This window comes from Mesorhizobium sp. M1169 (assembly GCF_040318345.1).
GTDB lineage: Bacteria > Pseudomonadota > Alphaproteobacteria > Rhizobiales > Rhizobiaceae > Mesorhizobium.
Window position 1 is genome coordinate 1 of the sequence record NZ_JAMYME010000022.1, and the last position, 56,413, is coordinate 56,413.

The 56,413-nt window shown below is 61.5% G+C and carries 54 protein-coding genes and 3 pseudogenes; 13 read left to right on the top strand and 44 right to left on the bottom strand.

Features of this window, described 5'->3' with window-relative positions; translation table 11 throughout:
* Window positions 1-1,448, bottom strand: a 1,448-nt coding sequence (ligD, locus tag NKH41_RS20575) for a DNA ligase D (RefSeq protein WP_352933539.1), incomplete at its 3' end; no start/stop codon positions are given.
* A gap of 636 nt (window positions 1,449-2,084) precedes the next feature.
* Here ligD and NKH41_RS20580 point away from each other — a divergent pair.
* Window positions 2,085-4,013, top strand: coding sequence for an adenylate/guanylate cyclase domain-containing protein (locus NKH41_RS20580; RefSeq protein WP_352933542.1), 1,929 nt, complete (start codon window positions 2,085-2,087; stop codon window positions 4,011-4,013).
* Window positions 4,014-4,264: 251 nt separating this feature from the next.
* Here the strand turns inward: NKH41_RS20580 and NKH41_RS20585 are convergent, their stop codons facing one another.
* From NKH41_RS20585 to NKH41_RS20620, 8 genes are all read right to left on the bottom strand, one after another.
* Window positions 4,265-4,600, bottom strand: a complete 336-nt coding sequence (locus tag NKH41_RS20585; RefSeq protein WP_352933544.1) for a hypothetical protein — start codon at window positions 4,598-4,600, stop codon at window positions 4,265-4,267.
* A 133-nt stretch (window positions 4,601-4,733) separates the two neighbouring features.
* Complete coding sequence (locus NKH41_RS20590; RefSeq protein ID WP_352933547.1) at window positions 4,734-5,849, bottom strand: substrate-binding domain-containing protein; 1,116 nt, start codon at window positions 5,847-5,849, stop codon at window positions 4,734-4,736.
* Between the two features lie 74 nt (window positions 5,850-5,923).
* Entirely contained in the window at window positions 5,924-6,859 is a 936-nt protein-coding gene (locus tag NKH41_RS20595) for an SMP-30/gluconolactonase/LRE family protein (protein WP_352933550.1), read from the bottom strand.
* 29 nt (window positions 6,860-6,888) lie between these two features.
* A complete protein-coding gene (locus NKH41_RS20600) occupies window positions 6,889-7,944 on the bottom strand; it encodes an ABC transporter permease (protein ID WP_352450612.1) in 1,056 nt (351 codons plus the stop codon).
* Between the two features lie 19 nt (window positions 7,945-7,963).
* Window positions 7,964-9,460: a sugar ABC transporter ATP-binding protein gene (locus NKH41_RS20605; RefSeq protein ID WP_352780456.1), complete on the bottom strand. Its 1,497-nt coding sequence runs from the start codon at window positions 9,458-9,460 to the stop codon at window positions 7,964-7,966.
* Between the two features lie 82 nt (window positions 9,461-9,542).
* Window positions 9,543-10,427, bottom strand: a complete 885-nt coding sequence (locus NKH41_RS20610) for an NAD(P)-dependent oxidoreductase (RefSeq protein ID WP_352780458.1) — start codon at window positions 10,425-10,427, stop codon at window positions 9,543-9,545.
* Window positions 10,424-10,999, bottom strand: a complete 576-nt coding sequence (locus NKH41_RS20615; protein WP_352780460.1) for a gluconokinase — start codon at window positions 10,997-10,999, stop codon at window positions 10,424-10,426. The genes NKH41_RS20610 and NKH41_RS20615 overlap by 4 nt, the downstream gene beginning before the upstream one ends.
* Complete coding sequence (locus NKH41_RS20620) at window positions 10,968-11,705, bottom strand: SDR family oxidoreductase (RefSeq protein WP_352771297.1); 738 nt, start codon at window positions 11,703-11,705, stop codon at window positions 10,968-10,970. The genes NKH41_RS20615 and NKH41_RS20620 overlap by 32 nt, the downstream gene beginning before the upstream one ends.
* A 172-nt stretch (window positions 11,706-11,877) precedes the next feature.
* On the opposite strand from NKH41_RS20620, the gene NKH41_RS20625 reads away from it, so the two are divergent.
* Together NKH41_RS20625 and NKH41_RS20630 are read left to right on the top strand one after the other, a co-directional pair.
* Window positions 11,878-12,798, top strand: coding sequence for a 2-hydroxyacid dehydrogenase (locus tag NKH41_RS20625; RefSeq protein WP_352933740.1), 921 nt, complete (start codon window positions 11,878-11,880; stop codon window positions 12,796-12,798).
* Window positions 12,799-12,812: 14 nt separating this feature from the next.
* Window positions 12,813-13,844, top strand: a complete 1,032-nt coding sequence (locus NKH41_RS20630; RefSeq protein WP_352685445.1) for an L-idonate 5-dehydrogenase — start codon at window positions 12,813-12,815, stop codon at window positions 13,842-13,844.
* 40 nt (window positions 13,845-13,884) lie between these two features.
* On the opposite strand, the gene NKH41_RS20635 is transcribed toward NKH41_RS20630, so the two are convergent.
* The 3 genes from NKH41_RS20635 to NKH41_RS20645 form a co-directional block, all read right to left on the bottom strand.
* Window positions 13,885-14,259 (bottom strand): GlcG/HbpS family heme-binding protein, encoded by a 375-nt coding sequence (locus tag NKH41_RS20635; protein ID WP_502906028.1) that lies wholly within the window; start codon window positions 14,257-14,259, stop codon window positions 13,885-13,887.
* 82 nt (window positions 14,260-14,341) lie between these two features.
* Window positions 14,342-15,334, bottom strand: coding sequence for a LacI family DNA-binding transcriptional regulator (locus NKH41_RS20640; protein ID WP_352933746.1), 993 nt, complete (start codon window positions 15,332-15,334; stop codon window positions 14,342-14,344).
* Between the two features lie 651 nt (window positions 15,335-15,985).
* The gene (locus NKH41_RS20645) at window positions 15,986-16,348 is read right to left on the bottom strand and encodes a histidine kinase dimerization/phospho-acceptor domain-containing protein (protein WP_502906029.1); all 363 of its coding nucleotides are present in this window, start codon (window positions 16,346-16,348) and stop codon (window positions 15,986-15,988) included.
* 515 nt (window positions 16,349-16,863) lie between these two features.
* Here NKH41_RS20645 and NKH41_RS20650 point away from each other — a divergent pair.
* From NKH41_RS20650 to NKH41_RS20665, 4 genes are all read left to right on the top strand, one after another.
* The gene (locus NKH41_RS20650; protein WP_352474884.1) at window positions 16,864-17,166 is read left to right on the top strand and encodes a BrnT family toxin; all 303 of its coding nucleotides are present in this window, start codon (window positions 16,864-16,866) and stop codon (window positions 17,164-17,166) included.
* Window positions 17,150-17,422 carry a BrnA antitoxin family protein gene (locus NKH41_RS20655; protein ID WP_352474883.1) on the top strand — a complete coding sequence of 91 codons (273 nt, stop codon included), beginning with the start codon at window positions 17,150-17,152 and terminating at the stop codon, window positions 17,420-17,422. The genes NKH41_RS20650 and NKH41_RS20655 overlap by 17 nt, the downstream gene beginning before the upstream one ends.
* Before the next feature lie 62 nt (window positions 17,423-17,484).
* Window positions 17,485-17,754 (top strand): ATPase domain-containing protein, encoded by a 270-nt coding sequence (locus NKH41_RS20660; RefSeq protein ID WP_502906030.1) that lies wholly within the window; start codon window positions 17,485-17,487, stop codon window positions 17,752-17,754.
* Window positions 17,755-17,783: 29 nt separating this feature from the next.
* Entirely contained in the window at window positions 17,784-18,410 is a 627-nt protein-coding gene (locus NKH41_RS20665) for a sensor histidine kinase (RefSeq protein ID WP_352933555.1), read from the top strand.
* Here NKH41_RS20665 and NKH41_RS20670 read toward each other — a convergent pair.
* The 6 genes from NKH41_RS20670 to tkt form a co-directional block, all read right to left on the bottom strand.
* Window positions 18,313-18,576, bottom strand: coding sequence for a CBS domain-containing protein (locus NKH41_RS20670; protein ID WP_352933749.1), 264 nt, complete (start codon window positions 18,574-18,576; stop codon window positions 18,313-18,315). The genes NKH41_RS20665 and NKH41_RS20670 overlap by 98 nt on opposite strands.
* A 542-nt stretch (window positions 18,577-19,118) precedes the next feature.
* The gene (locus NKH41_RS20675) at window positions 19,119-19,940 is read right to left on the bottom strand and encodes an ATP-binding cassette domain-containing protein (RefSeq protein WP_352933557.1); all 822 of its coding nucleotides are present in this window, start codon (window positions 19,938-19,940) and stop codon (window positions 19,119-19,121) included.
* Window positions 19,940-20,926, bottom strand: a complete 987-nt coding sequence (locus NKH41_RS20680) for an ABC transporter permease (protein WP_352933560.1) — start codon at window positions 20,924-20,926, stop codon at window positions 19,940-19,942. The genes NKH41_RS20675 and NKH41_RS20680 overlap by 1 nt, the downstream gene beginning before the upstream one ends.
* Before the next feature lie 134 nt (window positions 20,927-21,060).
* Window positions 21,061-22,077 (bottom strand): substrate-binding domain-containing protein, encoded by a 1,017-nt coding sequence (locus NKH41_RS20685; protein WP_352933563.1) that lies wholly within the window; start codon window positions 22,075-22,077, stop codon window positions 21,061-21,063.
* A gap of 200 nt (window positions 22,078-22,277) precedes the next feature.
* On the bottom strand, window positions 22,278-23,873 hold the full coding sequence (locus tag NKH41_RS20690; protein ID WP_352933566.1) for an FGGY-family carbohydrate kinase: 1,596 nt from the start codon (window positions 23,871-23,873) through the stop codon (window positions 22,278-22,280).
* Window positions 23,870-25,930: a transketolase gene (gene tkt / locus NKH41_RS20695; protein WP_352933569.1), complete on the bottom strand. Its 2,061-nt coding sequence runs from the start codon at window positions 25,928-25,930 to the stop codon at window positions 23,870-23,872. The genes NKH41_RS20690 and tkt overlap by 4 nt, the downstream gene beginning before the upstream one ends.
* 223 nt (window positions 25,931-26,153) lie before the next feature.
* Between tkt and NKH41_RS20700 the strand changes: the two genes are divergently transcribed.
* Window positions 26,154-27,395: an ROK family protein gene (locus NKH41_RS20700; protein ID WP_502906031.1), complete on the top strand. Its 1,242-nt coding sequence runs from the start codon at window positions 26,154-26,156 to the stop codon at window positions 27,393-27,395.
* Window positions 27,396-27,402: 7 nt separating this feature from the next.
* On the opposite strand, the gene NKH41_RS20705 is transcribed toward NKH41_RS20700, so the two are convergent.
* The 4 genes and pseudogenes from NKH41_RS20705 to NKH41_RS20720 all read right to left on the bottom strand — a co-directional run.
* Window positions 27,403-28,191, bottom strand: coding sequence for an ATP-binding cassette domain-containing protein (locus NKH41_RS20705; RefSeq protein WP_352933575.1), 789 nt, complete (start codon window positions 28,189-28,191; stop codon window positions 27,403-27,405).
* Window positions 28,188-29,102: an ABC transporter permease gene (locus NKH41_RS20710; RefSeq protein ID WP_352933578.1), complete on the bottom strand. Its 915-nt coding sequence runs from the start codon at window positions 29,100-29,102 to the stop codon at window positions 28,188-28,190. Before NKH41_RS20710 ends, NKH41_RS20705 begins: the two co-directional genes overlap by 4 nt.
* Before the next feature lie 131 nt (window positions 29,103-29,233).
* Window positions 29,234-30,223, bottom strand: a complete 990-nt coding sequence (locus NKH41_RS20715; RefSeq protein WP_352933581.1) for a sugar ABC transporter substrate-binding protein — start codon at window positions 30,221-30,223, stop codon at window positions 29,234-29,236.
* A 270-nt stretch (window positions 30,224-30,493) separates the two neighbouring features.
* A pseudogene (locus tag NKH41_RS20720) lies at window positions 30,494-30,848 on the bottom strand (RpiB/LacA/LacB family sugar-phosphate isomerase); the annotation flags it as partial.
* 70 nt (window positions 30,849-30,918) lie between these two features.
* Between NKH41_RS20720 and NKH41_RS20725 the strand changes: the two are divergent.
* Window positions 30,919-31,080 (top strand): hypothetical protein, encoded by a 162-nt coding sequence (locus tag NKH41_RS20725; protein ID WP_352933584.1) that lies wholly within the window; start codon window positions 30,919-30,921, stop codon window positions 31,078-31,080.
* A 644-nt stretch (window positions 31,081-31,724) separates the two neighbouring features.
* Here NKH41_RS20725 and NKH41_RS20730 read toward each other — a convergent pair.
* From NKH41_RS20730 to NKH41_RS20745, 4 genes are all read right to left on the bottom strand, one after another.
* Window positions 31,725-32,726, bottom strand: coding sequence for an XdhC family protein (locus tag NKH41_RS20730; RefSeq protein ID WP_352933587.1), 1,002 nt, complete (start codon window positions 32,724-32,726; stop codon window positions 31,725-31,727).
* 69 nt (window positions 32,727-32,795) lie between these two features.
* Window positions 32,796-33,287: a DMT family transporter gene (locus tag NKH41_RS20735; protein WP_352933590.1), complete on the bottom strand. Its 492-nt coding sequence runs from the start codon at window positions 33,285-33,287 to the stop codon at window positions 32,796-32,798.
* A gap of 45 nt (window positions 33,288-33,332) precedes the next feature.
* A complete protein-coding gene (locus NKH41_RS20740; RefSeq protein WP_352933592.1) occupies window positions 33,333-34,214 on the bottom strand; it encodes an alpha/beta fold hydrolase in 882 nt (293 codons plus the stop codon).
* 9 nt (window positions 34,215-34,223) lie between these two features.
* Window positions 34,224-35,282 (bottom strand): sugar phosphate isomerase/epimerase family protein, encoded by a 1,059-nt coding sequence (locus tag NKH41_RS20745; RefSeq protein ID WP_352933595.1) that lies wholly within the window; start codon window positions 35,280-35,282, stop codon window positions 34,224-34,226.
* A gap of 149 nt (window positions 35,283-35,431) precedes the next feature.
* On the opposite strand from NKH41_RS20745, the gene NKH41_RS20750 reads away from it, so the two are divergent.
* The gene (locus NKH41_RS20750; protein ID WP_352933598.1) at window positions 35,432-36,271 is read left to right on the top strand and encodes a helix-turn-helix domain-containing protein; all 840 of its coding nucleotides are present in this window, start codon (window positions 35,432-35,434) and stop codon (window positions 36,269-36,271) included.
* Window positions 36,268-37,116 carry a fumarylacetoacetate hydrolase family protein gene (locus tag NKH41_RS20755; RefSeq protein WP_352933601.1) on the top strand — a complete coding sequence of 283 codons (849 nt, stop codon included), beginning with the start codon at window positions 36,268-36,270 and terminating at the stop codon, window positions 37,114-37,116. The genes NKH41_RS20750 and NKH41_RS20755 overlap by 4 nt, the downstream gene beginning before the upstream one ends.
* A 48-nt stretch (window positions 37,117-37,164) precedes the next feature.
* On the opposite strand, the pseudogene NKH41_RS20760 reads toward NKH41_RS20755, so the two are convergent.
* From NKH41_RS20760 to NKH41_RS20830, 15 genes and pseudogenes are all read right to left on the bottom strand, one after another.
* Window positions 37,165-38,052: pseudogene (locus NKH41_RS20760) on the bottom strand (amidohydrolase family protein).
* The gene (locus tag NKH41_RS20765) at window positions 38,049-39,233 is read right to left on the bottom strand and encodes a vWA domain-containing protein (RefSeq protein WP_352933604.1); all 1,185 of its coding nucleotides are present in this window, start codon (window positions 39,231-39,233) and stop codon (window positions 38,049-38,051) included. Before NKH41_RS20765 ends, NKH41_RS20760 begins: the two are co-directional and overlap by 4 nt.
* The gene (locus tag NKH41_RS20770; RefSeq protein ID WP_352933607.1) at window positions 39,166-40,038 is read right to left on the bottom strand and encodes an AAA family ATPase; all 873 of its coding nucleotides are present in this window, start codon (window positions 40,036-40,038) and stop codon (window positions 39,166-39,168) included. Before NKH41_RS20770 ends, NKH41_RS20765 begins: the two co-directional genes overlap by 68 nt.
* A 5-nt stretch (window positions 40,039-40,043) precedes the next feature.
* Window positions 40,044-41,045 carry a xanthine dehydrogenase family protein molybdopterin-binding subunit gene (locus NKH41_RS20775; RefSeq protein WP_352933610.1) on the bottom strand — a complete coding sequence of 334 codons (1,002 nt, stop codon included), beginning with the start codon at window positions 41,043-41,045 and terminating at the stop codon, window positions 40,044-40,046.
* A gap of 1 nt (window position 41,046) precedes the next feature.
* Window positions 41,047-42,417 carry a xanthine dehydrogenase family protein molybdopterin-binding subunit gene (locus NKH41_RS20780; RefSeq protein ID WP_352933613.1) on the bottom strand — a complete coding sequence of 457 codons (1,371 nt, stop codon included), beginning with the start codon at window positions 42,415-42,417 and terminating at the stop codon, window positions 41,047-41,049.
* Window positions 42,417-42,905 carry a (2Fe-2S)-binding protein gene (locus NKH41_RS20785; protein ID WP_352933616.1) on the bottom strand — a complete coding sequence of 163 codons (489 nt, stop codon included), beginning with the start codon at window positions 42,903-42,905 and terminating at the stop codon, window positions 42,417-42,419. The genes NKH41_RS20780 and NKH41_RS20785 overlap by 1 nt, the downstream gene beginning before the upstream one ends.
* The gene (locus tag NKH41_RS20790; RefSeq protein ID WP_352933619.1) at window positions 42,902-43,759 is read right to left on the bottom strand and encodes an FAD binding domain-containing protein; all 858 of its coding nucleotides are present in this window, start codon (window positions 43,757-43,759) and stop codon (window positions 42,902-42,904) included. Before NKH41_RS20790 ends, NKH41_RS20785 begins: the two co-directional genes overlap by 4 nt.
* A gap of 39 nt (window positions 43,760-43,798) precedes the next feature.
* Entirely contained in the window at window positions 43,799-44,548 is a 750-nt protein-coding gene (locus tag NKH41_RS20795; RefSeq protein ID WP_352933752.1) for an ABC transporter ATP-binding protein, read from the bottom strand.
* On the bottom strand, window positions 44,532-45,350 hold the full coding sequence (locus NKH41_RS20800; RefSeq protein ID WP_352933621.1) for an ABC transporter ATP-binding protein: 819 nt from the start codon (window positions 45,348-45,350) through the stop codon (window positions 44,532-44,534). The genes NKH41_RS20795 and NKH41_RS20800 overlap by 17 nt, the downstream gene beginning before the upstream one ends.
* Window positions 45,347-46,594 carry an ABC transporter substrate-binding protein gene (locus tag NKH41_RS20805; protein ID WP_352933624.1) on the bottom strand — a complete coding sequence of 416 codons (1,248 nt, stop codon included), beginning with the start codon at window positions 46,592-46,594 and terminating at the stop codon, window positions 45,347-45,349. The genes NKH41_RS20800 and NKH41_RS20805 overlap by 4 nt, the downstream gene beginning before the upstream one ends.
* Window positions 46,591-47,649, bottom strand: coding sequence for a branched-chain amino acid ABC transporter permease (locus tag NKH41_RS20810; RefSeq protein ID WP_352933627.1), 1,059 nt, complete (start codon window positions 47,647-47,649; stop codon window positions 46,591-46,593). Before NKH41_RS20810 ends, NKH41_RS20805 begins: the two co-directional genes overlap by 4 nt.
* Window positions 47,646-48,647, bottom strand: coding sequence for a branched-chain amino acid ABC transporter permease (locus tag NKH41_RS20815; RefSeq protein WP_352933630.1), 1,002 nt, complete (start codon window positions 48,645-48,647; stop codon window positions 47,646-47,648). Before NKH41_RS20815 ends, NKH41_RS20810 begins: the two co-directional genes overlap by 4 nt.
* Window positions 48,644-49,927: a metal-dependent hydrolase family protein gene (locus NKH41_RS20820; RefSeq protein ID WP_352933633.1), complete on the bottom strand. Its 1,284-nt coding sequence runs from the start codon at window positions 49,925-49,927 to the stop codon at window positions 48,644-48,646. Before NKH41_RS20820 ends, NKH41_RS20815 begins: the two co-directional genes overlap by 4 nt.
* A gap of 64 nt (window positions 49,928-49,991) precedes the next feature.
* Window positions 49,992-50,801, bottom strand: a complete 810-nt coding sequence (locus NKH41_RS20825; protein ID WP_352933636.1) for an alpha/beta fold hydrolase — start codon at window positions 50,799-50,801, stop codon at window positions 49,992-49,994.
* Between the two features lie 7 nt (window positions 50,802-50,808).
* Window positions 50,809-51,117 carry an EthD family reductase gene (locus NKH41_RS20830; RefSeq protein ID WP_352933639.1) on the bottom strand — a complete coding sequence of 103 codons (309 nt, stop codon included), beginning with the start codon at window positions 51,115-51,117 and terminating at the stop codon, window positions 50,809-50,811.
* A gap of 180 nt (window positions 51,118-51,297) precedes the next feature.
* Between NKH41_RS20830 and NKH41_RS20835 the strand changes: the two genes are divergently transcribed.
* Both NKH41_RS20835 and NKH41_RS20840 read left to right on the top strand, forming a co-directional pair.
* Window positions 51,298-51,930, top strand: a complete 633-nt coding sequence (locus tag NKH41_RS20835; protein ID WP_352933642.1) for a TetR/AcrR family transcriptional regulator — start codon at window positions 51,298-51,300, stop codon at window positions 51,928-51,930.
* Between the two features lie 60 nt (window positions 51,931-51,990).
* Entirely contained in the window at window positions 51,991-53,256 is a 1,266-nt protein-coding gene (locus NKH41_RS20840; protein WP_352933645.1) for a glycerate kinase type-2 family protein, read from the top strand.
* Between the two features lie 641 nt (window positions 53,257-53,897).
* Here NKH41_RS20840 and NKH41_RS20845 read toward each other — a convergent pair.
* The 3 genes and pseudogenes from NKH41_RS20845 to NKH41_RS20855 all read right to left on the bottom strand — a co-directional run.
* Complete coding sequence (locus tag NKH41_RS20845; RefSeq protein WP_352933648.1) at window positions 53,898-54,497, bottom strand: RES family NAD+ phosphorylase; 600 nt, start codon at window positions 54,495-54,497, stop codon at window positions 53,898-53,900.
* Window positions 54,498-55,184 (bottom strand): XRE family transcriptional regulator, encoded by a 687-nt coding sequence (locus tag NKH41_RS20850; protein WP_352933651.1) that lies wholly within the window; start codon window positions 55,182-55,184, stop codon window positions 54,498-54,500.
* A gap of 94 nt (window positions 55,185-55,278) precedes the next feature.
* Window positions 55,279-56,390 (bottom strand): annotated as a pseudogene (locus NKH41_RS20855) (RHE_PE00001 family protein); the annotation flags it as partial.
* Between the last annotated feature and the right edge of the window lie 23 nt (window positions 56,391-56,413).

Genomic DNA, 56,413 nt, shown 5'->3' on the forward strand with positions numbered 1-56,413 from the left:
CCCTTGCCGCCCGTCACCTTCGGCCAGCTCTGCAGACCTTCCGCTTCCATGATGTCGCGGAGCGTTAGCGCGGTCTCGATCACTTCATCCCACTCGACCCCCTCGCCCGGATCAAGGTCCAGAACAACCCGGTCGGCATGTTCGATGTCGTCAACAGTAGCGTTCCAGGGATGCAGCTCTACCGCGTCCATCTCGACCAGCCCCAGCAAGCCGGCAAGGTCGTCCACCCACACGCGCACACCTTCGCCACCCTCGCGCTTTTGAACGCGCAACTGATGCACTGCTGCGGGGATCTTCGGCAGCGCGCCCTTGTGGTAGAAGGTTGCCCCGAGAGCATGGCGGACCAGCTTCAGCGGTCGGTGGCCGAGATGGACGAGTGCGTAGTCGGCAACCCTCTGCCAGTAGCGCGCAAGCTCTTCCTTGGAGGGCGAGACCGCGTCGGGCAGCAGTTGCAGGATGTTCACGCTGGGAACGCCATGTTCCTGGGCTGGTCCACGTCGCTTTGATGGCGCCGGAGGCTTGGCCGGGATCGCCACGAGGTCTTCTCGCAGACCCTTGAATACTGCCTCGCGCAACACGCCGCGATCAGTGACGCCGCTGAACTGTACCTCGGCCAGCACCTCTGGTCTGACCCACGTCGCCTTCGGCTTCACGATGGGCTCTGACAGAGGCGACTTGCTGATGATCAGCGGGTCGAGCCGCTCTCGAACCAGTTGAGCAACGCTCAAGGTGTAGCCGCTGCGGGCCTTCCCGGCATAGAGCAGTCGGTCGCCCTCGCGGCGACCGATGTAGAGGGATGCGATGCGGCGCGGGTGAGCGCCCAGCTTCTCGACAAATGCCACGATGGGGAAAGTGTCGCTCTTGATGCACTTCACCTTGAGCCAACTGGTCTGGATCCCTGAGCGGTAGGTGGCATCGGTGCGCTTGGAGACGATGCCCTCCAACCCCATACGGCAGGCATGTTCAAACACGTCCGTGCCGCCCAACTCCAGATGTTCGGCGTAGGTCAATGTCGGGGCTGAGTTCTTCAGCAGCTTCTCTAGGGCTGCCTTACGCCTTACCAGCGGCTGCTGCCGCAGATCGCGCCCGTTGAGGTGCAGCAGGTCGAATGCGTAGAAGATGAGCCTCGGCGAGTCTGGGTTGCCCAACTCCCGTTCCAACGCTTGGTAGTCCGGCAGGCCAGTGTCGCCGAGAACGACAGCCTCCCCGTCGATGATCGCCGCCTTCACCGGCAAGCCCGCCGCCGCTTGAACAATTCGTCGGTATCGGTGCGACCAGTCGTAGCCACGGCGCGTGAAGGCTCTCGCTTTGCCGCCCTCAATGATCAGTTCGGTGCGGTAGCCGTCGTACTTGATCTCATGAAGCCATTCGCCGCCCTCGGGCGCATTCTCGACCAGCGTCGGCGACTGGAACTCAATGAAAGAAAGCCCGTCTGTGGCGTTACGCATGCACCCTCCGACGGCGACTCAAGACGCAGAGCAGCAATAGGTTCCGGGGCATTTTAGCGAATTGTATGTTGGGGCAGTTTATGGTTCCGTTGGAATTAGCATCAATTATTAAGCCGCGCACATAGCAAGGACTGGCGCGAGCTGGAGGCGGATTTGCTATGGCTCGATCTGCCGCCAGCCAAAATGCAATGACAATAGCCAACGCTTGGGAGGCATGCGTGGCGCGGATCGTAGTAGCACCGCAATTGCACCGCCGTGGCGTCGTAGTCGAGGTGTCGGGGTCCGCCGAGCCTCCCTGCACCATCCTGATCTGATGTGCGTCCTGACATGGACTCTCCTTCCATGGCTGCATCGGGGCAAGCGGCAATTTCTGTCCTCACCAAAGGTCCGCTTTGTGAATAGCCGTTCATTGCGGCTGCCATGGATGAGCAACGGTCGGGTGGAAGCCTCACATTGCTGCGATCGATCTGAACCGGAACGGGCGCGCGATGAACAGAAATTGAGAAACATCTTCCGAAGTGGACATTCGGGTGATGCGCTGGGCACGGAAGCAAGGAGGCTCGTGCATTCGGGGTGCGCCCTCTTTAAAGCCGTCACGGGGCTTGCAATTCGGTGGCGCATTGCGACACTTGTTGCATGAGCACGTCCGCACAACCAGTGCGTCTGGCCCGCCCCGAAAAGAAGCGGCGTCGCATCCCTATTGCGGTCATCATGGCGTTGAGTTTTGGCAGCCTCATATTCCTGTCGGTCGGGGGCGTGCTCGCGTTGTCGGTCGGCGCCAATTTTCGCAACACGTTCGACTTGCTCGGCGCCCAGTCGACACTCCTGATCGATGCGATGGAGGACTCGCTGCGCGCAGAGATGGGGGACGCCGAGAACGCGGTCGACGGCATCGCGCAGCTGTATGCCCAGGGCGAGTTCCAGATCGACGACGAGGCGATGTCTGCAGCTGTTGCCGGTGCTCTGGCTACCGCCTCGGGGGTCGAGGCGATGCTGATCTGCACCCCCGACCTGGTCTGCCGCGGCGCCGCGCGCTCAGTCGAAAACAACGTTGCAACGGGCGCCATCGAGCATTTTCCGGCCAAGCCCGAGAAGTCGCCCCAAGTCCGCGCCGCCCTCGAACAACGCAGACGGGTCGGCGGCAGGCAATGGGGGGCATTCGTAGCCAACGAGTTCGGCCTGTACGCGCATGTCTCAGTGCCGCTGGCACGTGATGGCGTGACGCAGGCCTGGGTGATCGCGGCGGTCGAATTGCAGAAACTGTCCGATATCACGCGGGAGCTATCATCGCGATTTGGCACGCATGCCTTCATTCTCGATGGCGAAGACCGCGTGCTCGCCGACCAAAGGCTGGCCGATCCCGACGCTCTGAAGAACGGCGTCCTGCCGCTGACGCCGCTGGCCACGTATGGCGATCCGGTATTGGCCGCCTATAGCGCGCGGAAGGTAGAGCGGGATTTCGACACGCGCCGCGCCCGCGACATAGAAATCGCCGAGATCGACCGCAGCGTGGACAATGCGTCCGAGTGGAGCGGCGACGCCACCTACATCGCCATCACCCGCAAGATCGCAGGCTATGGCGACAGGCCCTGGACGCTCGGCGCGTATTTCGAGACCAGTCAGATCAGCAAGGAGATCGAGCGCGTGTTGGGATCGGCCCTGCTCGGTCTTGGGGCGATGGCCGTGGCGGTCATCGTCGCGATCCTGCTTGGGAGGCGCCTGTCGCGACCGATCCAGGCGATCGCCGGCCAGGCCATGCGCGTTGCCGATTTCGATCTCGACGGCGTGACTCCGCTGCCGCGCAGCAGGGTTCTGGAGTTGGACAACCAGGCTTCGGCCTTCAACGCCATGCTGATCGGTCTGCGTGCATTCTCGACCTATATTCCGCGCTCGCTGGTGGCCAAGCTGGTGCGCACCGGAGAGGTCGGCATCGCCGAACCGCGCGAAGCAGTCGTCACCGTCATGTTTACCGACATCGTCGGGTTCACCACGCTGTCGGAGCAGATGGACGCCGCAGCCGCGGCCAGGCTGCTGAACCACCACTTCGAGATCCTGTGTGGCGCGGTCGATGCACATGGCGGTACGGTCGACAAGTTCCTGGGCGATGGCATGCTGGCGTTCTTCGGCGCGCCGGATCGTCTGAAGGGCCATGCCCCGGCGGCCGTCCGCGCCGCCGCGGCGATCCGCGAGGAGCTGGACAAGGACAATCTGGAAGCGGCTGGCGAAGGCCGGCCTCCTCTTCATGTCCGCATCGGCATCCACACGGGCTCCGTCATCGTCGGCAATATCGGCGCATCCGATCGCGTGAACTACACAATCGTCGGCGACACCGTAAACATCAGCCAGCGGCTTCAGGAACTCGGCAAGTTGCTCGCACCAGATGCCGCGACCGCCATCGCGATTTCCGGCGAGGCTGTTTCGCGGCTCGACGAAAAGTTCGAAACGATCCCGGCGGGCAAGCACAGGTTGCGCGGGCGCGGCGAAGCGACGGAAGTCTTTCAGCTTCGCAAAGTCGCGACGTCAGCACCGCCCCGTGTGGACGTTCGCCACGCCCAAGCAGGCTAGGGCCATGCCGCTTCCCTGCCGCTGATCGGCGGCTTGGAGAAGCCCGCGCGAATGCTGGTTCCGGCTAATGCCGACTTCCAAAAAGAGAATTCGGCTCCGCAAGGTCTCGAAAGGGTCATCGGCGTGAATTCGTCTTGCGCGAACGACCTTCCCCTCGGGGTCGCTCAAAGACTCCCATCTTGCGGACCAACCTCACCAAGGCGTCTGGGCTTTAACGTCGGCGATTGTCGTGTGGCGCTTTTTTGATCATCCTATCGAGCGGTTGGAAACTCGTTCGCCTCGAAAACATGGTGATGCACACGGCCGGTGAACATCTTGAGCAGCTCTCCAGTCGCATCGCGGCTCTGAAAGCGAACGTCGGACTGCAGCGCCTTCTTGCAGGCGTCCATGTCGTGATAACGGATGGCGAGCGCCATGGCATAGACGGGGGCGCCCTCATCCCGTGCCGTGCCATCCAGAACGCGCACCTCCTCGGCTCCAGGAAATTGCGTCCACAACGGCACTAGCCTTTCCCTGACAAAGCGCCGGAATTCGCTCTCGCGTCCGGGGTGGATTTCGCCTTCGAACAGGGCGTAGCGAATGATCATGGCGAGGATTTCCTGATTTTCTGCGCTTGGGATGGCCGCCGGCCGGCAAGGGCAGGTCGCGGTGCAATTCGTGGATTTGTCGTGCGAATGAGATGCGGGCGCATCGCGTATTGCGCCCGCATCGCCGGGCGTCCTACTTGCCCCAGATCTTCTTGTATGCGTCGCGGTAGCCATTGCCGGGGTCGAATGCGTTATTCGGCCCACCGTCGAACTCGACATTGTCGGCCGTCACCACATGCAGCGGCGACAGATAGCCCGACCTTTTTTCGCCAGCGATGGCGCGGTTCAGCTCGTCGACCAATTGCCAGCCCTGCAAGTTGAGCGGTTCGGCGACGGTCACCTTCTGGAACTGACCGGCGCGAATGCGCTGATAGGCCGATTCCGAACCGTCGCCGGCGGCGACATTGATCGGCGCGTCGGTGCCGGCTTTGCCGGCGGCGGCAAGTGAGGGTCCCATGAAGTCGAAATAGAGATCGTTGATCGCCAGCGAATGCGTCCAGGCATCGCCGTACTTCTGCAGCAGCGAAGTGGTCAGCTGCGGCATGCGCTGCGAAGTCTCGGCGATCGGCGTGTCGACATATTCGAGCACCTTGCCGCCCAGCCGCTCGATCTCCGCCTTCATCTTGTCTGCCTTGGCGACGGCGATGGCGTAGGTCGAATCGGTGAAGATGACGACGCCGGGCTTGCCATTGGCATCGGCGTAGGCCCAGTCGGCCGCGGCCGTGGAGACTTGCATGGCATCCGTCGACACGTTGGCGAACACGCCGCTTTTCTGGTCGGGCCCGATCACCGGTCCGGCATGCCAGGAGACCAACGGGATACCTGCGACCTTGGCCTGTTCCAGCGCCGGCGCCTGCTCGACCGCGTCAAAACCGTTGATGACGATGCCATTCGGCTTCAACGCCATGGCTTGGCCGAAGGCAGCGGTGCGGCCGCCGATCGAGCCGGCGCCGTCAATCACCTTGACCTCCCAGCCTATCGCCTTGGCTGCTTCCTCGACGCCGTTGGTGACGCCCAGGATGCCGCCGTTCTTGAGGTCGCCGGCGAGCACGACGATCGTCTTGCCTTGCTGCGCCTTCGGACCGGTGGTCGGGCCATCCCAAGCCGTGACCTTCTGCGCATATTTCTGGACGACCGCCATGGCGTCGGCTGTGGCGTCCGCCCGTGCCTGGCCGGCGAACAGGACAGGAGCAGCGATTGTCATGGCCATCAAGGCGACGGATGATTTCAGGAATGTTCTGCGTTGCATGTTGGTACCTCCCTTGGTTTCAAGAAATTGCATGGTCTTTCAAAACTCGGCTTTCGATTGGAGTTGACGACATGTCACCGGCTGATGTCGCCCGCCACCGGACCAACGCCGGCCGGATGTGCGTTGACGTAGATGGAGTAAAGGGATGTCTGCGCAGTGATGTAGAGGCGGTTGCGCTTGGGACCGCCGAAACAGACATTGGAAACGAGCTCGGGAACCAGGATACGGCCGATCAGGGTTCCGTCCGGCGCATGGACGCGCACCGAGTCGGCGCTGGAGGCCCAGATGTTGCCGTCGCGATCGACGCGAAAACCATCGAAGAGGCCTGCCCCGCACTCGGCGAAGATGCCGCCTGCGCGCGCCGACCGGCCATCGGCGGCAAGGTCATAGGCCTTGATCGCGCGCGGCAGGCCGGGCACATGGCTGGCGCCGCTGTCCGACACGTAGAGGATCGTCTCGTCGGGCGAAAAAGCCAGGCCGTTCGGCTGCACCATGTCGGTGACAACGGCGCTCACCTCGCCCGAAAGCTCATCGAACCGGTAGACATGGGAGCCGCCGATCTCCGCTCTGGCGATCTTGCCCTCGTAGTGGCTTTGGATGCCGTAGACCGGGTCGGTGAACCAGATCGTACCGTCGGATTTGACCACCACGTCATTGGGTGAATTGAACCGCTTGCCTGCAACGGTTTCGACAAGCGTCTGCCAACGCCCGTCATGCTCGAGCCGGGAGACACGGCGCCCGCCATGCTCGCAAGCAACGACGCGGCCTTCGCGGTCGAGTGTGTGGCCGTTCTGGTAGTTACAACGGGCCTCGAAGATGCTGACGGAACCATCGCTTTCGTCGTAGCGCAGCAGCCGATCGTTCGGGATGTCCGACCACAGCAAATGCCTTGCGGCGGGGACATACACCGGTCCTTCCGCCCAACGGCTACCGGTCCATAGCCGTTCGAGCTTGGCATGCCCGATCATCAGCTTGCCGAACCGATCGTCGAGAACCTCGTAGTCGTTCATTCCATGATCCACGGGTTTGGCTCGATTTGTCACTTCGAGGGCTGCGCGACGGTCTTGGTCCTGTTTCTTTGCGCTGCGCCGCGCTTGCGCTGGGCGTAGCCGGCTATGCCTATGGCGACGAGCAGCGTGACGCCGTTGAACAATGGCTCGACGAAGAACGAGCCGCCGAACTGCTGGATACCGGAAATGCCGACCGCCAGGATGATGACGCCCGTCATCGTGCCCCAGACGTTGACTCGTCCAGGCTTGATCGTGGTCGAGCCGAGAAAGGCGCCGACGAGAGCCGGCAGCAGATACTCCAGTCCGACGCTGGCTTGGCCAATGCGAAGCTTGGAGGCGAGCAACACTCCTGTCAGCGCCGTCAGGAAGCCCGAGGAGATGAACGCCCCAATGACGAAGCGGCGCACCGGAATGCCATTGAGAGCAGCCGCCTTCGGGTTGGCGCCGATGGCATAAACGTAGCGGCCGATCGGCAGATATTCGAGAATGATCCACAGTGCGACGGCGATGCCAAGCACGTAGAGGCCGGTGATCGGCAGCCCGAACACCATCGTGCCGTTGAGCGCGTAGAAGCCGTTGGGCAACACGCCGACAACCTGCCGGCCGCCAGTGTGCCAAAGCGCCAAGGAATAGAGCACGGTGCCGGTGCCCAGCGTGGCGATGAAAGAGTCGATGCGGGCGACTTCGACCAGCAGGCCGTTGAGGAAGCCGGTCGCGGCGCCGAGAACCAGCACTATCATCACTGCCAGCGGCCACGGAATGCCGAACATGGTCTGCAGACTGATGGCCAGGATGTGCCACAGCACAATGCCGTAGCCGACGGTGAGGTCGATGCGTCCCGACGCCATCGGGATCATCGCCGCCAGCGACAACAGCGCAATAATCGCCTTGTCGGAGATGATCGAGCGCAGGTTAAGCAGCGTCGGGAACGTGTTCGGCAGCAGGATCGAAAACAACAGGATCAGCAACACCGTCAGGATAACCAGCCCGTAGACCGGCAGCAGCCGGATGACCTTCTGCCCCATGGACAAATCAGCCATCTCGCCGCGGGTCGGTTCGAGGGCGCTGGATTCGATCGATTGCATGAGTTCGCTCCCAGAAAGATCAGGCGGCTTCGGAAGCCGATGCCGCGGTGATCACGGCCGATGTGGTGAGGTCTTTGCCGGTGAGTTCGCGAACGATCTGTCCTCGCGAAAACACCAAAGCGCGGTGGCAGATGTGGGCAATCTCCTCGAAATCAGTCGACACCACGACGACGGCGAGGCCGGCTTCAAGCGCGCGGCCGATCAGCCGATAAATCTCTGCCTTGGCGCCGACATCGACGCCGGCGGTCGGATCCTCGGCGATCAGCAATGTACGGCCGGTGTGGAGCCAGCGCCCGACGACCACCTTTTGCTGGTTGCCACCCGACAGCGCCTCTATCGGCAGGTTCGGATCGTTGGGGCGCAGCCCGACGGAACTGCCGATCGCCTGCGCCAGCGCAGCCTCCCTGTGAGGCGCAAGGAAGGAAAACAGGCCGCGCTTGCCGGCGCCGGGATTGAGGAAACTGTTCTCTCGAATCGACAAGGATCCAGCGATTGATTCTTCGGTCCTGTCACGCGCGATCAGGCCGATGCCGGACGACATCGCCGCGATCGGGCTGGACAGGTCCGGCACAGCCCCGCGGATCGTCACCGTGCCGGAAAAGGCCTGGCAGCCAAACAGCGCGCGGCCAACCAGTTCCTGCCCGGCACCGCGCAGGCCGACCAGGCCGAGCAACTCACCCTTGCGTACGTCAAAAGACACCGGGCCGGCACCGGCGCAGACAAGGTCGCGGACAGCACAGATCGTCTCGCCGGCCTGCGTTTGAGCCTTGCTGAAAACCTGGCTGACCGGACGGCCGACGATCATCTCGACCAGTTCGTCCGGTTTTGTATCGGCGACTTTCTTCTCGCCGACCAGCCTGCCGTCGCGCAGCACGGCGACGCGATCGGCGATGCGGAAAATTTCATCGAGGCGATGCGAGACATAGATCATGCCGACGCCGCGCTGCTTGAGCGGACGGATGGCGTCGAACAGCCGCTCGACCTCGTCGGCGGGAAGGCTGGCGGTCGGCTCGTCGAGCACCAGCACATCGGCCTCGGTAGCCAAGGCGCGAGCGATGGCAACCAGCGACTTTTCTGTACGGGTCAGATCCTGGACCCGCGTCGTCGGGTCGAAATCACAGCCGACCAGCTTTAACGCCTCCTGCGCCCTCGCCTCGGTCGATCGCCAGTCGATCAGGCCAGAGCGAAGCGAAAAGCCTTGGGCCAGGCCGACATTCTCGCCGACCGTCATCCATTCGATAAGACCTAGATCCTGGTGAATGAAGGCTACGGGCTGGCGCTGGTTCGGCCGCGGCGGGCGATGATGGTAGGGCTCGCCGCGAAACAGGATTTGGCCGCCATCCGGCCGATAGATGCCGGCGAGCGTCTTGATCAGCGTCGACTTGCCGGCGCCATTCTCGCCGAGCAGCGCCAGGATCTCGCCCTTGTGCAGATCAAGCGTCACGTCGGAGAGCGCGCGGGTCCCGCCGAACTCCTTCGTAATTGACTTGAACTCGATCAGTTTTTGCTCGGTCACAATGCGTTCCTCCCGAGATCGCCCAAATGATGTTATCGATAACATTTCTAGGCGTCAAGCATCAAAGAATAAGGCCAACGGATCAGCTGGTCTTGCCGTCGAGCAGACGCATCATCTCGGCCGAATCGTTCGGCCCCAATCCAGCGGCGCAGAGCAGGCGATGGATCTCGACCACCTGCCCGGTCATCGGCATCGGCGTCTTGGTTTTCAGCGCGAAGGCCTGTAGCGAATCCAGATCCTTCAGCATGTTGTCGATGCGGCCGGTGGCTGAAAAATCCCGGGCAGCGAATTTTGCCATGAATTCCTGCATGATGCTGGAATCGGCCCGCCCGCCCTTGAGTGCCGCGGGGATTGCCTTCGGGTCTACGCCGCCGGCTTCGGCAAGCTTCACGGCTTCGGCGACAGCCTGGAACAGTACGGCGCAGAACAGCTGGTTGATCAGCTTTGTCGTCTGCCCCGCCCCACTCGGCCCCATCAGTGTGTAGTTGGTGCAGAGATGCCGCATCACCGTGCGCGCCTGTTCGAAGTCTTCAGCCTCGCCACCCGCCATGACTGTCAGCCTGCCGGCCAGCGCGCCGGGAACGCCGCCCGAAAGCGGGCAGTCGAGCCATTTCATGCCGGTCTCGGCTGACAGCTTCCTGGCCATCTGCGCGGTGTCGACGGGATCGATCGACGACATGTCGATCAGCAGCTTTTCCGACGACGCCGCAGCAGCGACACCACCATCGCCAAACACCACCGAACGCACGATATTGGCATGGTTGAGACTGAGGACGATGAAGCTGCTCGCTCGCGTTGCTTCGGCAACCGATGCGGCGGCAGCCGCACCCTTTGCAGTCAGCGCTGCAACCTTGACCTTGTCCAGATCGAATACCGTTACGGCTAACCCAGTCTCGATCAGGCGTGTGGCGATCGCCGACCCCATGATGCCGGCACCGACAACGGCGACTTTTGTTGGTTGCGTCATTTCAACGTGCCTTTCTTTGATCTGGCAGGGCCGACCCCAAATGTACCCAGACCCTGCAACACTCTATCGGCAATCGTGTCGACAGGCGCCTCGATGTCCACTGTGACCACCAGCGGTTCGTCGCCGGGATGCTCCAGTGTGGCGAACTGGCTGTCGAGCAGCGCTGGCGGAAAGAAGTGGCTGCGGCGCTCGGCAAGCCTGGCTTGCAGCACCGCACGTGAACCGTCCAAAAATACGAAAAGCACCGGCCCGATAGCACCATGGCGAAGGCGATCGCGATAGGATTTCTTCAGCGCCGAGCAACTCGCGACGAGCCCGCGTCCTTGCTCATGTGCATGGCGCAAGGCTGCGCCCAACAGGTCCAGCCAAGGCCAGCGATCCTCGTCGGTAAGCGGTATGCCCGCCGACATTTTCTCGACATTCCCGCGCGGGTGCAGCGCGTCGCCTTCGACAAAAGCGAGCCCTAGACGAGCCGCGATCGCGATGCCAATGCTGGTCTTGCCGCAGCCGCTGACACCCATCACGACGATGGACCAGGACTCAGAGGCAGGTTGTGATGCCGCCATCGACATAGAGCGTGTGTCCATTGACAAAGGATGAGGCCGGTCCAGCCAGAAAGATCGCCGCGCCGACCAGTTCGCCGACATCGCCCCAACGACCCGCCGGTGTGCGGTTGGTCAGCCAGGCTGAAAACTCGGGATTGTCGACCAGCGCCTGGTTGAGCGGCGTCTTGAAATAACCCGGCGCAATGGAATTGATCTGCAAGCCATGCTTCGCCCAATCGGCACACATTCCGCGCGTCAGGTTGCGCACAGCGCCTTTCGTGGCCGTATAGGGCGCGATGTTCGTCCGTGCCAGTTCGCTTTGCACCGAGGCGATATTGATGATCTTGCCGCGCCGCCGCGGGATCATGTGCCGCGCCACCGCTTGTCCCACGAAGAACACGCTGGAGATGTTGGTGCGCAAGAGTTCCTCCCATTTGTCGGCGGGGAAATCCTCGAGCGGCATTCGGAACTGCATGCCGGCATTGTTGATAAGGATATCGATGGCGCCGATCGTCGCCTCGATCTCCGCGACGCCGTTCGCCACCGCAGCATGATCGGTGACGTCGAAGACGGCGCTATGGACCTTGTGTCCCTTCGCTGTCAGTGCATCCGCAGCTGTTTTGACCTTTTCGGCGCTGCGTCCGTTGAGCACGATTTCGGCGCCGTGCTGCGCCAACCCCTCGGCCAGCGCCAGGCCGATCCCCTGTCCCGAGCCGGTGACCAGCGCCCGCATGCCGGTCAAATCGAATAATGAACTGCCCAAATGCTCCTCCTGAGCAATGTTTCCTGAGCGGCCACGATTTCCAACGCACTGCCGCCAGTCCCTATTGACATGTATGTTATCGATAACATAGTCAATGGAAAAATGAGTTCGCACAGGAGACGACGCCGTGACCGACATTTTGATGACAGGTCCCTATCCCGATTGGGACATGGGAGATCTTGAGGCGAAATATCGCGTCCACAAACTTTGGCAGTCCGAGGACAAGGACGCGTTGCTCTCAAGCCACGCCGGCGCGATCCGCGCCATAGCTACGCGCGGCGAGCTTGGCGCAAGTGCTGCGCTGATGAGAAAGCTGCCGCAGCTCGAAATCGTTTCCTGCTATGGCGTCGGCACCGACGCCATCGACCTTGCCTATGCCAGTGCGAACGGCATTCGTGTCACCAATACACCTGATGTTCTAACCGAGGACGTAGCCGATATCGGGATCGGGCTGCTGCTCGCCGTGGCGCGAAAAATCCCGCAGGCCGACGCCTATGTACGCGATGGAAGCTGGCGCAAGGGCAATATGGGGCTGGTCACGCGTGTCTGTGGAAAAAGGCTGGGCATTGTCGGCATGGGCCGCGTCGGTGCGGCGGTGGCGAAGCGCGCCGCTGCATTCGACTGCACGATTTCCTATTTCGACAACCGCAAGCGCGACGATCTTCCTTATACTTTTGTCGGCGATCTGGTCGAACTGGCGCGCGACAGCGAATTTCTGATCGTAACGCTCGCCGGCGGCGAAAGCACAAAACACATGATTAATGCGTCGATCCTGGCAGCGCTTGGAGCAGACGGTATCGTCATAAATATTTCGCGCGGCAGCACGATCGACGAGACCGCGTTGCTCGCGGCCCTGGAATCCAGTGCCATCAAGGGTGCCGGGCTCGACGTGTTCTGGAACGAGCCAACCATCGACGAGCGCTTCCTGAAGCTTACCAACATCGTGCTGCAACCGCACCACGCCAGCGGCACGGTGGAGACCCGCAAGGCCATGGGTCAGCTCGTTCGCGATAATCTCGCGGCCCATTTCGGCGGACAGACCTTGCTGACACCGGTCGTCTGAGAAGGGATCACATCATGAAGTCGATCGTCATCCACGCGGCAAAAGACCTGCGGATCGAGGAGACCGATCCGGGCTCCCCTGGCGCCGGACAGGTCGAGATCGCGGTCGAGGCTGGCGGCATCTGCGGCTCGGACCTGCATTATTACAACCATGGCGGCTTCGGCGCGATCCGCCTTCGTGAACCCATGATTCTTGGCCATGAGGTTGCGGGCACGGTGCGGGCCCTCGGCGACGGCATCTCCACACTTGCGGTCGGCGATCGTGTGGCGATCTCGCCCAGCCGAGCCTGCAATGCCTGTCGCTACTGCCTGCAAGGCATGCAGAACCAGTGCCTCGACATGCGCTTCTATGGCAGCGCCATGCCGATGCCGCACATCCAGGGCGCCTTCCGCCAGCGCCTGATCGCCGAGGCGTGGCAGTGCCACAGAATAGCCGACCACATCTCCATCAACGAAGCCGCTTTCGCCGAGCCCTTCGCGGTGACGCTGCATGCCATGAACCGCGCCGGCTCGCTGCTCGGCAAGCGGGTTCTGGTCACCGGCTGCGGGCCGATCGGCGCGCTTTGCATCCTCGCCGCACGAGCCCACGGCGCGCGCGAGATCGTCGCCACCGATGTCATGGAGGGCGTGCTGGCGAAGGCCCTGGAGATCGGTGCCGACCGGACGATCAATGTCGCGACAAACAGCGAAGAGCTCGCCGCCTACAATGTCGACAAGGGTAGTTTCGACGTGATGTTCGAGGCCTCCGGCAATGAACGCGCGGTGCGTGCAGGGCTCGATGTCCTGAAGCCGCGCGGCGTGCTCGTGCAGCTCGGTCTCGGCGGCGATCTGTCGATCCCGCAGAACCTCATCGTCGCGAAAGAGATCGAGATGCGGGGCACTTTCCGTTTCCACGAGGAGTTTGGGATCGCCGTCGACCTGATCAATCGCCGCCGGGTGGATGTCAAACCGCTACTGACGGGCATCTATCCTCTCGACGAGGCGGTCGCGGCTTTCGACATCGCCGGTGACCGGAACAAATCCATGAAGGTTCAGATCGCGTTCTGAAGATCCTTCGGTTGCGCTGGAGGCGCATCGGCACATCGCATTAAATCACGTCGGCGCCAACCGCCGCCAAGGCGGCGTGTGCCACATCGAAATCCTGCTCGCCGGTTCCCGACCCGACGCCGATGCCGCCCGCAAGGCGTCTGCCGAAGCAGATCGGCAAGCCCTCGGGCAAATTGGTCACGTCGCCCTGCGATGCGATACCGGCTGAGAGCGCCGCTTCGAACGCCATGCCGCCAGTAGCGGCGTTTATTGACGCCGCGGTGCACGCCTTCGCCTGCGCCGTACGCATGCTGAGGAACCGCGCGCCATCCATGCGCAGGCTGGCGAGGACTTCGCCGCTCGCATCGACGACCACGAGACATTGCGGCACGCCCATCGTGACGGCGCGCGCTGCTCCGGCTGCAACGGCTTTCAAAGCACCGTCATGCGTGAGGGTGATGGTCTCGCGAACATCGCTGCTGGGCTGCCCTTCGCTGCGTTTGAATCGATGCAGGAACTCAGGTGCTTTCGCGCTCGACGACGCGATAGCTTGTGAGGACGATTTCTTCGCCGTGTCGTTTCTCGTCGCCTCGGATCACCTGGATCAATCTGCGGGCGGCCTGTTGCCCGATGCCGTAGCAGTCGACATTCACGGTGGTGATGCCGGGATGGCAAAAGGCGGCTACCTCGTAGTCGCCGAAGCCGGCAATGGCGATGTCCTGCGGGATCCGCATGCCCCGGCGCTTGCATTCCATCAGTGCGCCGAAGGCCGAAAGGTCCGAAACGCAGAGTACGGCTTGCGTGTCCGGCCAGCGCTCCAGCATGCTGACGACGGCCTGGCCTCCCTGCTCGATGGATATCGGCGGCACGCCAAAGGAAACGAGGCGCCCGGTTGGCAGGCCGAGTTCCTCAATGGCTCTGACAAAGCCTTCGCGCCGTTGGCTGCCGCGCGTGTCGCGCGAGGTCGTGCCACCGATGTAACCGAATTTATTGTAGCCTTTTCTGGCCAGCGTCTTGACGAGAAGCCCCATCGCCTCTTCGTTGGAGAATCCGACCACCTGATCGATGGGTTTCGCCGGCAACTCCCAGGTTTCGACTACAGGGATACCCGCGTTTTTAAGAAGCCGGCGGACGCGCTCCGTATGGGCGCCGCCGGTCAGAATGATGCCTTCGGGCCGCCGACGGAGCATCGCTTCGATCAGCTTTTCCTCCTTCTCGACCGTATAGTCGGTGTAGCCGAGCAGAAGCTGGAGTCCCGTGCTCTCCAGTTCATCCGTTATGCCGCGCGCCGTATCGGCGAAGTTGGAATTGTTGAGTGATGGAACCATCGCGGCAACAAATCCAGTCTTGCGCGAGGACAGGCTGCCGGCCGATTGGTCGAGCACGTAGCCGAGGTCGTTGACCGCGACCATGATCTTTTCCCGCGTGGCCTTGGAAACGAGGCTGCCCTCTTTCAGGGCGCGTGAAACCGTCATGGTGGACACACCTGCCCGCCGCGCCACGTCGACCATCGTCGGGGCGTGGCTCTCGCCCGGTCTCGATGAGGCGGCCTTGGCCATCATGCCGCTCCACCAGCCGGCAGCGATGTGCCCAAGCAAAACGCTGGACACTCGGGCACAAGCTCTCTGCGGCGTCCGGCATCGCTCATGAACCACCCGTTGGAATCAACTTCACGCAAGGCATGTTATCGATACCATATCAAAAGACAACAGCCACATACGGCCCAAGCGTAAACATGGTCATGAGCACCGGTTTGGGCCGCGATCACACTTTGGCTCTACTGCCGACGACGATTGCCGAATGAGGTCCGCCCGACAGGACCGGACACCGTTTCTTCGATGCCTGCCGGGCGTGGGTGCGCCAGCTCTGTCAGCCAGCCCATAGCGAGCAAGTCGACGGTGTAGGCGACGGGATCAGGAGCAGCAGGGCAGGAACGCCCGCCATTGGGATGCCGGCACCACACGATAGACCGCCTTCATGTAGTTGGCGCTCCCGAGCAGATAGATCGCCGGTCCGCCAGTGAGGATCAGGACTTAGGTTAGGCCGTCTTGAGCGGATCATGGGAATGCGCCAGCACCAGATCGTTTCCGACGGCGGCGGCGATGACCCCGCCGACAGGATCCCGCGGGCATAACGAGGCCTATCTGCCGAATTGTCGGAGGTTAGAAACTCTTCCGCCGAGGAGAACGGGCCGCACGATTGCCGTCGCGGATGGTGCGGCGCGCGGTTTCTTGCGCGACCTCGAAGTTTGGCGGGTCGGCCGCCAGCATGCGAAGGCACGTGCTGGCATTGGTAATGATTCCTGAGAGCGGCTGATTGACCTCATGCGCGATCGAGGCCGTCATTGCGCCGAGGCTCATTACCCTCGTGAGGTGGGCGAGTTCCGACCTAAGTTTGTCGTGCGCCTGCGCCAACAGCCGGCTTTGTGTCACGTCCTGAACCGCGCCAACGCATTCCAGTCGACCGGTATCGTGCTTTATCACGCGGCCGAATACTCTGACGTGTTTAATCCTGCCATCAGCCATGAGAAGCCTGATGTCGTATTCGGGATTGTCCCGACCGGAGCGCACCCGACGGGCGGCTGCACGATGCCAACAGCCTTGATCGTCGCCAGCAGCAGGGGGCCTGCGGGCTGGACTTGGAACGGCGCGCCTTGTCGGGATTGTCCTTGAGCGAGCGCGGATCAACGAATTTCAGTTCCATGGGAATGCTCCTTGGAGGGTTGCAGACGCGGCCTTTCACCGGTCCTTTCTCGTCTTCCTTCCGAAGACATCCCCCTGCCCGCGGAGCGGGCGGGCCGGTGCAACTGCCTGGTGAGCATCCCTGCCCGGCAGGACAAGCGGGGCTTTCAGCCCTGCGCCGGACGACGCGGCCGGGATTGCGAGGCTGGCGGTTGAGCGTCAGCGCCACCGATCTGGCCGATCAGCGAGGGGGTTTTCCTTGCCTCCATTTCCTCTCCCTATGCTGTCCAAATCTGCTGGGTGGAGCGCTCACGCCTGACGGAGCTTGAAATCCGCGTATATTATGGCAATATACATCGATGATCGAATGGGAACGGATTGCCGGCTTCGACTGGGATGCGGGCAATGCCCGCAAGAGCATCGACAAGCACGACGTCAGCCAGGCCGAGGCGGAACAGGTGTTCTTCAACGAGCCGTTGCTGACCGTTCCCGACGCAAAGCACAGCGCCATCGAGCAACGAATTCATGCTCTGGGGCGCACCGATGATGGAAGGCTGCTGCACATCACCTTCACGCTTCGGGACAAGGACACCAAGATCCGGGTGATTTCCGCCCGGGATATGAGCCGCAAGGAGCGAGGCTACTATGACCAAGACAGCTAAGCCGGTTCCGACCTTTGCATCGGAGGCCGAGGAGCGCGCCTTCTGGGAGTCCAACGACTCCAGTGAGCATGTCGATTGGAGCAAGGCAGAGCGGGTCCGCCTGCCCAACCTCAAGCCGTCGTCGACCTCGATCTCGTTGCGGCTGCCCAATAGCCTGCTCGAACGGATCAAGGTCGCGGCGAACAAGCGCGACGTGCCCTATCAGTCCCTTATCAAGACCTGGCTGTCCGAGAAGATTGACGCCTCTCGAGGCTAAGGAGGCCGGCCTTAAGCCTCTACCTCTCCCGGGTAACGAGCGGCAATGCCGATCTTGACAGGATGACGAGCGGGGGCTTCTTCCGCGACAGCGTTACGCTGGTCAGCGGCACGACCGGCACCGGCAAGACGCTGCTGGTGACCAATTTCCTGGCCGGTGGCGTCGCGGCCGGCGAACGCTCCTTACTGGTTGGCTACGAAGAAAGCCGCGGTCAGCTCATTCGCAACGCGCGCAGTTGGGGTGTCGATCTCGAGACGATGGAAGCGGAAGGCGGGCTCAAGGTCGTCTGTCTCTATCCGGAGGCGGCATCGTTCATGACTTCAACAATCTGATCGCCGTCTTCGAATCCGGCCTCCGGCAGTTGGCAAAGCAGCTTGCGGACAATCCCGCCGATCCGAAAATCGGTACGCTGATCGAGGAGATGCTGAAGCGCACGCGAAATGGCGGCGCGCTGACGCAGCAGTTGCTCGCCTTCTCCCGGCGTCAGTCCCTGGAGCCCGAAAAGGTCGATCTCAACCAACATATTGGATCGCTCACCGCTCTGCTGGAGCGGACCCTCGGCCGCGACATCAGGATCGAGCGTCATCTCGATCCAGCGCTCGGTCCGGTTCTCATCGACGCCAATCAGCTCGACGTCGCCATTCTCAACCTGGCGGTCAACGCCAGGCATGCAATGACAGACTACGGCAGGTTCACGATCGAGACGAGTGACGCGCCTGACGATCTGGACGATCTGAAAGGATTGGCGGCGTCGTTCGTTCGCTTGACGCTGAGCGACACCGGCCACGGCATGGACAAGCAAGTTCTCGCCCAGGTCTTCGAGCCCTTCTTCACGACAAAAAGCAATGGCGAGGGAACAGGGCTCGGACTCAGCCAAGTCTACGGCTTCGTCAAACAGTCCGGCGGGCACATCCGCATCGATAGCCAGGTGGGCAAAGGGACCAGCGTGCATTTGTTCCTGCCGCGCACACCCCGTTGCGATCCATGATCATGCCGACGGGTCGATCGTTCTCGCCGATCGGCACGCAACCGATACCCTCATCGCGCATGACCCGCGCGACTTCCTGCATCGACGCATCGGGGGAGTACCAGCGCACTTTCCCCGTCATCGCTTCATTTACCAGCATGGTCGCCTCCATGTGGCCAGGTCCCATCGGGGTCGCGGACGGCTGCAGCACAAAAAGGGCAGTGGCATTGCTGTGGACAGTACCGCCCGCGAAGTTCCGAACGTAACTATGCACCCGGACGATGCGGTCACTGACCAGCTATTCAGGCGCCTGGTATCCGAAAAAATAGCCGAGCGCCGGCAGGCTCGAAGTCTTTCTGTTCGCCGTGAGCTGGCGTTCCTGGCCTTTTCATCAAAGCAGGCAACGGCTTCTATCGCGTCACCGATCGCGAGGCTGATTGATCCGGGTTTGCCGGCGAAGACCCGTTAGCCACCATGACCAGGCGATCTTTCTGACCTAATCTTCGAGCTGCTTCGCGACGTCCTCTATTGATTATGTGTCGAGCGGGAGCCTCAATGGAGATGGTGGCTAACGAGCTCGACATGAATTCGCGGTGACCACATGCGTTCGGCCTATGACAGCGGTCCTAAAGCGTGTCGCGTCAGAACGGATTCAGGCGACCCGCTTTAGGTCTTTGTTTTATGCATGTCGTTCTCCCAAGACCGAGCTCACTTTTGGGCGACATTGCATTAGCGAAAAGCTGATGCTGCCGGTTCTTCGAACTTCGCCGCGCCGGTCATGATGGCGACGACATCGCCCATGGTGTGGGTTTTCGGACTGACCACGGCCGCACGTTTGCCCAGGCGCATGATGTGGATGCGGTCGGCGATTTCGAAGACGTTCGGCATGTTGTGGCTGATCAGGACCACCGGCAATCCGCGCTGGCGGATCGCCCGGATCAGGTCGAGAACCTGGCCAGTTTCGCGCACGCCGAGTGCTGCCGTCGGCTCATCCATGATCGCGAGCTTCTTGGCGAACAATGCCGCTCTGGCGACCGCGACGCCCTGACGCTGGCCGCCTGACAACGATTCGACCGCGCTGCCGATCGACGGCAGGTGGAATTTCAGGTCCGCCATGCTGCGCTCCGCCTCCGCGCGCATACCCTTCTTGTCGAGCATGCGCAGCACATTGCCGAGAAAGCCGGGGCGGCGGCGTTCCCGGCCGAGAAACAGGTTGCTGGCGATGTCGAGCGCGGCCGCAACGGCGAGATCCTGGTAGACCGTCTCGATGCCGAGCTTGCGTGCTTCCAGCGGACCCTTGAAGTGGACGGGTTGGCCGTCCAGCAGAATGTCGCCGCTGTCGGGGACGATCGCGCCAGTCAGCGCCTTGATCAGCGAACTCTTTCCAGCGCCGTTGTCACCGACCACCGCCAGGATTTCGCCGGCGCGCAGTTCGAAATCGACACCGTCGAGAGCGGTGACGTGGCCGTAGCGTTTGACTACGTTGCGGGCTTCGAGGATGACGCCACCCGGGGTGGTCACCACTGGCGCTCTCGGCTCGACAGGCGTCATCACCGCCTCCCCCTGGTCAGTTGATCGAGCGCGACCGCCACGATCACGAGAATGCCTGTGATCAGATCCTGCCAGAGCGGATCAATGCCGGCGAGCGTCAGCCCGTTGCGCAGGACGCCGACGATCAGCGCGCCTATCAGGGTGCCGATCAATCCGCCCCGGCCGCCGAACAGGCTGGTGCCGCCGATGACGACGGCGGTGATGGAATCGAGATTGGCGGTCTGCAAGGCATTGGGGTCGGCATTGGGGATTCGGCCGAGCGCCAGCCAGGCCGCGATCCCGTAAATGAACGCCGCTAGGACGTAGACCGAGAGCAGAAGCCGACCGACCGGTATGCCGACAAGCCGGGCAGCTTCCGGATTGTTGCCGACCGCGTAGACATGCCGTCCCCATTGCGTCTGGTTGAGAAGAAACCAGATAAATCCATAGAGGAGGAGCATGATGATGACGCCGTAGGTGACGACGAAACCGTTCAGGCGGATGGTGTTTCCCGTCCAGCCGAGAAAGTCGTCGTTGACCGCAAAAGCCCCGCCCGCCGAAATCAACCTGAGGGCGGCGGTGATGATGCCCAATATACCGAGGGTCACGATGAAAGGCGGCAGGCGCAGGCCGCTGATCAGGCTTCCAGCCGCGACACCCGCCGCTGTGCAGGCAAGAACGGCCAGGGCCATGGCCGTGATCGGGTCATAGCCGCTGTTCGCCAGCTTTCCGGCCAGGATGGTGCCCAGTACGCATATCGCTCCCACCGCGAGATCGATGCCGGCGGTCAGGATGATCAAGGTCTGGCCAATGGCCAAGGTGCCGATGATCACCGTCTGCTGGAGAATGATCGACAGGTTTTGCGTGGCGAGAAAACGCGGATTGGTCAGGGAAAAGATCACGCCGAAAGCGAGCAGTACCAGCAATGGGCCCACCGATGGCGTGCCGATGACCTTCTTGGCAATGCTGGACGTTCCGCCCAAAGAGAGTGCCGATGGCGAATTCATAAGTGCCCTTTGGAACAGTCGCCGCGTTCCCAGCCTCAAGGGTCGGGCCGGAAACGAACGGGACCATGCCGATACAGATATACCGTCTTGCCGACGGCCTGTCCGGCATGGTCCCGCCGGGAGGATTCAAAATATCAGTCGCCCCAGCAGTTCTTGAGGCCCCATTCGGTGTCCTTGGAGTCGATCCCTTCAACCGGCTTGTCGGTGATCAGGAACGAACCCGTATTGACGAAGCCGCTCGGCTTCTTGCCGCTGGCCGCATAATCGACGACCGCGTCGACACCCATGGCCGCCATCTTGTAGGGGAACTGCATGACCGTCGCGGCGATCTTGCCTGCCTTGACGTCGCGGACGCCGGCGCAGCCGCCGTCAATCGAGGTCAGCATGACATCGGCTTCCTTGCCGAAGGATTTCAACGCCGCATAGCCGCCGGCGGCGGCTGGCTCGTTGATGGTGTAGACCGCATTGATCTCGCCGTTCTTGGAGAGCAGGTTTTCCATGCCGACCTGGCCCTTGTCCTGCGCGCCATTGGTGATGGCCGAGCCGGCGATGGCCGGATCGCCCTCGGCAAGCCCGAAGCCCTTCAGATAGCCATTATGGCGGAACGTATCGACCGTGCCGCCAGGCGTTCCATCGAGCATGGCCAGCACCGGCTTCTTGTCGCCGAGCGCCTTGCGGGCATAGGCGCCCTGCTGCACGCCGGCCTCGAAATTATCCGTGGCAAAGGTGGCGTCGACCGCTTCGGCCGGATCGGTCGCCGTATCGAGCGCGATCACGAGGACCCCTGCATCGCGCGCCTTCTTGATGATACCCAGCATGCCGGTCGAGTTGTTAGGCGTCACCAATATGCCTTTGGCGCCGGCGCTGATCAGATCCTCGATCGCAGTGACCTGGCCCTCATTGTCGCCGTCGAACTTGCCAGCACGGGCGATCAATTTGACGCCCTTGGCCTTGGCCTCCGCTTCGGCAGCCTGACGCATTTTCACAAAGAACGGGTTGACCTCCGTCTTGGTGACGAGGCCGACAATAACTTCATCGGCCGAGGCATGGCCGGTCACTGCAAAAGCGGTCCCGAAGAACACCAGGCCCGCAACGGCTGATTTCACGATGGTTCCGGATTTGGTGCCGGTCGACATAGGCAAAGTGAACATGAACTCCTCCCGAGTTGTTGAACCTTTCTCCTCAAAGGCTCACCGAGTTACGCATATGTTTTGCATAGAGTCAAACATTATATCTATAATTATGTATGTTTTTATACATAATTATAGATGCGAGCCGCGCCTCATGCGTGCCCTGCACGTCGAAGGATGGCGGTTCCGCACAAGATCGACGGGGTTGGCAATCGCCTTGCTCAGGCCACCGATTTCGTTTCTTTCTCCGGCCGGCCGAGCGACGCCGCCCTGTTCAGATCATGCATGGCGTTGCGTACGGTCCGGCTGTCGCTGAGCTGCCGATAATTTTTGTAGAGAGACCGGTAGGCGGCCGCGCTTTCGCGGCGTGGGTGATAGGGGGTGAAGGTGCGCGCGCCGAACCGGGCCGTGCCCTCGGCGAAGCCGCTCACCAGTTCGGCCGCGACCGCGCCATGAACCGCCGCGCCGACGGCCGTCGCATGGGCAATGGTTGGAACCTCCACGACGCGCCCCAGCACGTCGGCCATGATCTGCACCAGCAATGGATTGTTCTGGGCCAGCCCGCTCGTCAGGATGATGCGGTTGATGCCAAAATCGCCGGCCTCGAAGAGGTCGACCACCGTGCGAGCGCCAAAACACAGCGACTCGATCAGTGCGCGGTAGATGCCGACGCCCGTGGTTTCGGTGGTGAGACCGAGAAGCAGGCCGCTGAGGTCTGAATCCGCGAGCGGCACCCGGTTGCCGTTCCACCAATCAAGCGCCACGAGATGGTTGGCGCCGGGTTCGAGCCCGGCTGCCTCACGGTTGTAGACACGGAAACTTTCAGCCTCGTCCGCGCCACGCGGAAAGGCCTTCACGAACCAGGCGAGCATGTCGCCAAACCCAGCCTGCCCGGCCTCGTAGCACCAGAGATCGCGAACCGATCCATCCTTGGCCACACCTTCGATGCCGGGGGGCAAAGGACGGAACTGTTCGTTCAAAAAGAGATAGACCGCAGACGTTCCGAGCGCACCGACGAGACAGCCGGACGACACGGCCCCGACCGCGGGCAGCACGACGTGTGAATCGATGACCGCCACTGCGACGATCGCGCGGCCAGTGATCCCCGTGCGCGTCCGCCATGCCTCAGACAAGCCTCCAGCCGGAGTGCCGATACGGCGCGGCACCGACAATCTTTCGGAAAGACCGGGCACGATCCCCTGCGGATAGCCTTCGGTCTCGGAATACTGGGCCTTGTAGGCTGCAAAACCCAGACTGCGCATTTCGCGGCCGGTCAACTGCCAGACAAGCCAATCGCCGGACTCGATGAACCTGCCGGCGGCGCTCCAGATGTGCGGTGCCTCGTCCGCGATCTGGGCGGCCTTGGGAAGCAGCCATTCCCCGGAAAGCTTGCCGCCGAAATTGCGCAGGAAGGATCCGCCCCGACGGTTGATCGCGTCTGCGTAGGGCTGTGCGGCGCGATGTTTCCACAGTTTGACATAGGCATGAGGCTCGCCAGGGTGAAGTTCGGAAAGGGCTGTTCCGTCGGTGGTGGTCGGCATCGGCGAGCTTGCCGAGAAGCCGAGCCCGATCGACTCGATGATCCGTCCGCGCCCCAGCACACCAAGGATTTCTTCCGCAGCATCGAGATAGTCGGCGGCGTTCTGCAACGCCCATGAGCGTGGCAAGGGCGTGCCGTCACGAAGGCTTTGCGTCATGACGTCATGGCGATAGGCATGCGTGTGGCTGCCGATCTGCTCGCCGGTTGCGGCGTCGATCAGGACGCCGCGGGCTGATCCGGTGCCGTAATCCAGTCCGATGACATAGGTAGCGGTCATCTCGCCTGCTGCCTTCCCAACTCCGGCGACGCAGCGCGGCGATGTTTCTCGAGCGCCCTGTGGACCGCCTTTTCGACGGCGTCTATGGTCAGGTGGAAATGCTCGTAGAGGATCTCGGCCGGGGCCGATTCGCCAAACGTGTCGATGCCGACGCATTCGCCTTCGAGGCCGACATATTTGCGCCAATAGTCGGTGACGCCGGCTTCGACGGAGATGCGGGGCACGCCCCGTGGCAGCACCTCGGCCCTATAGTCGTCATCCTGCCGGTCGAAAGCACTGGTGGACGGCATCGACACCACGCGAACCTGAACCGCTTGCTTCGCGAGTCGCTCCTGGGCGGCGACAGCGAGCTGTACTTCGGATCCGGTCGCGATGACGACGGCATCCAGCCGGCCATCTTCCCGGCGCAGCACATACCCGCCCCTGCGCACCGCTTGAACCTGGGCTTGGTCGCGCGGCTGAAACGGCAGGTTCTGGCGGCTAAGCGCGAGACTTGTCGGCGTCGCCACCTGCTCCAGCGCAACCTGCCAGGCAACCGCCGTCTCAACGGTGTCGCATGGTCGCCAGACGTCCATGTTGGGCATCAGCCGGAGCGTAGCCAACTGCTCGATGGGCTGATGCGTCGGACCGTCCTGACCGAGCGCGATGGAATCGTGGGTAAAGACATAGATGGCGCCGAGCTTCATCAGCGCTGCCATCCGCAGGGCGTTGCGCGCATATTCCGAAAACATCAGGAACGTGCCGCCGAATGGACGCAACCCGCCATGGGCCATCAGGCCGTTCATGATCGCGGCCATTCCGAACTCGCGAACGCCGTAGTAAATGTAGTTGCCGCCCGAGACGGAGGTGATCGGCTCGGCCCCCTTCCAAAGCGTGAGGTTCGAACTGGCGAGATCTGCCGAACCGCCGATCAGCTCGGGAAGGAAGCCGGAAAAGGCCTGAATGGCATTCTGGCTTGCCTTGCGTGTGGCCAGCGTTTCGGCTTTTTCGACGGTTTGCGCAACGAACGCATCCGCCTTGGCGGCGAAGGCCGTGGGAAGATCGCATTTGGCTCGCCGCTCGAACTCCGCCGCTTCATTGGGGTAGACCTCGCGGTATGTCTCGAAGCGGCGGCGCCAGTCGGCCTCAGACATAGCCCCTCTGACCGAGGCGTTCCACGCGTCGCCAATCTCTCTTGGGACGTCAAAGGGCGCATGCGGCCAGTCGAGAGCAAGCCGAGCCCCGCCGACTTCGTCGGCGCCCAGCGGAGATCCATGGCAATCGTGACTGCCCGCCTTCGTCGGCGCTCCCTTGCCAATCGTGGTCTTGCAGCAGATCAGCGTCGGGCGGGTTGCATGCGCTTTTGCCGCGGAAATCGCCTGGTCGACTGCCGCAATATCGTGCCCGTCCACATCAGCAATGACCTGCCAGCCATAGGCCTCGAACCGCTTCGGCGTATCGTCCGAAAACCAGCTCTCGACATGGCCGTCGATGGAAATGCCGTTGTCGTCGTAAAGCACGATCAGCTTGCCCAGACCGAGCGTTCCGGCAAGCGAGCACGCCTCATGCGAAATGCCTTCCATCAGGCAGCCGTCGCCTGCCAGGACAAAGGTGTGGTGGTCGACAATGTCGTGTCCGGATCGGTTGAATTTGGCGGCCAGCGTCTTTTCGGCAATCGCCATGCCGACAGCATTTGCGAGGCCTTGCCCAAGCGGCCCGGTCGTAACCTCAACTCCCGGCGTATAGCCGAATTCGGGATGGCCCGGCGTCCTGCTGCCAAGCTGCCTAAACTGCCGGAGATCGGCGATCGAGACATCGTAGCCTGTGAGATGAAGCACGCTGTAGAGCAGCATCGAGCCGTGGCCGTTGCTGAGCACAACGCGGTCGCGGTCGGTCCAGGCCGGATTGGATGGATTGTGACGAAGGTGCCGGTGCCAGAGCGCGACCGCGATCTCGGCCATGCCCATCGGCATGCCTGGATGGCCGGACTTGGCGTTCTCGACCGCATCCATTGACAGCGCGCGAATGGCGTTCGCCAGGAGATCCGGTCGGGCTAAGTCCTTTTGCGCTGATAACATGCGATATTCCGTCGATGGAGTGACGGAGAAACACCGGAACGGCGCGGTCGGTCCGCGCAAGTTCGTCGTTCCTCCCAGACGATGTACTCTTAGTCATCGATATATCTATAAGTCAACGTATTATTGCATATTTTTGTACAAAAGCTATGCAGCTTTCTTGCAGACACGCCTTTATCTCCCGGGGGTTTGTGGCTAAATCTCAGGGCGAACGGGAAAGTGCGGAATGGTCAGGACAAATGGTACGGCGGAGCATCCCGCCCTTGCAAACAGCGGGGAAATTCTCTCGCTGATTGCCACTGGCGCCGCCACGTCCCGGTCAGCGTTGCTCGACGCGTCGGGATTGTCACGCGTGACTGTCACCCAGCGCCTGAATGCGCTGATCGACTCAGGCCTGATTCGCGAGACGGCCCGCACCATGCCGAGTGGCGGAAGGCCGACGCGCGTGCTTGGGATCAATGAACGGGCGGGTTTCTTTCTCGTCGCCAATATTGGCGAAACCTACATCCATCTTGCCGCAATGGACCTCGAACCCGCGATCGTCTCGCAAAGCACAATACCGTTCAACGCGTCGGACGGACCGGCGGCTTCCCTCGAGCAGATTGCCGACGGGTTCGACATTCTTGCAGTGAAGGCTCGAACCAGCCATGGCTCGCTTTTTGGGGTCAGCCTCAGCATGCCCACGCCGGTCGATTTCAAACGCGGCCGCGTCGTCGGTCCCTCGGTCCTTCACGGGTGGGACGAATTCGACATCATCAGCTGGCTGCGCCGTCGTTTCGATGTACCAATCTATGTCGAAAATGACGTAAACCTCATGGCGATCCACGAGCACCGCCAGAATTTCCCGCATGTCGATGACATGTTCTTCATCAAAGCGGGAACGGGTATCGGCAGCGGCATCATCGCCGGCGGCAAGATCTTTCGTGGCGCTCAGGGCGCGGCCGGCGACATCGGCCATATCCAGTTTAACTCCGAGAACGCGCCCTTGTGCCGCTGTGGCAAGCTCGGTTGTGTCGAAGCCCGCGCCGGCGGCTGGGCGATTGCCCGGGATCTCTCAAGCAAAGGCTTCAAGGCGGAGAACGCCCGCGATGTCATATCGCTCGTTGAAATGCAGAAGCCGGAAGCCCTGATGCTGCTGCGCAGCGCTGGGCGGGTGATCGGCGAAGTCGCCTCCGATGTCGTCAGTATTCTCAACCCGAACTTGATCGTGGTGGGCGGCACACTCGCCAAGGGTGGAGAGTTTCTGTTGTCCGGTATCCGCGAACTCGTCTACCAGCGATGCCTTCCACTTGCCACGCGCGAGTTGCAGATCGTCCTTGCCAACCCGCAGAAGGACAGTGCCCTTTTTGGCGCTGCCTATCTGGCGCTTGAGGATATCTTCAGCCTCGGGAAAGTGGAGGAGCTCATCGATCGGCTAGCGATCGACCGCGCCAATCCAGTTTTACAAAGCAGCACGATTTCCGGATGACGCTGTTTCAGGTGACGCCCATGATCATTGCGACAAGATCCTTCTGAACGCCTTGGCCTACAGTCATCTCGCCGACACTCCGGCCTTGCCGCATGACGACAGCACGGTGCGCCACGCGCACGACGTGGTCCATGTTGTGGCTTACGATGATGACTGACAGGCCTCGCTCCGGCAGGCGTCTTACCATCGTCAATATCTCGTCGGATTCGCGCACACCAAGTGCCGCCGTAGGTTCATCCAGAATGACCACCCGTCGGGCGAACGCCACTGCCCGTGCAACCGCGACAGCCTGACGCTGGCCACCCGACATCAGTCCGATCTCCTGGGAAGGTGAGACATGGCTGACGCTCAATGCGCTGGCATGCTGCCGCCACTGTCGCTGCTCTTGTCCAGCGGAAAGGAAGCCCAGCGGACCGAGCCAGCGTGGCCGCGTCTGCTCGCGTCCGATCAGGAAGTTGTCGGATACGGTCAGATTGTCGAAGACAGCAAGGTCCTGAAACACGGTCTCGATGCCCGATGCACGCGCGTCGGCGGGCGAACGCAGCCGCAATGGGTGTCCGTCAAGCTCGATGTCACCCGAATCCAGCGTTACGATGCCGGTGATCGCCTTGATGAGTGTCGACTTTCCGGCGCCGTTGTCGCCGAGCAAGGCAACAATCTCGCCCTCATGGAGGTCAAGCGACGCACCAGCCAGCGCCGTTACGAACCCGTAGGCCTTGCGCGCGTCCCGCACCGAGAGAACCAGACGCGCATCGGTGGCCATGTTGGAAATGCTGTCTGGCGAGGCGACACTCATTGGCTCACCTGTCTCGCACGCAGCGTTCGAATGCGGGTCTCGATGTGTTTGCGCAAGACATCGAGTTCAAGGGCCAGCAGGATGCCGACGCCGATTGCCACCGATGACCAGAACGGAGAGACGTCGAGTTGCTGAAGGCCACTGCGGATCGTGGCGATGATGAGCGCGCCGAACAGCACGTTGGTGATGCTGCCGCGACCGCCGAAGAGACTTGCGCCGCCGACAACCACCGCCGTGATGGCGTCCAGCTCATAGCCGATGCCCGAAAGAGGCGAAGCCGACCCGGTCCGACCGTGATACAGCATGCCTGCAATGCCCGCTGTGGTGCCACAGATGGCATACGCGCTCATGATCAACCTGTCGCGCGGAAGCCCAACCCATTGCGCGACATCCGGATTGCCACCAACCGCATAGAGCCAGCGGCCCCATTGCGTACGCCGCAACATGAGCCAGAACAACCCTGCAAGAACCAGGACCATCAAGGCGCCGGCAGGTATGCCCAGCATCTTGCCGTTTGCCAGCCAATGCACGGCGGGCGAAACACCCACGAGCGTGTTGCCGCCGCTGATGAGCAATGCGACACCGGCAACAATGCCGAGCATCGCGACGGTGACCACGAGGGGCTGCGGAATGCCGCCTTTAACGATGAGGAAGCCGTTGATCAGTCCGACAATCAGACCAACAAGAGGATAGATGACCAGCGCAATCGAGCTGGGTTGATCGACACCGGTGAGCGTGGCCACCGTCACGACACTCAGCGCTATGACGCTGCCGACCGAGACATCGATGCCGCGAACCAGGATCACGAGGAATTGCCCGAGGCCCAAGGCGCAGACAATCGCGCTTTGGGCCAGGAGGTTCTGAAGATTGCGCACCGAAATGAAATGCGGGGCAAGCAGGCCGAATGCCACGACCAGGGTTACGAGAATTATGATCGGCCCGGCCTGCAGAAGCCATAGCAGGATGGAGAGGTGATCGCGGCGCCCCGCCGCCGGGTCGGATGATTTCCCCGCAATGTTGACGTGCGCTTCCATCGGTGGCGCTATTTCACGACGTCATCAACGTTGCCCGCCACAACGTCGGAGACCGTCTTCAGCATGCCACCCGCATTCTCCGAGGTTTGGACGGGCTGCGCCGGCACCACCACAAGCTTTTCAATGCTTTTACCGCGCACCAGGTCAGCAGTGGTGTCCGTGGCTGTTCTGGCGATCACCTCGAACGGGTAAGGGACCGTGAACTTCCAGTTCTTGTTGCCCGCAGCGATCGCCTTCAGCGCGTACTCCTGGCCGCCGACCGAACCAACGATGACATTGGAGCCGGCTGCCTCGAGCGCCTGCAGCGTGCCCTGTGCCGAGACGTCAAAGATATCGTAGATGCCGACCAGATTTGGATGCGCGTTCAACATGCCCTCGGCGATCGTGCGCGATTTCTCGGGGTCGCAACGGGCGTCGCCCTCGGCAACGATGCTGAACTTCGTACCCTTCAACGCATCCTTGAAAGCATTGATGAACGCGTCGGTATCCGCCAGGCCCGCAATACAGCGGATGACGCCAATCTCGCCTCCCGCAGGGAGTTGTTTGGCAAATTCCTGCACGACTGCCTTCTCTGCCCCGACCGGATCATAATTCACCTGCGCCGTCAGGTCGTCGATCGGCGGTGGCGCGCCGTCGAAGGACAGCACCTTGATGCCTTGCTTGGTCGCATCGTTGAGCGCGCTTACCAGTTCCTTGGAGGTGGCACCGGTGTTGACCCCGATAACCTTGTAGCCTTCAGCGGGGGCGTTGACGATTTCCTGAATGAAGAAATTGACGTCGCCGCGCGAGGTGCCCGATTTGACGTCGATCTGGACATCTTCAATTTTGCCTGCCCGGCCTTTGGCGACATTGTACTGGCGAACATAGGCCTGATCGCCGAGGTACGAAAAGAGCATCAGCCCCTTGGGCTTTTCCCCTGCAAAAGCGCTAAAGGCAACGCAGCAGCCTGCCGCAAGCAAGGTCGCGACGGAAGCGTGCAAAACCAGCTTCGAGTTCATTTTTATATCTCCTCCCTGGGTGTCGAGGCCCCTTCCCGATGTCAGCCTCCATCTGACGATATGCCATCTCCCTCAATATGTCTATCTTCATCTAAATTACGGAATGATTTTGTTCATTTTTAAACATAACTCGATGCCGACGCAGGTTTGCTCCGGTTCCCGATTGAACCGGTCGTGCGATAGAGCATGATGGCTGGAGGGCGAAGATCGATGGCCTTCCGCGGCCTCTGTCAGAGGTTCGGCCAGCCAATTGCCCGTGATCGCCGGAGACTAGCGCTTGATCTGGTCGAGGCGGTCGACCGGCTTGACGTTCTCCGCCGAAGCGCCGGCAGGGTCGAAGCTGGGGGCCAGATATTTGTCGACAATCGCTTTCGCCAGTTCGGGGCCTATCACGCGTGCGCCCATGGTGATGATCTGAGCGTTGTTGGACTTGGCGGCCCGTTCTGCCGAATAGGTGTCGTGGGTCCAGGGTGGCACGTATCCCCGGCACCTTGTTGGCGGAAACCGAAACGCCGATGCCGGTTCCGCAGAACAGCAAACCGCGCTCGAATTCGCCATCGACAACCCGTTGAGCAAGCCTCTGCAAGATGTCGGCGTAAAGGCCAGGCTGGCTTAGATCCGTTACCGTGACGCCGGCGTTGGCGCCCGGCCTTGTCTTTGGTGGCGTCTATTCGGGTCGCGGTGTGGCACGCTCCATGTCGCTTGGCCAGGAAATCGGTCGCTGGGCGGCAGGTCGGCGCACGAATGAGCAGATGTCGCTTCCGGTCACCAATATGGAGCCGGTCCCGTTCCATCCGATCGCGGTGCGGGTCGCCAACCGTATGCACGGCTGGAACCGATTCCAGGATCGCTCTTGATGAAGCCGCAGATGCTCCCAAGCTTGCCATCACACCGAAACTATGGCCGCTTCAATACCTCCGGGCTGCAACGTTCCAGACTGCCTTTTTATGCGACTTTCGAATGTAGCACATATCATGAGCATGGGATGACGGGGTATTGGGTTCGAACGCAGCCAGGAGTCAGCTTCGCGCCCAAAGTCGGTCATCCAGACAGCCGAGGCGGTTTCACTCGGTCTCGCCGACGGTCTGTCGATGCTGGTCTATGCGGCCGCCACGGCGGCGAACATCTAGCCGCCCGGCGAAACGGTCAGCTGCAATTTTTGAAGCCAACCTCGTTGTGAGCCGTTTCAAGCGCGTCAACAAAATCTCTGAAGACAAGGTCGAGAAGCGTCATCAACACGTTCCTTTGAACGAAACTCGCCACCCCTCACACGACCGTGGAGACAAGCCGGATCCCGCTCCTGCACATCTGCCTTGCCCGTCGAAGATCAAGACGACGCGCACCCAAAGGGCCGCCAAGGTCAGACGCATGACGTCACAAGTATCAGCCCTATGACCGAAGCTGCCGCGGCGACCTGGTCACGTCCTCGTCGTTCCATCGCCGCATCACTGTCGGGTTGTTCTCGTCACATCGAGAAGTAGTGAGCCAGCCAACCTGTCGGTTAGGTACCGCAGAGAACATGGCGGATCGGACCCGATTCCGCATGGCTTCCAGTCGTGGTGGCGTCAGCATGGCACTGAGCCAATTGCTGCACATGCATGATTTCCGCCAGGACAGATCCGGCGATTACGCTCGCGCTCTTACCTCCTGAAAACAGACCGGCGGGTGCGCTGATGCGATCTAACTGCATCGGATTCGTGCCCAAACGAACAAGTCGTTCGCAACGCCGTTCGTGTGTCCTGCGGCTCCCCATCGCCCCGATGTAAAATGCCTCCGAGGCAAGGAAAAGATGCAGCAACTGCGTTTCCCATTCGTGATCGTGAAACAATAGAGCGACCGCGGTGTAGCAATCGACATTGATCGAAGGGGTGCGGTTGGGAGTTGTCAGGGGTACGACCTGCATTGCGGGCTCTGTTCTGAGCAACTCGCCGCACGTGGGCTGGTCGGGAGAATAGAGAATGACTTCGTAGCCACTTAACCTTGCAAACTTGCAAAGCTGTATCGCGGCTGGCCCGACCCCCGCCACGATCAGGCGGATCCGAGGTAAGTAGGTCCGCTTGAATGTTCGCGCCTCGGTGCCCGTCCCGCGCACAAAAGGTACCCGCATAATCGCCGCCGACCTGTCGCGAAGACGAGAATCGATCGTCTCGAGCTCCAATGGGCTAGCGGTCACGTCAAACATCAACTCGATAGCACTACCGCAGGGCAGCTGAATATCTAGATATTTGGAGCCGCGACCATAGCGGACGAGCCGATTCTCCCCCAGTTCTATAGCGTCGAGTGCCTCCGCAACCACGGCCCGTTCAATGCATCCTCCCGATAGATAACCCGTCCATTCGCCCGTTTCGCACACGGCCATCTGGGCACCCAGCGCGCGCGGTGACGAACCCTCGACATGCACTAATGTGACGATCGCTACCCTGCTTCCTTCGCGCTGCCGCTCGTTGGCGAAATCAAGCACGTAGTCCTCGAATTTTTCCCACGTGCCGTTGAATCCCTTCATGCTTCCAGTTCCTCGTATCTGGTAGCTGCATTGAGAACCGGTCGGCTATGCACCGCCTCGGCGGCTCGATCACCGAACAGGCGCTTCATTGGATTGGGCTGGCGCCAAATGTTTCGTACCCAAATGAACGCAGCCGACGCCCGCTACCATTAGTGCCACGCCGATCACGCGCAGCGGATTTATCTCTTTGGGAGCGAAGCCGAAGGCCCCGAAGTAGTCGATCAGCAAGGAGGAGACGAGTTGACCGCAGACCGCAAGCGCGACAAAGGCGGTAGCACCGACAATTGGCGCGATGTGGAGAGAAGCGGTTAGGAATATCACGCCCACGACGCCTCCCGCCCAGGCCCAACCGGGCGGCGACAGCAGAATACGCCATCCAGGCACCTCGGTTCGCAGGCAGGCCAGAATTGGCAGGAGCAATCCTATGCTGACGATCAACGACGCTGCCGTCGCGGTCAGCGGATGTCCGAATGACTTGGCCAAGGCGGCGTTCGCCCCAGCCTGGAACGGCAAAATTGCACCCGCAAGCGCTGCTGAAAGCAGAAGAATAGAAGGATTCATGGTTTTCGGGACCTCTTGCTGTTAATGGCTCAAGAGACTGCGATTTCAGTTGGTTCCCGTAAGAAATGGAACGAGATCGCGAAGCACTGCCTCCGGCGCCTCCTCCGGAACGATGTGGCCACTGCCCTGCACGATGACGCCGCGCAGTTGTTCGGTCACGTCGACGAGGATGGCGCGCGATCCGTCGCCAGCGGAAAACTGCCCGCCCATGGCCAGAACCGGCATCTTCAGCCGGGTTTTCCTGCGCTCCGTATTCTGGGCAATCGTTTCCGGAATCGCGCGATAGTAGGAAAAGCCTGCCTGCAAGGCGCCGGGGCTTGAATAGGCAGCAATGTACGTGTCGACCGCGACCGCTTCGCGACGAACCGACCACTGATCGAACATCCAGGTGAGGTATTGCGCCTCGCGACCCTGGATCAGCATCTCAGGGAGGTCAGCGAGTTGATTGAACATGAAATGCCAGCGGAACTTGAGTTTCTCGACAGGGCCGAAGATTTCGGCATTCGGCGCGATCCCCGGAATGCTCGCATCCATGAGAGCGACGCGCTCCACCGCATCCGGGAAATCGGCTGCGAGCGCGTAGCCGATCCACTTGCCGATGTCGTGGCCAACCACCTGAAATCGCTCATATCCGAGCAAACGCATCAAGCCGTGCAGATCTGCCGCCGCGGTTGCGGTATCATAACCTCGAGCCGGCCGGCTCGACTCCCCGATGCCGCGCGGGTCGACCGCGATAGCCTTCAAACCCGCCTCGGCGAGGCCTTTCATGACATGTCGCCAGACATACCAAGTCTGTGGCCAGCCGGGGATGAGGAGGACCGGGGCTCCATCGCCGACCGAAACATGGTGTAGGCGAACGTCGCCGACCTCGCTGTAGCCGTGGACAAAGCCGGCCTCAGAGCCATTCTTTACTGTTGCGATTTCCATAATTCCCTCCTAAACGCCCAGCCCGAGCATCCGCCGATTGGCATTCTCGTCGGCGCCAGTCCCGGCGAAGTCGTCGAAGACCTTGTCCGTAACCCTTATGATGTGGTCGCCTATGAACGCCGCACCTTCGGCGGCTCCATCTTGCTGGTTCTTCAGGCAGCACTCCCATTCCAGAACCGCCCAGCCGTCGAACCCGTATTGAGCGAGTTTTGAGAAGATCGGTCGGAACGCGACCTGGCCATCTCCCAACGAGCGGAAGCGGCCCGCCCGGTCTGTCCAGCCCCGGTACCCGCCGTAGACGCCTTGTCGACCGGTTGGATTGAATTCCGCGTCCTTGACGTGAAACATCCGGATGCGCTCGTGGTAGATGTCGATGTAGTCCAAGTATTTCAGTTGTTGCAGCAGCAGGTGGCTCGGATCGTAAAGGATGTTGCAGCGTCGATGACCGCTGACCTTTTCGAGGAACACCTCGAAAGTCTCGCCGTCGTGCAGGTCTTCGCTCGGATGAATCTCGTAGCAGAGGTCGATGCCTGAATCTTCACAGGCGTCCAGGATCGGCAACCACCGCTTCGCCAATTCTTCGAACGCAATGTCCACGAGACCTTCGGGACGCTGCGGGAAAGGGAAAAAATAGGGCCACAGGAGTGCCCCCGAGAATGTCCCCATCGCGCTAAGCCCGAGCCTCCTCGAGGCCCTTGCGGCTAGCTTCACCTGCTGGACCGCCCAGGTGCTTCGCTCGTTGGGCTTGCCGCGCAGAGCTTCCGGAGCGAAGCCGTCGCACATCGCGTCGTAGGCCGGATGCACGGCAACGAGTTGTCCGAAAAGATGGGCCGCGAGTTCCGTGACGACGATGCCACGCTCAGCGAGCATACCCTTGATGTCATCGCAATAGGCCTGGCTTTCGGCGGCCTTTTCCACGTCAAACAGCCTCCGATCCCAAGCCGGTATTTGGACACCCTTGAAGCCCAGTTTGGCGCACCAGTCGGCAATTCCCTCAAGGCTGTCGAATGGTGCGGCATCGCCACTGAACTGGGCGAGCATCAGGCCAGGCCCCTTCATCGTGTTCATATATCGGTCTCCACAGGCTCATTGATTGTCGATCGATAAACAACCACTTGCGCTGCCGAGTCAATCCTATTATTGATCGCTCGCTCAAGAATAGACGAATGGATTGATTGCGGAGCAATCGGTCGCGCTTTTGGGAGGAAGCCGTGTCCTTGATCTACAAACTTCATTACGGCTCGTTCGGCCACGTCAGCGTACTGGAACTTTCGGAGCCGCTGGCCGAGCACGCGCACTCGATGGCCAATCTAAGCGTCTGGCTCGAAGGAGACCCGGTCGAGATGAGTGTCGCGTCGAAACGCGCCGGGTTCGATCAAGAGCGGGCTACCCTCATCGCGCCGTTTGTGTCTCATAGCGTCTCGCTCCCTCAAGGCGGCCGCGCAAAGACGCTGTCCTTCTATATCGATCGGCGCTGGCTGGGCACCATTATCGATAAGGCCGATCCGATGAGCCGTTTTACCACGGTCGAACTGAAGCTCGACCGGACGAACCAGGCCCTTGCCGCCGCGATTGGGCGCGACCTCGCCGCCGGTGACGGCCTCCAGCTCGACGTACGTATGGAAGCACTGCTGCTCGGCTTGCTGGGCACCGGGAAGGGTGGACAAGACAGCGCTGACGTTAGACCGCCGCTCGATTTTCGCCTTTCAAAGGCTATCCGCCTGATGCAGGCCGATATCGCTCGCGAGTATTCGCTCAACGAGATCGCGCGTCACGCCGGGATGTCGCGGCCCCGTTTCTTTTCGATGTTCCGCGACCACATGGATCTCACGCCAGGCACATACTGGAACACGTTGCGCATCGAGCACGCTATTTCGAACATGAGGCAGCAGGGGACCAACCTCACGCGGCTAGCCGGCGACCTGGGCTTTGATGCCCAAGGGAATTTTTCACGATTCTTCCGCCAGCACACTGGCGTGGCGCCGAAGCAGTACCGTCGCGCAATGCGGCAAGCGATTACCAGCAAGAAACGAATGACAATGGAGACACATTCATGAAAATGCTTCGCTACGGGTCTGCCGGCGCCGAACGTCCCGGACTCCTCGATCGGGAAGGGCGAATTCGCGATCTGGGAGGAATTGTTCAGGACATCGCCGGGGCGGCTCTGGCGCCGTCTTCGCTCGATCGCATTGCCGCATTGGATCCCGAGACCCTGCCTCTCGCAGAAGGGAATCCTCGTATAGGGCCATGTGTCGGACGCCCTTCAAACTTCATTGCGATCGGGCTCAATTACGAAGACCATGCCAAGGAGAGCAACCTTCCTATTCCGTCGGAGCCGATCCTCTTTAACAAGGCGCCGAACTGCATCGTGGGACCAGATGACGACGTGATCCTGCCGCGGAATTCGACGAAAGGCGATTGGGAAGTCGAACTGGCGCTGGTGGTGGGGACCCGTGCAGCCTATGTGTCGGAAGCGGAAGCGCCTGGCCACATAGCCGGTTACTGCCTCTGCAACGACGTGTCCGAACGCAGCTTCCAGATCGAGCGCAATGGCCAGTGGGTTAAAGGCAAAAGTGCAGCGACCTTTGGCCCCCTGGGGCCCTGGCTCGTCACTCCCGACGAAATCCCCGACCCGCAGGGCATCGACCTTTGGCTGGATGTCAACGGCCAACGCATGCAGACCGGCTCAACCAAAAACATGATCTTCGGCATTCACCATCTGCTGTCCTACGTATCGCAGTTCATGGTCCTTGAGCCGGGCGACATAATCACGACCGGAACGCCGCCCGGCGTCGGAATGGGGCGCAAGCCGCAGATCTTCCTCAAACCGACTGATGAAATGACCGTAGGGGGAACCGGCTTGGGCAGCCAAAGGCAAAGGGTCAAAGCCTACCACGCCTGATACATGCCGGAATGGTTCCCGCGCCGATGCCGGTGCGGGAGCCGAAGATCAGACATTCAACTGGTAAAGTCGAATCGCGGTCTCGCCGAGGATTTTCCGCCGGTCCTGCGATGAAAGAGGTGCAATTGCCTCCTTCACGATTGCGACAAGATCGCCATAGCTCGTCCAGAGCTTCTCGATCGGGAAATTCGAGCCCCAAACCGTCCTGTCCGCTCCGAACATCTCGATCGTGTCCAGAATCAACGGCCGCATCTCGTCGATCCGCGCGCGCCTCCGGAACGTCCCCAGACCCGATAGCTTGACGTTGACGTTGGGAAGTGCCGCCAGCAACTCCATTCCTTCCCGCCACGCGGCTTTGCCAGCCGCCGTCTGATCCTCGGCCATGCCGGCATGTTCCAATACGAAGGTGGTCTCGGGGAACGAGGCGATCATCCGCGCCGCAGCCTTCATCTGGCCGGCGAAGATTTGGAGCTCGAACAGCAAATCGAGTAGGCCCAGCTTGGCGAGCCCGGGCTGCCACTTCGGTTCGAGAAACTGAGCCGGATTGGGCGCGAAACGGTATTACTCATTGTCGTGCCAATGGAGTTGCTGACGTATTCCACGCAGCAGCGGCGATCTCTTGTGGGCCGCTAGAACGGCGCCCAGATCGTCGCTCGCCAAATCGGCGAAGCCAACGATACCATGCGGCCATCCCAAGCGGTCGGCCGTCTCCTGAACCCATGCTACCTCTTCTGACGCGTCTGCAGGCGCCCAGTTGGTTTGGACATAGACGGAGGCTGTAACGCCCGCAGACACGGCGTCAGCCCGATATTCATAGATCGTATAATCCCTCCGTAGCGGCTCATAGGCTCCAAAGATGCGCGGAATCATTGGGCCGTTCAGCCAAGGCAGGTCGGCCTGCCGCCAGATGTGATGGTGAGCATCCACAATGGTCATTTCCGACATGATTTCATTCCGGCGGGTTGCAGTGCACAGGTGACGAAAGAAGCAAGACGCTGTGCATCGGAGCCGTCGCCAAGGGCGTCAATATAAGGAAGAAGCGCTGCCATGGCCTTTGTGCGGGGAGCGAAGTCAGGATCTGCCGCGAGGGGCGTCGCCCAGATAATCGTCCGGGCACGCAGCGCCAACCGCTTCGACGCCTGAACCAACTCGTTGGCATCGCCACGCTCCAGCCCATCGGAAATGACTATAACGACGGCGCCGCGCGTCCGGTTCGCGCAATGGGGATGTGCGAGAAGGTCCGACACGCAACGGCCTATGCTGGTGCCGCCATCCCAATCGGGCACGGTCTCGGAAGCCTCCGACAACGCTGCCGTCACACTGTTCTTCCTTAAGGCAATGGTGACTTCAGTCAGGCGGGTAGCGAAGGTGAAGACCGATACGTCCGGGTGGAGCCGCATGAGGCCATAGGCGAAAAGAAGGTAGTCTTGAGTGGCCTTCTTCATCGAACCGGACACGTCGATCAGGACGATCACCTGTCGCGCGATCTGACGCCGTCGACGCCACATGGGATAGGGCACGTCGCCCTCGAAGTACACACATTGTCGTAGCGAAGATCTGACGTTGGCCGCCTCGCCGCGCGCCCGGGTTTGGACCCAGCGGTGCGACCGTCTTACTGGCAGCGCAGAAACAAGCGGCCTGAGCACTTCGGGATCGAGGCTGCTCCCAGGGAACGCCCGGCTGCCCAGTTGCTCATCGGAGCCGGCCTCGTTCCGGGACGAATCGTCATGCAATTCCTCGTTCGGAGGAGGTTCCGCGGCCAGCGAAAGCTTCGAAGTTTCGGCTTCGACCTCGTCGCCGGGCCGCAGATCCGTCAACTGCTGGAAGTATCTGTCAAAATGTGCCGCAAACTCGTCCCGCCTCGCGGGTTCGGGCCCGAAGACGATACGGGCAGCCAGTCGCAAATCATCGAGACACGCGACATCAAGTAAGGGAATCGCTCTCAGGAACGTCGCCGATTGGTCTGGCGTGGCTGCGAACCCCCTCGCGCGAAGGTAGGGTCCGAATCCCGGAAGCAGAGTCTCCAGTCGCCAGGAGACAACCTCCGCACTATTCGGCACAGACATCGGCCAGAAAGTGATCCAAGTCGTCGCGGAGATCGGCAAGGTCGTCGCCATCCTTGAGCACCGCGCCGATTGTCTTGCGGAAGGCCAACGGCCAGTCTCCCTTCTCTCCGCGGAGCAAGGAGGCAGCCCGAGCCCAGTCGATCGCCTCCGATATCCCTGGCGCCTTACTCACCTTGCGCTGTCTCAGAGAAAGGACGGCCCGCGCCACCGCGCGCGAAGCCTCGGGCGCGGCTTCAGGCACACGCAGCCGAATAATCTCGGCCTCGCGCGTGGCATCCGGGTAATCAATCCAGTGATAAAGGCAGCGTCGCCGCAGGGCTTCGTGAAGGGCACGCGTGCGGTTGGACGTGAGGATGACGGGCGGCGGAACTTTCGCCTTTAGCGTGCCGATCTCGGGAATCGATATCTGGAAGTCGGAGAGGAATTCGAGGAGAAAGGCCTCGAACTCATGATCCGCACGGTCGATTTCGTCGATCAGCAGCACATAGCGCTCCGGGGATTTCAGGACCGTGAGCAGCGGACGTTCGTCAAGGAACTCATCTGAATAGAGGTTCACAGCCTTCCCCGGGCGCCGCAGAGCCAGAAGCTGTCGCGGATAGTTCCACTCGTATAGCGCCTGTTGAGTGCTTATCCCTTCATAGCATTGGAGCCGCACAAGTTCTCTTCCCAGCACTGTCGCAAGCGTGCGTGCGGCTTCCGTCTTTCCCACGCCTGGCGCTCCCTCAAGAAGAAGGGGTTTCTTCATGCTCAAGGCAAGGAAGAGCGAGGTCGCGAGTTCATCGCCAGTCAGATAGCCGGCGTCGACAAAGGCGGACTGCAGACCGGACACAGTCAGCGCGCGGAGATCGAGAGGCATGGCAATCATCCTCGTATGGCGAGGATGGCGCGCAGCACCTTTTCGGGCGTGAACGGCATCGAATCCACTCGCGCTCCAACGGCGTCGAAAATGGCATTGGCAATCGCCGGTATCGGCGCATTGGCGCACATTTCGCCAGGGCCCTTGCCACCGTAGGGCCCGTCGGGTGCCGGGCGCTCCAAAACAATCACGTCAGTCTCGGCCAGATCCCCAGTACCGGGCATGAGATACTGCGTGAAGTCGGTCGCCGCGTGATCGCGTGCCGGGTAGTATGGCTCCGTCGTTTCATAGAGGGCGTGACCGACGCCCATCCATGCTCCGCCGACGAGTTGCTGTTCCACCATTCGCGGGTTGAGCGCACGGCCAACCTCATAGACGTTCCGCAGCGCGAGCACCGCCACCTCGCCTGTTTCGTCATCTACTTCGACTTCCGCAACCGTACACGCATGCGCGTAGCACGTCGCAGGCTTCATCGCGCCGGTTGCGGCATCGGGATAAGAGCGCGGCACCAGGAAGATGCCGCGGCCGGATATCGAACGCCCCTGCTCGAAGTGGGCGACTCGCGCAATCTCCGATATGGAGACCGACCGCGATGGCGCGCCGGCGACGCGCACATCGCCGGAACCGTCGGTCTCTAGGTCACCGGCGTCGACCTCTAGTATTTCCGCCGCGACCTCAAGCATCACCTGCCTGGCCTCCCGCGCCGCAGCGATCACCGCGTTTCCAGCCCGGTGGGTTCCCCGCGACGCGAATGTGCCCATGCAATGGGGCCCGGTATCGCTGTCGGCGGTATCGACGGTTACCCTCTCCGTAGGCACGCCCAAGGTCTCCGCGCAGATTTGCGCGGTGATCGACTTCATCCCCTGCCCTAGGTCGACGCTCGACAAGGACAGCATGAAGTTTCCGCTCGGCGACGAGAAGACCAGTGCCTGGGTCGGATCTCCACCGAGGTTCATACCGGTCGGATAGTTTACGGCGGCAACGCCGCGTCCCCTAAGCGGAGCCATGTCAGACCTCCCGCCTCTCGCGTGAAGACATTTGGAGGTAGCGGTCTGCCACCGGCCAATTGAAGCTGATCGACGCCTCCTGGAGGCATTCGATCAACGCTGCGCCTTCGGTCGGTTGATGATGCGCCTTCATGTCGCCGTCGCGGTAGGCGTTGATGAAGCGGAATTCCAACGGGTCCATGCCGATCATGCGGGCGAGTTTGTCCATCTGCACCTCCAGAGCAAAATCACCGATCGTCACGCCGAATCCGCGCATCGCGCTCGACGGAGTGCGGTTGGTGTAGACGCATTGGCAATGGATCAGAACATTGGGGATCGTGTACGGCCCCGGAAAATGTGCCGCGGCCTTTTGCGTTCCGTATGGCGAGTGCCTCGAATAGGCGCCGGCGTCGATCAGGCAGCGAACTTGTCGTGCCACGATACGTCCGTCTTTCATCACCCCATCCTTGATGAAGATCCGCTCAGCGGCGCGTGGCGAGGAGATCTGCATCTCCTCGTAGCGATTGTAGATGAACGCCACCGGCTTTCCCGTCAGCATTGCAGCCAAAAGTGCAATCGGCTCGACGGTGCAGTCGACTTTGCCGCCGAACCCCCCTCCGACGGTCCCGCCCACGAAATGCAAGCGGTGGCCAGGTACGTCCAGGATGATCGACGCATTGTCGAGCGTGAAGAACACCGCCTGCGTGCCGGAATAGCAGGTGTAGCGCTCATTCTGGTCGGGCACCACGATACAGCCGGTCGTTTCGGTGGGCGCCTGCTCGATTGGGTTAGAATCGTAGCGTGCTTCCAGGATGAAGTCGGCGGCAGAAAATGCAGCTTCGACGTCGCCGAGCACGACCCTGCGCCCGTCGCCGCTGTCGTAGCGGTAGTAGTTCTGACCGTGATACTCGTTGACTAAGGGCGCCCCGGGGGCCAGCGCCTCCTCCACGTCAAACACCGGCTGCAACATCTCATAGTCCACCTTTACAAGCGCGGCAGCCTCATAAGCGGCGCGCTCGCTCTCCGCGACTACGGCGACGACCGGCTCGCCCTGCCAGCGAACCTTGTCGAACGCTAGCACCGGCTCATCCTCCGGGCCGACGTTGATGAGGCTGAGCACGGTATAGATGTTGTGAGGAACTTCCGCTGCCGTAATGACGCGGCGGACACCCGGATGCCGCTCGGCCGCAGAGGTGTCGATGCTACGGATGCGGGCATGGTGATGAGGGCTTCGCACCATACGCAGGTGCTGCAGATCGGACAGTATTCGGTCCGCGTAGAACGGGGTGATTCCTCGAACATGGCCCGGTGCGTCGGACCTCTGGCGCGATTGGCCAATCTCCTTGAGGTCGTCATTCCGTTCGTCGGCGAAATATGCCTTGCGGATTTCCATCAGCCTGCCTCCGCCGTATTTGTTTGAGTCCGCCCCGACGCCGCCAGTACCGCCGCGATGATCGGCTCGTAGCCAGTGCAGCGGCAAATGTTTCCGCTAAGGGCTTCGATGATATCGTCCCGGTTCGGCTGCGGCTTCTCCCGCAGCAGGGCTTTTGCCGCCATGATCATGCCCGGCGTACAGAAACCGCACTGGGCCGCAAAGCCGTCCAGGATCGACTGCTGGAGCGGATCGAGAGTGCCATCCCTGGAAAGACCAGCAACGGTTTCGACGATGGAGCCGCCACAGTCTTCTGCAAGGGTTATGCAGGAAAGCCGGGGTACGCCATCCACCAAGACCGTACAGGTGCCGCACGTCCCCTGATGGCACCCAGCCTTGGGTGTCAAATCTCCTAGCACCTCGCGCAGAAATCGCAGGAGCGTCGCACCGCTCTCTACAAAACCCGCAGCTTCGCGTCCGTTGTGTTGCAACTGCACCGGCGACTTCATGCCTGCTCTCCCAATCCGCTCAGCAGCCGGCCGAGGTGGACCGGCAGAACTTTCCGTCGATACCAGGCGCTTGCGATGGCGTCGGAAAGCGGATCGATCTCAGCTATGTCGGCGGTCGCCTCAGCTATAGCTTGAGCCGTTGGCGCAATGCCGACCAGCCGACGCTCCACATCTCTTAGGCGTTGCGCCACCAGTCCCAGCGCTCCCGCAGCAACCCGGATATCTTCGATGACGCCTCCGACCATCCGCGACCAGGAGGCGACCACCAAAACGGGTGCGCCATGCGGTCGGACCCTGGTGACCTTGCGGTACAACTCGCGCGTCCCCTCAATACGGTCAAAACGCACAGCAACAACAATGCGGCGGTCGAGACTGAACTGTGCGCGCTCAGCCGTGAACTGGCGCAAAGGTATGATTTCGCCCTCAAGGGTTTCGATCTCGGCTTCGAGAACCAGCAAGACAGGAATCAAATCGCCAAAGGGAAATGGCGCGAAAAGATTGCCGCCCACGGTCGCCGCCGCGCGAACGGCGGGGCCGCCTACTTCCCGGGCGGCACAGGCCAGGCCGCCAAGATCTGGCCGCGCAGCAATTTCCGCCATCGTCACCGCTGCACCGACGCGGACCGTCCCGCCACGCGTTTCGATCGCGCGTTGGGAGGCGTCTCTATACCGCACAATCGTTTCAAGCGACGTATCGCCCTCATTCAGTCGGCGCAGCAGCAACGTCCCGCCGGAAATGATGGACGCTCCCGGTCGACGCAACGTTCGCCGCGCTTCATCGCGATCCGCTGTTGACACGTAGACAAGAGCCAAGTTCTGTCCTCCTTCGCGATCCCGCTTATTCGAATTGGCCACGGATAGCCCGCTCAGAGCCCGGCTGCTTATCAGGCAGTCTCAATTGCGAGATGCGTTGGCGGATGCGCCGCTGAGGCCGATGAGTTGGCGTGCGAGTTCGGCGTCCTCTGTGAGGGCGGAAGCGGCATGGATGCTGTCTATGCGCCCGTTGATCATGATCGCTACGCGGTCTGCGAGCGACAAAGCAAAAGGCAGATTTTGTTCGATCAGCAGAACACTTACGCCGTCGTCCCGGACAATCTTCTCAAGCAGTAGCCCGACGTGATCGACTATTACGGGTGCGAGGCCCTCGGTAGGCTCGTCCATGACCAGCAGAGAAGGATTGCAAAGAAGCGCCCGTCCGATGGCAAGCATCTGCTGCTCGCCGCCGGAGAGTTGCGACCCTCCGTTGTGGCGACGCTCCGCGAGCCTCGGAAAGGCGTCATAGATACGAGCGGCGGTCCAGTTCCCGCCTCCGATCGTGCCTTCAACCATTCGGAGGTGCTCGTCGACCGTCAGGCTCGGCCACAATCGGCGTCCTTGTGGCACGTAGCCGATGCCAGCTCTCGCGATGCGGTGGGGGGACATACCCGACAGCGTTCGGCCGCCGAGGCTTATCAATCCGCGCGCTGGGCTAAGCAGACCTGCGATCGCATTGCACAGTGTAGTCTTGCCCATTCCGTTTCGACCGACGACGGCCAGGATGCCGCCGCCGTGATTCAGCGTGATCTCCTGCAGGGCGTGTGATCTACCGTAGAACACATCAAGCTTTTCGATCGCAAACGCGGTTGCGCTATGCATGGCGGCCACCAAGATAGAGCTCCTGAACGCGACTATCGTTCTGAATCTCCTGAGGCGTACCTTCGGCGAAGACGCGGCCGTTGTGCATCATGGTCACCCGGTCGGAAACCCGCAGCGCGACATCGAGATCGTGCTCGATGATCAGAAATCCGACTGTTCGAGGCAAAGATTCCAGTATCGCGGCCAGATCAGCCCGCTCCACCGGCGAAAGCCCCGCCGCCGGCTCGTCGAAGAGGATCAATCGGGGCGTCCCGACCAATGCCATTGCTACTTCGAGTTGGCGGCGCTCGCCATGGCTGAGCTGTCCCGCGCAATAATGGCGCACCGCGTCCAACTGCACGAAATCCACCAACGCTCGCGCCCGCTGCATGGCTGCGTCGTCCCGCTTCGGACGTCGCAGGCTGAACCGCTTGCCGTCAACGCCGAGCACCGCAAGGTAGACCGTGTCCTCGACGCTTAGTCGGTCGAAGAGCTCAGAGATCTGGTATGTGCGGCGCATCCCCAGGCGGATGCGCTCCTGCGTCGGCAGATGCCGCGTTGTAAATCCAAAAAAGTCGATCGTTCCGTCCGTGGCGACCAGGTCGCCCGAAATCAGGTTGAGCAGCGTCGTCTTCCCGGCTCCGTTCGAGCCAAGGATCGCGCGGCGCTCTCCCGGCTGGATCCGCATATTCACATCCGTGACTGCTGAAAGCGCACCGAATCGACGCCCTACGCCATCGAGTTCGAGTGCAAATGGGGCGACATCAGCCGCCGCCTCCACTGCATAATCGGTATTGCTCGCCAAAAGAGAGTCGAGTCCGAGCAGTGTCATTGGCAACTCGGGTTCTCTCGGCTTACCGCACCGAACGCCGCGAAGGCCTCTGGCGTAAAGCCGAGCTTTTGATTGACCTGGGGAACCACTTTCACCAGCTTGTTGTAGAGTGTGCCGTCTTGGTTTTCGGCGACCTCCGTTAGGAAAATGTCGGCGATCGCGTTGCGGTTTTCATCGAGCGAGACCCAACCCGTCGGCCCGTCAAATGTTGTCCGCGCAAGTTCCGACCGAAGCTTTGCCCCACCGTCGCCCGGTTCGCCGCCGATCTTGTCGAGGGCAAGCAACAGCGCCTTGGCGTTTAGGTAGTAGCCGTGGGCGAAAAGAGACGGCGTTGGAAAGGCGTCGGGCTGCGCTTTGTAGGCTGTTACGAAGGCGTTCCATGCGGGGGTGTCGAGGCTGTCCGCAAGTGGGCCGGCAGACGGCGTTCCGATAAGCACGTCGCGAATGCGGCCCTTGGCGGTCAGGACGGTCTGATCGACAGTGACAGTGCCGCCGACAAGCGGCGCAGACCCGCCGGACTGCAAGTATTGGGTGAGGAAATTGACCGAATCCGCCCCGCCCAAGTCAACGAAGACAGCGTCGATATCGTCAGGCATCGCGGCGATGACGGAAGAGTAATCCTTCGTTCCGATTGGTACCCAGAATTTCTCGGGGACCTTGCCACCAGCTGCACAAAATTCGGACATGAAGCCGAAGACCTGCGTGTAGGGAAACGAATAGTCCTCCGCGACAACGGCCACTTTCCTGTATCCCTTGTTGTCGTAGGCGTAGCGGCCGAGACCCGCCATCCACTGCGCGCCGTCGGTTCCAAAACGGAAGAAGTTTGGCGCGGGATCGCGCATTGTGGTTTCTTGGGCGCCCGACGTTCCGTTCAGGAATGTCACGTTGGGCTTAGTCGCCGCGTAGTTTTTAACCGCGATTCCCTCATCCCCGGACAGCGGACCAATAACGAAGTCCACACCATCCTGTTCGACGAGTTTACGCGTGGCTCGGACTGCCGAGTCTGGCGTGGAATCGGACGAACCGACGACCAGCTTGATCTTCTTGCCGGCAACGGTGCCACCAAACTCCTTCACCGCGACCTCGACTCCACGCAGGGTGTCCTGGCCCTGGACGGTGAATGGGCCCTCGAATATCGAGACTACGCCAATGCTGATTGTCCCATCCTCAGCCATCGCACTGTCGAGGGTGGCAGGCACGCCCGCGAGAGCCAATGCAAAACCCAACTTCCTGATGATGTTCATACGTTCCTCCCTTTTGATGCCATTGAACCCAGAGCGTGGAATACGGCAGGCATCGAGCGCCGTAGTGCTTTCCGGATTGGGTCGCGATAACCGAGCAGACCATCCGGTGAGGTGTAGATGACGACCAGGAAAACGGCCCCGATCAGTGCATTGAAATGATCTCGTCCCACCAGATCGACGGCAAAAGTCTGGATCAGCACGACAAGAAGAGCGCCGAGAAAGGCTCCCGCCGGATGGCGCAGGCCCCCGATGACGGCGATGACGAGGATTTCGATGGCCGCGTCGACGCCAATGGTGGCCGGTGAAATTCTGCCGTTATGCCAGGCGAGTAGGACGCCTGCGACGCCCGCGAGGGACCCTGAAATTGCCCAGGCCACAAGCTTGTGGGCCGTGACATTGAAGCCCAGCGCGCGCATGCGCCTTGGATTGTCGCGGATAGCTTGCAGTGCGAGCCCGAAATGCGATCGCTCGCCGTAAAGAACTGCCGCATAGCCGACAGCCCCGACTGCTGCGCACAGGTAGTAGAACACTGCGGGGTCGTTCAGGTCTAATCCCAACACGGCCGGCTTGGGGATGCCCGAAAAACCGGAATGACCGTTGAACAGGCTGTAGTCCTGCTGACACAGGTAGAAGGCAGCCATCGCCGTGGCGAGGGTGATCATGATTGTGTAAATGCCTTCCGTACGGATCGACATCCATCCGACTGCGGCGGCAAAGGTTGTGGAAAGGCCAATCGCGCAGGGCAGAACCAGCCAGAGTGGCCAGCCGAAGCCGTGAATTCCGCTTGCGTTGGTGCCGAGGATCGCCACCGCATAGCCGGCTGCGCCGGCGAAGCTTACCTGTGCGAGGCTCACCATGCCACCATAGCCGCCCAGGATCGTCAGCGAGAGTGCAAGCAGTCCGAGGATCGCGGCATAAGCTGCGATCTGGCTGAGGACGAAGTCGGAGCTCCAGAGCGGCAGGACGAGGAGGATGGTCGCAACGCAAGCGTGGCCGACCATGGACTTATTCGGCGTTCGCGAACCGCCAAAGTTGGAGAGGATCGACGCGATCACCGTGCGAGCCCCATAAGGCCGCGCGGCCGCACCGCGAGCGTCGCCATCATGATGAGGAAGATCAGGACAATGCCATATGTCGGCATGTAGACGAGGCTGATCTGCTCAGCGAGGCCGATCAGCAGTGCGCCGATCGCGGCACCAGGGATCGAGCCCATGCCGCCGACAATAACGACGACCAGTGAAACGAGCAGGTAGCGGACGTCCTCACCTGGAGAGACAGAAAGGACTGAGCCGCCGACGACGCCAGCCAATCCCGCAAGTCCGGCGCCAAAGGCGAAAACCACAGCGAACAGGCGATGCACGTTGACGCCGCTCGCGTCGAGCATAGCCTTGTCGTCGACCCCGGCGCGCACCATCATGCCAACGCGGCTGAATTTCAGCATCGACCATAGTGCGATGCCCGCCACGACGGCGATTGCCAGCGCGGTAAGGCGCAGGACCGGGTAGGCGAGATAGACGTTCGAGCCGTCGGAACGGATTGCAGTCACGAAGGGCAGCCGCACGTTGGCGGCGAGCAGATCGGGGATGGGGATCTGATAGGTTGCTCCGCCCCAGATCGAGAGCATCAGATCAGCCGCGATCACCGAGACGCCGATGCTGACCAGAGTCTGGCGCATGTCGTCGCCCTCGAGGTTGCGGAAAACAGCTATCTGCAGGCCCACCCCGATCGCTGCCAGTGCCGCGAAGCCTGCGGCAAGTCCCGCGAGCCAGGAACCGGTCCTGTCAACGACTTCGTAGCCGACATAAGAGCCAAGCAGAAAAAGGGAGCCGTGCGCGAGGTTCACATTGCGCATCAGCCCAAAAATGAGCGTGAAGCCGCTGGCGACGAGAAAATAGAGTCCCGCCAGCGTCACGCCATTGAGGATTGCGCTGAGGAACGCCTTCTTGGAGATGAGTATGGCGTTGAGCCAATCCGGCCAGACCGCGACCGCCAGCCAAACGGGTGTCGCGATCAGAAGGACCAGCACGATCGCGCCAAGGAAAAGGCGGATCATTGCACCGCTCCCATGCGTGACAGGTCGGGCATTTTGTGGAAGCGGCCGTCCTGCATGATTGCAACAAGGCGCGTCTTGTCCTGAAGCAAGCGGACGTCCGCCAGCGGATCGCCGTGGACAACAAGAAGATCGGCCAAATAGCCTTCTCGGATAAGGCCCAGTTCATGGCCCATTCCCATGATCTCGCCGCCGTATTTCGTGGCGGCCACGATCGCCTCCATCGGCGTAAAGCCGAACAGATTGACGAAGTGCTCGATGTCTCGCGCATTGGTGCCCTGCGGGGTCCAGGCGAAGCCGTAATCGCCGCCGATGCAGATACGGATGCCGCGCTTATGCATCAGCCGCATCGTGTCGGCGCAGCTTGCGAGTTCGCGCTCGTACTCGTCAGCCACCCTCGACCCTGGCTCGATTCCCCATGGCCCTGCCTCGCGAGCGGTGTTGAACAACCAGGCCACGCCCGGCGCCACGAAATGCCGGTCTTTCGCGGCTTCCAGCATGTCGAGCGCCGCCTCGTCGGCGAACGAGGCGTGATAGATGTTGTCGATGCCATGACGGACGCACTGCTTCACGGATTCGGACGAACGTGCATGCGCGGACAGGACCTTGCCGCGTCGGCGTGCTTCGGCTACCGCCATTGCGATCTCTTCTTCTGCCATCGGCGTTTCCTCCGCGCCCGTCCCGGTAATTGCCTCTCCAGAAAGGTTCAGCTTGATGCTGTCGACGCCGAACTTGATCAGTTTGCGCACGGTCCGGCGCATCTCCTCCGGCCCGGATATGACGAGGCCGAGGTTCAAGCCCTCGTGCGGGATGTGTGAAGGAGCGGAGTCGCCTAGTCCTCCTACCGTGGTGATCTCGGGGCCGGCAGCCAGATAGCGCGGCCCCGGAAACCTTCCTTCTGCGATGAATCGCTTGGCCACGACATCGAGCCTCGGCTTCGCAGCCGCCGCGCCGCGCCCGGCAGTGAAACCGGCATCGAGCACCAGCTTGGCCATCTCCATGGTGACCAGCATGTGCTCTTCCACCTCCATCATCTGGATGGGATCGATGCCTGGGGCATTGTTCCACGAGAGATGCAGGTGCGCGTCGATCAAGCCGGGCATCACGGTCGCTCCCCGGCAGTCGAGGGTGCGCGCTCCACCTGCGGTGATCTGGGCATCGCGCACCACGGCAGCGATGCGATTGCCTTCGATCAGAACCTGCCCGCCAAAGGGCGGGGTGCCGGTTCCGTCGAGAATCTTCGCATTGTTGAAAATAACTCGCTCAGAGGCCTTGGCCTCCACCGTTGCGTGTAAAGTCATTATTCCTCCCAGACTTCCCGACAGCGCTCGTCCTCGTGAGCGCTGCCTAACGTGCGATGCCTCTCTCGCTGAAAAACTCCGCGATCAGGTTGGAGCAGCTCTGCGCTGCCTCGATCGGAATCCAGTGGCCGACATCCTCGATAACGGCCAGCCGCGCATCCGACAGCTTCGAGGCAAGAAACCTGGACGTCTCAGCAGACGAGACGGGGTCGGCGCCTCCGGCGATGAGTAGAACCGGGGCGGTAACCCCGGAGAGATCGTAAGCTTGGGCCTCGCTCAAGGCTTCGCAAGTTCGTGCATATCCCTCAGGGTGCTGGCGCATGATCAGTTCCCGCACCGCAACGACGGCTGCCGGATTGGAAGCGCGGGACGCTCGCGACAGTGCCCCCGTGACGATTTGGTCGGCGATCTGCGCCATGTCCACTCTTCGCGCCAGGGCAGCGCGCGACCGCAGCCCAGTTCGCGCCGCATCCGAAGGCTCCGCGATCGCGCCGATCAAGACCATGGCGGCGACACGCGTCGGCTCCCGCACTGCGAGCGCTTGGCAGACAAGCGAGCCTAGTGAATGGCCGACCAGGCAAAACCGGGTAATGCCAAGGGCCGAAAGGCACCGCGACACCGCGCTGGCCATGCTCTCGATCGACAGCGTTCCCTGCGGCACGCCTGAGCGGCCCGAACCTGGGAGATCGATCCTGACGGACCGGAAGTCAGTCAGCGCGGTGATCTGGGCTTCGAAGACATTGCCTGAACCGCCGAGGCCGTGAATGTAGACAACGGGAAAGCCGCCCCCGCTATCCTCGACGGCCAACTCAACATCGGCGGCTGCGATGCCAGAATCCTCGCGAGTAAGCGTCATCGCCCCCTCAGATCAGCTTGTATTCGGTGGTCACGAGCCGCGATCTTCCCGAAATGTTCGCCAGCGCGTCCGCGCCGGATGCCTGGCCCTCCGGAGATCCGAAGGCGGCCTTCATCGCGGCCTCATCCTTGAAATAGAGTTCATTCACTGCGTCGAACGGATTTTCCGGGGAGTCGACGTCTGGAACGTTCACGACGAACCGTTCGAGCCCGGGTATTTCGCGGGAGAGGTTGACGTGCTCGCGGGTCAGCCAATGCCTGAACTCGTCCAGCGTCATGCCATCCTTGCGCTTCATCATCGAGAGGACTTTGATCATTGTGAACCTGCTGTGTGTTGAATGAACCCACGCTAAACCACTCTGGTCTTCAGACTTATCCGGATGTCTCGAAGTTTGATCCGTAGCCCTTCGAGGGTATTCTTTAGCTATCATTCAACAATGGCGCTTGCGTTTCCCACGCCGGCCAACTAGCTATCTTCCTCAAGGAAAGGGAACAGGATGGCAGGCAGGCCGCGTGAATTCGACCGAGCCGAGGCGCTGGCTAAGGCGCGCGACGCATTTTGGTCGCGGGGCTACGAAGGCGTGTCGATGTCCGATTTGGTTTCCGCACTGGGTCTCGCGTCGGCGCGGATCTACGCCGCCTTCGGCTCGAAAGAACACCTCTTCCGGGAAGCAATTGCCCTTTACGAGGCGTCCGAAGGAGGGTTCGCGTCAATAGCGCTGGACGCCGATACGGATGTCCGGACAGCCATGGCGAGCATGCTTCGCGATGCGGCCGCGCTTTACACGCGGCCCGACAAACCCCGCGGATGTATGGTGGTCGCAGCCGCAACCAATTGCAGCCTGGAAAACGAGGATGTGTTGAAATGGCTGGCGAGCCATCGGCGCTCCCGCACCCAATCGATCATCAAACGTCTGCGCAGGGCGGCGGCGCAAGGTGAACTCAAGCACGGCACGGATACCGAGATTCTAGGCGACCACATTGCCGCAGTTCTTCACGGACTGTCGGTCCAGGCCCGCGATGGCGTGTCGAGGAAAAGGCTGCTTGCGCTCATCGAGCCTGCGCTGGCCGCCCTCCACGCTGCATACGTACCGCGGCAGCCGGTTGCTATGGCACCGGGCAACGCCTAATCGAGGCCTGCTCAGCCCTTGGCGGACCGAACACGGTAGCACCTGTCGAAAGGCTCATTCTTGAATCGATCTGACCAATGGGAACGGGGCCTGTTACGCCGGCTTTTCGACACCGCCATAGAGAGCGCCGACCCGCGGCGGGTTCTAGCCCAACATCTGCCCGATCCACCGCACGGCAGGTGCGTGGTGATTGGCGCAGGCAAGGCGTCCGCGCTCATGGCCCAAGCGGTGGAGGAGGCTTGGCCGGATGTGCAGATGACCGGCGTGGTCTCGACCCGCTACGGCCACGCAGTCGAAACCAGCAGGATCGAGGTATTGGAGGCCGGCCACCCGGTCCCGGACGACAACAGCCTCCGCGCTGCGCGGCTGATGCTAGAAGCTGTGAAGAACCTCGGGCCGGACGATCTGGTTCTCGCGCTCATGTCGGGGGGCGGCTCGTCCCTTCTCGTCCAGCCAGTGGACGGCATCACGCTTCAGGACAAGCAGGAGGTGAACCGCCTGCTGTTGTCGTGCGGGGTCGATATCGGCCTCATGAATACGGTCCGCCGGCGCCTGTCGGCGGTGAAAGGAGGGAAACTTGCACGGGCCGCCGCGCCCGCCAGGCTAGTGACGCTGGCCATCTCGGACGTCCCGGGCGATGATCCGATGGCCATCGCCTCGGGCCCCACCTATGCTGCTGCGGGCCAAGAGTTGGACCTCACAACGTTCTTGACTGGGGCCGGACGCTTATTGCCGCCGCATGTCCGCCAGGCCTTAGCGCGACCTCAAGAACCGGCAGCAGTTGCTGCAGCCCTGGACTATCGGGTAATCGCTACGCCCGCAAAAATGCTCACAGCCGTCGCTGAAGAGGCTCGGCGCCACGGGCTGCAAGCGCTCATCCTCGGCGACGCGTTGGAGGGCGACGCTGCAAGCCTCGGGACCGTCATGTCAGGAATTGCGCGCTCCGTCAGGCATCACGGCGTGCCAGTTGCTCCCTCCGCCGTACTTCTATCCGGGGGAGAGACCACCGTTTCGATCGGCTCCGGCCCGGCCGGGCGCGGCGGGAGAAACACTGCCTTCCTGCTTTCGCTTCTCGCCGGCTTGAAGGGCGAACCGGGCATATGGGCGCTGGCGGGCGATACCGACGGCATCGACGGCACCGAAGATGCCGCCGGGGCCACCATCGGTCCAGACAGTTGGACACGAGCCCTGTCCGCCGGTCTGAACCCTGCCGCCAAGCTCGCCGAGCATGACAGCTATAGCGTGTTCGGCATGCTCGATGATCTCGTTATCACGGGTCCGACGCGAACCAACGTCAACGACTTCCGGGCGATCCTCATCGCCTGAGCGCGGACAGGCTGACGCTTCGCGGTAGCTTGGCTCGTTCAAATTGCGTGTGTGATGTAGGTGTGCGGAGACGCCAGCGTGTTTAGGGTGCGATACCCTGCTCCTGGATGCTGTCGCATCGGAAGCACGGCCGGATTAGCTGAATTGCGGACTCAGCCGATGTTAGCGGGGCCTACGCGTTATGAACGGGGCCCCACTCATCCTGCTGCTTTGTGCATTCCACACTGCCCTTTTATGCGACTTTCGAAGCACAAATCATGAACATGCGTTGGGCCAGGTTTTCAGTTGTCACCTTGAGGCGCCAACTTCCGATGTTGTGGTGCACGCATGGAAGGTCCGTTGCGCATCCAGTTAACGACACCATCCACACCGCAGCACTGCCCGACGGCAATTTATGGCTATCGGACAATCAAAATCTTTTGGGTCTGTGGATTCAGCTGTTCGGCTCGGAGCCAAAAGCAGCCGGTTGATAAAATCATGGAGTTTGTAGCCGTCCGAGTGCGGCAGCTTTCCGCATTCGCAATCTGAAAGCAGACTGTCGGCAGTCCGGCCCCACACCGGTCGTTCCGTTGCTCCGGCTCAGTGGACGCTTCTAGGCGCTACAGCGAGCTTCGCTAAGCGATACGGATGTGGCTGCACCTTCACACCAATCCCACCCTGAAATCCTCCAGAACCTGAGCCAGCCCTGGCGCGCCGAGAAGGGTCATGACGCGCTTGGGCTGCAGCTTCGGTACCGCGCGATCGTAGATGGCGAGATTGGTCGCGCCGTTGAGGCGCGAGGGGTAAATGACCCCGTCAGGCTCAGATGGTGCTCGTGAAACGCCAGCGACCACCGGCGCGCCAGGTTCTGGCGCTGTGCCCGAACGGCATCGGTCGGCACACCCATCCGAACGACATTGTCGCCTCTGAGGTCGACCAGGTGTCGTGGTCGCGATCTCCGCATAGCGCCGTCGGATCAGCTCCACCTCCTCGATCGGAAGATCGTCAAAGATTCCTTCGCGGCGGTCGCGGAGCACGGTCTCGAGGAAGCACACCTTCAGGGAGTCACCGAGGTAAAGAACGCCAAACCGATTGACGTCAACACGGCGTCGAGGATCGCTGAACCGGCTCGGCGACTTCCCGTATCCCAAAGGATTGGGATAGGTGCTCCAGTAGATCCGGCCGAATGTCCGTCCCGTCGATATGGTCTCGATTTCGAGCTTTGCGGCCGCGAAATCGGGGGGAGGTGGAAGGCCGGGCATTCAGTCGAAATCGCCCCTGGCCATGCCTTCCGCTACGGCCAACACCGCGGCATCGTCGCTTTGCTGAAGGGCTCGAAGGCCCGTCCGGCCATCGAGGACGCCGTGGCGCGAAACCAGAAACCGATAGACGGCCCAGGCACTGTTGCCCAACGTGGCATGCAGCGCCGGCAATGCGCCGAAGGGACGACCGTCCTTGTCGAGTTGCCAGACAGGAAAGCGGAAGCCGCGTTTGGCGCCATCGATCCCGAGCACCTGTCCGCTTTGCCGCCTGGCGTTGACCGTCACGCGCGAGGTGCCGAGCAGCTTGGCAAAGGCATCTGCGCTCAGCATGTCCTCGCCGGCGACAATTTCGGCGACACGCTTGCGGCCACGCGCGCGCGCTCCGGCAAGAGCCGCTTCAAGTTCAGCGTCTGGCTTGCCCGTGTCCTCGACGGGAAAGGTATCGTCTGAAGCGATCGGTTGCTCTTCGACCGGCGTGATCGTCTGCGCATCGGCCGCCGGATCGACCTCTACCCGGAACGAGACGCGATGGCCGATCTTGCGGCTGCGTGCGATCGCTTCCTGATAGCGTTCGAGCAATACCTTCTTGAAATCGGCCTGTGCCGGAAGCTTTGTGGTGAAGCTCAGGGCGGCGACTCCTGTATGGGATGCGGGCCCGCTATGATTGCTGCGTTTTGGAGCGGCCATGATGACAACCTGTTGCTGCCACCAATATGGTTACAGAAAGCAAGTTCGTCAAGTTCGATAATTTCGTAAAGTTGGCGCGAATGGCTGCGGACCTAAACAATTCCCAGGCACGAAACCTTCCCCTGCCCGTCATCTCGCGCAGGCCAAGCTCGCCGACCAGATTGAGCGCCCCTTGTTTTGTCACTTTTAGCCGCACCTGGATCATGCCTGCCGAGATGAGCGGCCGCGATATGACGAGCTCGACCAGGTCGGGGAGTTTCGAGCTGGCGCGACGTTGCTTGAGCCGCCGCTCCATCTGGCTTTTCGCCATCGATAGCCGATCATGTTCCTTCAAGCCGGCCAGCGCTGCGTCGTGAATGGCGTCGAGCAGCGCGAGCAGCCGATCGCCGCGATTGCGCGCCCGCCTCCGCTCGCGCGGAATGTTTTTCACGCCGAGATGAAGGCAAGCGAGATGATGGGCGGCGAGCCCTTCCTGTCGCAGCAGCGCGGCAACGAACAGCGGCCCGAGCCAAGCTGCATGCTGCAGCACCTCAATGTCGGACCAGGCCTCGAGCAGGATCGCAGCGCGCAGGACGACTGGTTGCTCCCGCGTTTCCGCGAGCACAGCGTGCCATTCGGACAGCCGTTCTTCCTCATTCCAGTCGAGATCGTAAATCAGGTCCGGCCGGTCGTCCGGGCGCCCCGCTTTCGCCGGCACGTCGGCGCCGCTGAGAAGCTTTGATGAACGTGCCAGGACGGCATCGATCTCGGCAAATTCTTCGGCCAGCAGATCGTCCTCAACGTCCTCGCGACCGTCGACTTCAAAAGAGCTGGCTCCAGCCCCCCCGTCCCGGCTTTTTTGTTCCGATGCCAGCGTAGCGCCGCCGCGACCGGCCAGCGCCAAAAAACCGTCGCGGCTGAGCGCCAGTCCGGTTTTTGCGCAAAAATTCGCCGGCGGGTTCGCAGCACCGCATGCGCCCGGGTCAGCTCGTGAGTCGGCGTGCGGACATCCATGTGGCGTCATGCAGGACGAGGTCTTCGACGTGGACGAGCTCGCCCCTCGAGCCAGAGCGCGGCAGCCGCGTCGGCGAAGTGCTGGCGCTCGACAAAACCTTCGCGAACTGCGGAACGCGCCAGCCGTTCGTCGAGCCGCGCCAAGGTTTCGGTCGCTAGCGCGACCGGCCCAAACAGGGTCTCCAAGGGCAAGTCTCGAATCGCGTAAGCCATTGTTTTCACAATAGCCGATTTGC

Bases quoted from the DNA above. Each gene is read 5' to 3' on its own strand.
- NKH41_RS20745 (WP_352933595.1), bottom strand. From the start codon at position 35,282: ATGAACACGATGAAGGGGCCTGGCCTGATGCTCGCCCAGTTCAGTGGC.
- NKH41_RS20630 (WP_352685445.1), top strand. From the start codon at position 12,813: ATGAAGTCGATCGTCATCCACGCGGCAAAAGACCTGCGGATCGAGGAG.
- NKH41_RS20775 (WP_352933610.1), bottom strand. From the start codon at position 41,045: ATGGCTCCGCTTAGGGGACGCGGCGTTGCCGCCGTAAACTATCCGACC.
- NKH41_RS20685 (WP_352933563.1), bottom strand. From the start codon at position 22,077: ATGTTCACTTTGCCTATGTCGACCGGCACCAAATCCGGAACCATCGTG.
- NKH41_RS20580 (WP_352933542.1), top strand. From the start codon at position 2,085: ATGAGCACGTCCGCACAACCAGTGCGTCTGGCCCGCCCCGAAAAGAAG.
- NKH41_RS20815 (WP_352933630.1), bottom strand. From the start codon at position 48,647: ATGATCCGCCTTTTCCTTGGCGCGATCGTGCTGGTCCTTCTGATCGCG.
- NKH41_RS20705 (WP_352933575.1), bottom strand. From the start codon at position 28,191: ATGAGTGTCGCCTCGCCAGACAGCATTTCCAACATGGCCACCGATGCG.
- NKH41_RS20730 (WP_352933587.1), bottom strand. From the start codon at position 32,726: ATGAAGGGATTCAACGGCACGTGGGAAAAATTCGAGGACTACGTGCTT.
- NKH41_RS20845 (WP_352933648.1), bottom strand. From the start codon at position 54,497: ATGCCCGGCCTTCCACCTCCCCCCGATTTCGCGGCCGCAAAGCTCGAA.
- NKH41_RS20835 (WP_352933642.1), top strand. From the start codon at position 51,298: ATGGCAGGCAGGCCGCGTGAATTCGACCGAGCCGAGGCGCTGGCTAAG.
- NKH41_RS20770 (WP_352933607.1), bottom strand. From the start codon at position 40,038: ATGCCTCTCGATCTCCGCGCGCTGACTGTGTCCGGTCTGCAGTCCGCC.
- NKH41_RS20670 (WP_352933749.1), bottom strand. From the start codon at position 18,576: ATGGGACCTGGCCACATGGAGGCGACCATGCTGGTAAATGAAGCGATG.
- NKH41_RS20660 (WP_502906030.1), top strand. From the start codon at position 17,485: ATGACGAGCGGGGGCTTCTTCCGCGACAGCGTTACGCTGGTCAGCGGC.
- NKH41_RS20655 (WP_352474883.1), top strand. From the start codon at position 17,150: ATGACCAAGACAGCTAAGCCGGTTCCGACCTTTGCATCGGAGGCCGAG.
- NKH41_RS20690 (WP_352933566.1), bottom strand. From the start codon at position 23,873: ATGACCGCTACCTATGTCATCGGACTGGATTACGGCACCGGATCAGCC.
- NKH41_RS20755 (WP_352933601.1), top strand. From the start codon at position 36,268: ATGAAAATGCTTCGCTACGGGTCTGCCGGCGCCGAACGTCCCGGACTC.
- NKH41_RS20700 (WP_502906031.1), top strand. From the start codon at position 26,154: ATGGTCAGGACAAATGGTACGGCGGAGCATCCCGCCCTTGCAAACAGC.
- NKH41_RS20595 (WP_352933550.1), bottom strand. From the start codon at position 6,859: ATGAACGACTACGAGGTTCTCGACGATCGGTTCGGCAAGCTGATGATC.
- NKH41_RS20590 (WP_352933547.1), bottom strand. From the start codon at position 5,849: ATGCAACGCAGAACATTCCTGAAATCATCCGTCGCCTTGATGGCCATG.
- NKH41_RS20675 (WP_352933557.1), bottom strand. From the start codon at position 19,940: ATGACGCCTGTCGAGCCGAGAGCGCCAGTGGTGACCACCCCGGGTGGC.
- NKH41_RS20610 (WP_352780458.1), bottom strand. From the start codon at position 10,427: ATGACGCAACCAACAAAAGTCGCCGTTGTCGGTGCCGGCATCATGGGG.
- NKH41_RS20805 (WP_352933624.1), bottom strand. From the start codon at position 46,594: ATGAACATCATCAGGAAGTTGGGTTTTGCATTGGCTCTCGCGGGCGTG.
- NKH41_RS20715 (WP_352933581.1), bottom strand. From the start codon at position 30,223: ATGAACTCGAAGCTGGTTTTGCACGCTTCCGTCGCGACCTTGCTTGCG.
- NKH41_RS20650 (WP_352474884.1), top strand. From the start codon at position 16,864: ATGATCGAATGGGAACGGATTGCCGGCTTCGACTGGGATGCGGGCAAT.
- NKH41_RS20620 (WP_352771297.1), bottom strand. From the start codon at position 11,705: ATGCGGGCGCTGGTCACCGGCTCGGGACAGGGGATCGGCCTGGCGCTG.
- NKH41_RS20740 (WP_352933592.1), bottom strand. From the start codon at position 34,214: ATGGAAATCGCAACAGTAAAGAATGGCTCTGAGGCCGGCTTTGTCCAC.
- NKH41_RS20785 (WP_352933616.1), bottom strand. From the start codon at position 42,905: ATGAAGTCGCCGGTGCAGTTGCAACACAACGGACGCGAAGCTGCGGGT.
- NKH41_RS20625 (WP_352933740.1), top strand. From the start codon at position 11,878: ATGACAGGTCCCTATCCCGATTGGGACATGGGAGATCTTGAGGCGAAA.
- NKH41_RS20850 (WP_352933651.1), bottom strand. From the start codon at position 55,184: ATGGCCGCTCCAAAACGCAGCAATCATAGCGGGCCCGCATCCCATACA.
- NKH41_RS20600 (WP_352450612.1), bottom strand. From the start codon at position 7,944: ATGCAATCGATCGAATCCAGCGCCCTCGAACCGACCCGCGGCGAGATG.
- NKH41_RS20585 (WP_352933544.1), bottom strand. From the start codon at position 4,600: ATGATCATTCGCTACGCCCTGTTCGAAGGCGAAATCCACCCCGGACGC.
- NKH41_RS20830 (WP_352933639.1), bottom strand. From the start codon at position 51,117: ATGATCAAAGTCCTCTCGATGATGAAGCGCAAGGATGGCATGACGCTG.
- NKH41_RS20725 (WP_352933584.1), top strand. From the start codon at position 30,919: ATGTCGCTTGGCCAGGAAATCGGTCGCTGGGCGGCAGGTCGGCGCACG.
- NKH41_RS20645 (WP_502906029.1), bottom strand. From the start codon at position 16,348: ATGGCTGATGGCAGGATTAAACACGTCAGAGTATTCGGCCGCGTGATA.
- NKH41_RS20780 (WP_352933613.1), bottom strand. From the start codon at position 42,417: ATGGAAATCCGCAAGGCATATTTCGCCGACGAACGGAATGACGACCTC.
- NKH41_RS20615 (WP_352780460.1), bottom strand. From the start codon at position 10,999: ATGTCGATGGCGGCATCACAACCTGCCTCTGAGTCCTGGTCCATCGTC.
- NKH41_RS20640 (WP_352933746.1), bottom strand. From the start codon at position 15,334: ATGGTCGACGTGGCGCGGCGGGCAGGTGTGTCCACCATGACGGTTTCA.
- NKH41_RS20800 (WP_352933621.1), bottom strand. From the start codon at position 45,350: ATGACACTGCTCGGACTCGACTCTCTTTTGGCGAGCAATACCGATTAT.
- NKH41_RS20825 (WP_352933636.1), bottom strand. From the start codon at position 50,801: ATGACGCTTACTCGCGAGGATTCTGGCATCGCAGCCGCCGATGTTGAG.
- NKH41_RS20765 (WP_352933604.1), bottom strand. From the start codon at position 39,233: ATGGCGACGACCTTGCCGATCTCCGCGACGACTTGGATCACTTTCTGG.
- NKH41_RS20735 (WP_352933590.1), bottom strand. From the start codon at position 33,287: ATGAATCCTTCTATTCTTCTGCTTTCAGCAGCGCTTGCGGGTGCAATT.
- NKH41_RS20680 (WP_352933560.1), bottom strand. From the start codon at position 20,926: ATGAATTCGCCATCGGCACTCTCTTTGGGCGGAACGTCCAGCATTGCC.
- tkt (WP_352933569.1), bottom strand. From the start codon at position 25,930: ATGTTATCAGCGCAAAAGGACTTAGCCCGACCGGATCTCCTGGCGAAC.